The following is a 56,333-nucleotide window of genomic DNA, read 5'->3' on the forward strand; positions in this document are numbered from 1 at the left end:
CGGTTGACGAGCGGGGTCGCCACCTCGATCTCGATGGCGTTCTCGCCTCGCCGGAGCCAGGGGCCGACGTCGACGACGGGGTTGAGCCGGTCCACGGGGGCCGGGCGTGAGCCGTTGACGGATACCCGGGACGTGTCGCTCACCTGCCCCAGTTCCAGGTACGCGCCGTGGGCCGGGGTCCAGTCGGCCGGGAGGGTGACCGCGGTGCGGTAGCGGGCCACCCCGGCACTGTCCGCCAGTTCGGGTATCCGTGACCAGGGCAGCGGGGCGTCGAGCGTCAGCGTGCGTCGCACGATCTCGGTCCGTGTCGCGCTGGACCCGGGGTACCAGTCCTCGACCTCGACCTGCCACGCGCCGGGCCTGATCGTTTCGGGCACGGAGGCGATGGTGGTGGTCACCGTGCGCCCCTGGGAGAGCCGCGTCGTGTACGTGCCCGCCGCGCCGGCGCGCACGGCCAGGCCGCGCACGGTGAACACCGCCTCGTCGGCGTCTGTGGCGACGGCGTGCGGGCGGCCGCCGTAGCGGTCGCCGAACAGCCCGGGCCGTCCGAGCGCGACGATCAGCGCCTGGCCGGGCTGGAGCGTGACGCGCAACGTGAAGTCGTTCCCCTCCGTGGTGTACCGGGCGAGCCGTACGGCCTCGCCCGTCCAGGGGTCGAGCGCGTACGGCACCGCCTCCCCATCCCCGGTGCGGCGCAGCGTGACGTCGTGGTCGATCGCCGCCACGGGGGGTTTGACGGTCTCGGAGTGCTTGCCGTCGCACAGGTAGTAGAAGTCCGCCTGCGCGGTGACCCGATGCGCGTTGAGGAGGGTGGACGGGGTGGCGTGGCGCACGTCGGGAGTGACGCCGAGCCCGGTGGGGGCGTCGCCCACCTGTGTCTTTTCGGCGACCCGGACCACGTTGGGAAGGGCGAGCAGACGGGCGACGATCCGGCGCAGCCGTCGCGTCTCGCCCCGCGCCGGCACTCCCGGGGTCAGCGCCCGGTCGAAGGCCTCGACGCCATCGCGCCAGGGTCCACTGCCCCAGCCGTGGTGTGCGGTGTCCAGGAGCGACTTGTCCTGGATGCTGTGGTGCACCGCGGCGATCTCGGCCCCGCCGAAGCCCGTGTCGGCGATCTGGTCGACCTCGCGCGATATTTCGTCCGGGTCCACCAGGCTGTCCGGCCACCACCAGCGGAACTTGGGGCGCGCGGAGGGCGGCGCGGCGGCGAACCAGTTCCCGGCCGGCCCGCCGCCGTCGGTCATGGGCACGGCGACCGCGCCCGGTGACACGGCGCCGAAGGCCGCCGCGGATGCCGCGGCCAGTCCGGTGGCCAGGACGGTGCGCCGGGACATCGCGCCACGCTGCGAGACGAGATGACGCATCAGCACCGCCCCACGGTATTGGATCGTTTCAATGACCCTCGACGCCGGGACGCTAAACCGCGGCCTCGGGGAAGGTCAAGACAGGACCGGCAAGTAACTTCACGGCCACGCAGGCCAGAACCGGATCACGGGATCTTGACAGGCCGGTCCCGGTCTCCATACTTCCGGCTGAACCCATGGCCGACACGCCGAGTGCCGTTCGACATTCCGAACCGATGAGAGTTGCAGACGCGACGAACATCCCCAGCGATGTGCCGCCGCCCATGGTGGCCCGATCGCGTCCGGACGACGACCGCACCCGCCTCGAACAGAAAGGCCACACCAGGTGATGCCACATCGGATGCCCCGGCGCCACTTCCTCAGATCGGCCGGCGCGGCCGGCCTCGGCGCCTCCGCGATCGCGCTCGCAACGAACCAGGGCCCCGCCAACGCTTCCCCACTCGTCACCGATCCCGCCCTGGAAACGGCCGCGGAGCACGGGACGGCCCTGCCGTATCCCACGCTCAAACGACCGTTCGCCATGCCCGGCGTCAAGGACCAGGACTGGACCGGTGCGCTGTTCGTCGGGAGCGGCGAGTCCCGCTTCGTGCTCCGGATCGGCCTGCTCACCGCGCAGGGCAAGCTCATCCGCGAGAAGATGACCAACCACCTCTGGCGGATCGGCCCCATGACGCCGGACGGCGCGTACAAGCAGGTCCACATCAGCACCGACGACCGCACGGTGATGCCGGCGCATCTCGAAGCGCTGCACGAGGTGATCGCCCACCCCGACCAGTGGTCGCCGGATGAAGTCGCCGACGCCACGGTGAGACTTCCCCAGCTGCGGCAGCGGTACGACCAGGCACAGAGCCAGAAACGCGCCATAGGTGTCCGGTACGCGCGCACCGGCGACGGCGGTGGCCTGGTCGGGGCCGTCACCGCGTTCGACGACGACACCACCGTCGTCCTCGAACTCGCCACGCCCTGGGGCGAGGAGGCGACCTTCGCGCTGGACGGCCGGGATGTGAAGGGCAGCGCACCGGGGCTGCTGGACAAGAGCCAGACCGGTCACATCCGGCTGTCCCCCACCGAACCCGCCGACAGCCGCGGCTGCTACGCCTCGGTCGCCGACATGGCGGCGGCCCTGACCGGAGGCACCGGCGCACCGGGCACCGCCGTCGCCGCGCTCGGGTACCGGCTCGGCAAGGGCCGGACCATCACATTCGCCGCCCGGATCGGCGATCGCCCGCAGGATGCCCACGCGCCGGACGCCCCCGAGGTGGAGCGGGCACTCGCCGCCGCCTCGGCGCGAGTCCGCGGCGGCCATCTCACCGGCTCCGGACCGGTCGGACGGGCCGCCGACGCGGTACGCGACGCCCTGTCCCTCAACACGAACTACGACAAGGACCGCCGGCGCAATTTCGTCATGTGGGGATGGGGCGGGGGAGGCGGACTGTTCACCGGGTGGGACTCGGCCTTCGACGCCGTCGACGCCGCCCTCGTCAGCCGCCCGCTCGCCATCCAGCACGAGACGGACGTCTTCGACGCACCGGCACCGCCCAACCAGGTCCCGCTGCGGGGGCCGCGCTACGACCAGCAGAACTCCGGGCCCATGCATGCTTACGCCACCTGGCGTCTGTACACCAAGTTCGGCGACCGTTCGGTGCTGGAGAAGGCCTACCCCGCGCTCGTCACCTTCCACGACCTCCTGCCGGAGTGGGACACCGACGGAGCCGGTCTGCTGGAGAGCCCCTACTTCGGAGACCGGGTCGGCGGCCGGGGCAACCACCTCGGACTGGACGACAGCCCCGTCTACGCCGAGTACCACCGGATAGCCAAACAGGGTGGCAGCGGCGACCACCGCGACAACACCGACCTCACCGACGTGGCTCTCAACTCCTACTACGCGCTGCTCGCCGAGACCCTGGCCAAGATGGCCCGGGTGCTGGACCGGCCACAGGACGCCACCCGCTTCGCCGCGCGGCACGAGACGATCCGGCAGCTGCTCAATGAGCGGCTGTGGCATCCCGGCAAGGGCCTGTACCTGAGCCGCTACCTCGACGGAACCTGGAACGAGGTGGTGACGCCGACCGTCTTCTACCCGTTGTTCGCCGGCCTCGCCACACCGGAACGAGCCCGGATCCTGGTGGTGGAACACCTCCTCGATCCCGACGAGTTCTGGGGTCCGTACGTCATTCCGAGCGTCGCTCGCAACGACCCGGCCTACTGTTCCGGCGGCCCGGTGCACCCCGGCTCCGAGCACTTCCGGTTCTTCGACAAGTACGGCGAGGACTCCGCCCCCGAGCAGTGGAAGGGCGCCGTGTGGCCGCCGATGAACGCCACCGTGTACGACGGCCTCAAACGGTACGGCTTTGACGACGCCGCAGGCCGGTTCGCCGCCCGGAGCACCGCGATGTACCTCGACGCCTGGGACGAGGAGAACTGGTTCCCCGAGTCCTTCGACCCCATTCCCGGCCAGTCCGTCATGGCCTCCGCCGTCGACACCGCCTGGCGCACCTACTCCTGGTCCAACGCGATGGCGGTACAGGGCCTGCACGAGCTCATCTCCGACAACCCCTGGGACGGTGACCCTTCGGCCCTCATGTTCGGCAGCCTCGGGCTGCCCGGCACCAATACGGTCGCCAACGTCTCCTTACGGGGGCACACTTACGCCGTCGCCGCCGGACCGGACAGGACCACGCTCGTCCGGGACGGCCGGACCGTGTTCCGGGCAACCGGTGCCCGCGTCGCGGTCCGCAACTTCGTGCTCCGGGCCTCCGGCGCCTCCTTCGACGTCAACGCCGACGGACCCGCCCGCGTCGAGGTGCTCGTGCGGGGCCACCGCTCCCGCGGGCGGAAGGTGCCCGCCGGCCGCAGCCACGTCGAACTGTGAGGCACCGGCCGGATTCCCGGCCGAGGTGCCGCGCCGCGCGGCCACCTGGCTGACCGCCAACAACGGTTCTCGTCTGTCTACCGGTCCCGAAGCCGCGCGGCCGTCACCCGGTGGAGGTGGATCAGGACGTCGTGTGTGGGAGCGAGGGCGATGTCGTACGGCCCGTCTGGGTAACCGGTGCCGACGATGCGGGTCGGCCGGGCACGGGTCAGCCACTCATGGGCTGGTGACCCGACCGTACGCAGGTCGATGATGTAGTCGCGGAGGTGGACCCGGTCCAGGGTCTGCTCATTGGTACCCGGTCCCGCGGGGCCCAGAGTCCAGCGGTGGATGGCGTCATCCGGGCCGGTGGCATTGAACGAGCCCCGGCCGAAGGTCAGGCCGACGCTCATATAGCCGCGGCCGAGACCCTCGCGCAGGAAGGCACCCTGCATCTTCGGGTAGTGAGCCGGGTCGCTCGACACGTAGCCCACATGGGCGTCGTGCGCCGACAGCAGCACCTTGGTTCCGGTGTGCCGCTGCCACCACACGACGTTGGCGGCCATCTCCTGGTCGCGGTAGCGCATGGACTGCGCCACCTGGGTGGGATCGTCGAAGTCGAAGGCGTACTGGCGGGCGGTCCGGTCGATCGCGGTCGCCTGCTGGACGGCCCAGGCGTGCGCCTCGCTGCTGGTGTTCGACACCTGGCGCTTGACCAACGTCAGTGCTTCGCCCGTGCGTTGGGCCATCTCCTGGCGTTCGGGGTACGGCTTGTTCAGATACCGTTCGATGTATGTACCCGTCGGCACGTCGGGCCGCAGACCGCGGTAGAGCTCGGCGAGGCGTGGGCTCGACCCGGGATCGGTGGCGGCCACGTAGTCCGCGATCTCGTCGTACACCTCGGGTCCGGTCCAGGCGATGTCGTCACCCATGAACCGGACGGGGTCGTCCGGGTGTTGGACGTTGTACGCCCGCATCCACTGGAGGAGCTTGAGATAGTCGGTGTTGTTCCACCACAGGTAGTCGCGCTGGAACTCCTCCCGCATGATGTCCCGGAGATCGCCTTCGCCGTGGAGCACGTACTCGTTGAGGCGCAGGCCGGTGCTCCAGGGGGCCTCCAGGGCGAAGGTCCGGAAGCCCTTCTCCCCGACGAGATGACGCAAGACGCGGGCCTTGAGGGCGAAGAAGTCATGGGAACTGTGGGTGGCCTCGCCCAGGCCGACGACCCGGGCGCCTCCGATCATCCGGTCGAGGGCGCGCAGATCGCCGGTGTCACCGCCCGGTTCGACGGTCCTCAGGGGGTACGCGGCGTGATCGAGCGCGTCGACGACGGAGGCGGCGGGTGGCGTGGCCGGTGACGCTGTGGCCGGAGCGACGGGAGCCGCGGCGCCGAAGGTCAAGAGCAGGGTCAGGACGATGGCGGTCCGATGCCATGTCATGGTTCAAGGCTTGTGTGCCGAGGAGGCGATGGACCATCCCGCCGTCCTCCGTGCTGGGGTACGGACAGCCACAGGGCGAGGCCGGGGGCTTTCCTCCGGTCCTCAGGGTGCGGTACGGCGCGGCGAACTGACGCCGGAGTTCCCTCGCGCTCCGTCTGTCCTCGCTTGCCCGCCGCGCCTCCCGGGCGCCGCGTAACGGGCGCCTCCCACAGGGCGGTGATCCCTCATCGCCGACAAGCCGTGCCCGGCCGAACTGCGCACCGCCCTGAGCCGGGCCGGAGGCAGTGTCGTGGTGGCGTCAACTACTCGGCCGTGAAGCACCGAGCTCGTTGGCCCGGTTCGGTTCGAGACGGCTCCGCTCATGCTCCCGACTGCCCCGTAAGGGCGCCTCTTCAGCGGCCACTGCGATGGAAGGCAGGAGGGCACAAGCTGCGGGCATGCCTGATACGGACCCGCTCGCCTTCCGAATCGGAGCGCTTCGGGCGCCGGGCGGCCGAGAGCGCGGCGATCTGACCGGCGGAGCACCACAACTCACGATTTCCTGAATTCAGGATTCGTTGTACTCTCGCGGTGTGCTGAATGTTGCCTCCGATATCGACGTGCTGGTCCGCTTCGGCCGCGCGCTCGCCGACCCGATCCGCTGCCGGATCCTGCTGGCCCTGCGCCAGGCGCCGGCCTACCCGGCCGACCTCGCCGACGCCCTCGGCGTCTCCCGCACCCGCCTGTCGAACCACCTGGCCTGCCTACGCGACTGCGGCCTGGTCGTCACTGCCCCGGACGGGCGGCGCACCCGCTACGAACTCGCCGATGAGCGCCTCGGTCACGCCCTGGACGACCTGCGGGCCGCCGTGGTGGCCGTCGAGACCGACCGCACCTGTCCGGACGCCGAGGAGAAAGGCTGCTGCTGATGACCGCCGAGACATCGATATCCCTCGGGCCCTCCCCGGCCCGGCGCGAGGTGCTCACCCGGCGGATACGGCTGCTGGTCGCCGCGACCATCACCTACAACGTCATCGAGGCGATCGTCGCCATCGCCGCCGGCACCATCGCCTCCTCCACCGCCCTGATCGGCTTCGGCCTCGACTCCGTCATCGAGGTCTCCTCCGCCGCCGCGGTCGCCTGGCAGTTCTCCGCGGCCGACCACGCCGTGCGCGAAGCCCGGGAGAAGACCACCCTGCGGATCATCGCGATCTCCTTCTTCGCGCTCGCCGCATACATCAGCGTGGACGCCGCCCGCGCGCTCGCCGGCACTGGGGAAGCCGAACGCTCCATCCCCGGCATCGTCATCGCCGCCCTCTCCCTCGCCGTCATGCCATTCCTGTCCGCCGCCCAGCGTCGCGCCGGCCGCGAACTCGGCTCCGCCAGCGCGGTCGCCGACTCCAAGCAGACCCTGCTGTGCACCTACCTGTCCGCCATCCTCCTGGTCGGGCTGGTCCTCAACGCCACCCTCGGCTGGTCCTGGGCCGACCCCATCGCCGCCCTGGTCATCGCCGCGATCGCCGTTAGAGAAGGCCGCGACGCCTGGCAGGGCAAGGGCTGCTGCGCCACACCCCCGTCTTCCGCCGCGGCGGCGGTGTCCGGCCCCCGCGCGACGGGAAGCGCACAGGAGGACGGATGCGGGTGCCGGCCGGGCTGCTCGTGCTGCGCCCCGGCCGGCACCCGCACACGGTTCGCGTCGACACCGCGGGCTTGACCTTCGAGTCGCCTCGAAGGATTACGGTCGGCGGCATGAACGCCATGCGGATCTCCCAGCTCGCCGAACGCACCCGCGTTCCCGCGACCACGCTGCGGTTCTACGAGACCTCCGGGTTGCTGCCCGCCGACAGGACCACCTCCGGCTACCGCCTCTACGGCGAAGACGCCGTAGAGCGGCTGGCATTCATCGGCGCCGCCAAGCACCTGGAGCTGCCACTGAAGGAGATTGCCGAACTGCTGGGCGTGTGGGAATCGGGAACCTGTCGGGAGGTGAAGGCCGACCTGCGCCCGCGGCTCGTCGCGGGCGTGGCGGCGGCCGAGGAGCGGGCGGCGGAGCTGGCGGCGTTCACCGCGACTCTGCGCTCCGCGCTTGAGCACATCGATGCCCTGCTGGACCGGACCGGGCGGTGCGATCCGCAGTGCGGCTTCCCCGCCCCCGCCAAGTCCTCTACCGGGCAGCCAGCCGCGTCCCGGCCGAGCCCCGGACCAGTGGATGTCGCCCTGAGCCCCAGCCGCCGCGCGTCCGAGGAAGAAGTCGAGCGGTGGCGCACAGCACCGGTCGCCTGCTCGCTGACCGGCGAGCAGACAGCACAGCGCGCCACGGCCTGGCGCCAGGCCCTCACCGGTGCCCGCCGCCAGATCCCCGAAGGGCTCTGCCTGACGCTGCCCGTGTCGCGCGCGGCGGCGGTCGCGGAACTGGCGGCGGCCGAACAGGGCTGCTGCCCGTTCTTCGACTTCCGGCTCCACCTTGACGGACCCGACCTCCATCTGGAGGTGCGCGCCCCGGCAGAGGGCGTCGGCCTGCTGACCGAGCTGTTCACCGACGCTGCCTGACCCGCCGTGTCCTCGCCTGCCTCCTGCCCCCTCGCCTGTCCGAAGGACCCGCTGTGCTCATTGCCCGTCCCTCGGATGACAACTTCGGCCGCATCCTGGCCGCCTACGGCGGCATCTTCGTCGCCGGATCGATCGCCTGGGGCACGATCGCCGACGCCTGCCGCCCCGACCGCTTCGACGTCATCGCGCCGCAATCTGCCTGGCAGGCATGGCGGTAATCATGTACGCCCCGCGCGGGAACTGACCGCCCACAAGTGCGAAGCGAGGGCCCGGCTCCACACGGCTGCCCCGCTGTTGGTCAAGGTCGCGTGCTGAGCGCTCATGGCTGTTCTGTCTCAAAGACTCGTCCACCGGGTGTCCATCGGCCTCGCCGCGAGTCTCATCTCCTCCGATACGGAGCGGTACAGGCCACCATGGGCTGGAATCGGACCATCGGGCTGCACTGTGCTGTCAGCAGGGTCAGCATGCCCGGCCCTCAGGAGAGACCAGGCATGACCGTTACCAGCTCCCCACCTCGTCGTACCGTATGGACCGCTATCGCCGCGGCGGCGGTCCTGGCGCTGGGTGCCTGTGGGAACAAGGGCGACAAAGCCGAGGTGGCGAGTGCCTCCACTGCCACCTCCGCGCCGGCGACTGCCGCCCCGGGCAACCACAACCGGGCCGATACCACCTTCGCCCAGCAGATGATCGTGCATCACCGCCAGGCCATCGAGATGGCCGACCTCGCCGAGAGGCGTGCCTCCTCCAGCAAGGTGAAAGCCCTCGCTGCGAAGATCGAGAAAGAGCAGAAGAGGGAGATCAAAACCATGTCCGGCTGGCTGAAATCCTGGGGCGAGAAGGTCCCTCAGGGCATGAGCATGCCTGGCATGAACGATGGCAGTACCTCCGCGACGCCCAGCATGCCCGGCATGATGAACGACCGAAGGATGCGCGAAATGATGCAGACCTCCGGCAAAGCCTTCGACACCATGTTTCTGACCATGATGATCAAGCACCACCAAGGCGCGATCGACATGGCCAAGGCGGAGAAGAAGCACGGCTCCTACGGTCCCGCGAAGGCACTCGCCGGTGACATCGTCACCACGCAGAGCGCTGAGATCACCGAGATGCGGAAAATGCTCGGTCACACGTCCTGAGTGGCGCAGTTGGCCGGTGAAGTACGTCGTCCCGGGCGGCGTCTGCCACGCCGTACGCCGCACCCTCCAGCACCAGCTCGGTGAGGACTACGGCATCACCCACGGCCCCGTGCACCGGCCAGGACCTCACTCCCACTGACCACCAGTCCCAGGTGTCCCGGCATCGGCCGACGGCCCGTCAGCCTGAGCCGTCCTCCTGCCGGCCGCGATCAGAGCCTGGGCGAGCCGCTCGGGCGTACGCGTGGACACGTACACGTACGGAGGGGGGTCATCGGGATAGGTGACCTCGATGCGCAAGGCGGTGGTGATGTACCCGCGCATCACCATGAAGGCACGGAGGTCCGCTCTGTATGTGCGCCAGGCCCGTGCTTCCTCGCCTTCGAGCACATCGTGGTTGCCCAGACGCCTGCCAGGCAGGCGCCGGCGACCAGGGTGATCAGGGCTGCCACGACACCGTACGGCAGGAAGACCAGCCCCACGGCGAGGCCGAAGAGGGCGGCGATCAACCGCCAGGTACGGGGTGCGGTCAGGCGTTCGTCGTAAGCAATGGTTGCGGGGCGGGTCATCGCGGCCACCTTGTGGTGTTCGTCATGGGCATCTCACTGTTCGCTGTTCACAACGGGAGAAAGGCGTTGACGTGCGCGTCGTGCGCGAGCGTCGCACCGGTGTCGACTTCGTGGAACCACGCGTGCAACCGCAGGGTGCGATCGACGAGGCGGGCCGCGACACAGGGATAGTCGCTGAGCATGTCGATCTGCTTCAGCACGTGCCAGTGGCCGGCCACGGTGAGATCACCGGTCGTGGTCTCCACGTGCTCAGCTCTTCGATCTTGGCGCGACGGGCCTCGCGTTTCGCTTTGGCTCCAGGGGAACCCATGGCATGCCCTTGTCCCCGCGATGCTCAGGGGCTTCGCGGTGGGAGGTGTGCGGATATCGGGGCTCTGCCGCCTGGCGTCGAGGGCAGAGGATCGCGCTGAACGCACGGCGCCAACAAAGGGCCGCGCTGATATCCGGTCTACACGCGCTGGACCTGAAGGTGATACAGGTCGACGGACGGGACGACGCCGTACCGCGACGCACGAACGGGCTCGGCCCCGGCGGCCAGGTGGGTGGGGAGGCTCGCGGTATCCCGTGGTAGCGGCATCGGTGGCGGGGCCGTCGCTTCCCGTGTCTCAACGGAACGGCCCCGGCAGTCCTGGTCGCTCGACCCGTGTTCGAGATCGGTGTGGAGATGAGCGACGGCGTCATCCGCGAACGACATCGCGCCGCCTGGTACGCGCGATATGTCCGCCCTCGCCATGGAGACGCTGCCGTCAGCGGCATGGGCACACACCGGCGCCAGCCACAACGCGACGGCCATCAAACCCACGCAGCGCAGCATCAAGACCGCGGCCATGTGTGCCCGGCCCCCCTGGTCCGCCGGCGCCACCGTCTCATCACGCTGATCGTAACCACATCGCGCCTGACACGCTGACCGCTTGTCACCCTCCGCTCGTTCACGTCCCTTCGGTCAGCCCCTCATGCACCAGGCCCCTGTGGTCAGTCGGGCGAGAAGTACGTCCACGGCGGACGCCGAGGGCCACGGCCGCGCAGGCGGCGGCTGCGAAGGCCGCTCGGGTGCACCAGTGCCTTTGGGCTCGCACTGGAACTGCCCGGCTCAGCACTGTCGGGTGCTTCACGCCGTGTCCTCCACCGGGTGGCTCTCTCCGTCGGTCCGCGAAGTGGACTTGGTACGCGCATCGCCCGTGCCTCCGGTCCGCGCCATGCGCGCGTCGCGAGCATGGAGGCTCGCCAGGTAGGCGTTGTACGCGGCCAACGGGTCGCCTGCGTCGCCCCGGTCGATCTGGCGGTCGATCCTGCGTGCCTCGCGGGCGTCGGAGCGGACCCACTGGATGGCGAGGATGATCGTCGTGATCAGCACCGGGATGTCGCCGGTCGCCCAGGCGATGGCGCCCGCGTTGTACTGGTCGTCGGCGAGTGTGGCACCCCAGGGCCGGTCGAGCGCTCCCCACCAGCCGTCGCCGATGAGATCGGTCGAGCTCATCAGCGAGATGGCGAACCAGGAGTGGAACGGCATCGTCAGGATCAGCACGAAGAGCTTGGCCAGATGCGGTATCCGGTGCGGTCCCGGATCGACGCCGATGATCACCCAGAAGAACAGCAGCCCGACGACGAGGAAGTGCAGCAGCATCGCCAGATGGCCGTAGTGGCTGCGCATCAGGGTAGCGAACAGCGGGGTGTAGTAGACCGCGAAGGCGCTGCCGATGAACAGCACTCCGGCCACCGCCGGGTGGGAGATCACCTTGACGTAGCCGCTGCCCAGCACCGCGGTCAGCAGCTCGCGCGGGCCGCGCCGGCCGCCCTTCGGGGCGGCGGGCAGGGCGCGCAGGGCGAGGGTGACCGGAGCGCCCAGGACCAGCAGGATCGGTGCGGTCATGGCCAGTGTCATGTGCTGACCCATGTGCACGCTGAACAGCACCTTGCCGTAGGTTCCCAGACCGCTCATGGTCGCGGCCACGATGACCGCCAGCCCGGCCAGCCACGCCACCGTACGGCCCACCGGCCACCCATCACCACGGGCCCGCAGCCTGCGGACTCCCGCCAGATAGGCGAGGCCCGCAACGGCGGCGCCGAAGGCGAACACTCCGTCGAACCGCCACTCGGTGACCAGCGGCGTCCACGGGAAGCCGCCGAGCGGTGCGGGCATCGGGAAGCCGAGCAGCTCCTGGACCGGATCGTAGGACTCCGGCTCCCGCGCGGGGGCGGGGCTGCGGGACAACCCGACCGCGATACCGACCGTCGCCGCCAGGAGAAGCAGTTCGGCCACGGCCAGCCGGGCGAACGCGCCCCGCCGCCCGGCCTCCAGGGCCGGCAGGGTGCGCCTGCGGTGCCAGGCGCCGCATACGGCGAGGACGATGAGCGCGGCGGTCTTGATGAGGAGCAGCAGCCCGTAGCGGGTGGTGAACAGCTGTCCCGGCGCTTCGAGGCGGATGAGCCCGTTGACGAGGCCGGTCGCGGCGACCGTCAGCAGACACCAGGCGGCCAGCGGGCTGAAGCGCCGCACGGCCGCCGCCGTTTGAGCCGGGGCCCGTACGGCGGTCGCGATGACCGCCGCCAGTCCGCCGGTCCACACCGTGGCGGCGAGCACATGCGCCGCGAGGCTGATCACCGCGGCGTCATGGTTGCCCGCGGAGGCGAAGTGACCGGCGAACGCGGGCGGCACCAGCCCCGCCAGTGCCACGTACAGGGACACGGTGGCCGCGGCGCGGGTGGTCACCCCTGGCAGGAACGTGACCAGCACCAACGCGACCAGGGCGGTCAGCGCGAGGGCACGCCCCTGCGGTGTGTTGATGGCGACGTCCGCCAGCAGCCCGGGGGCGAGGACCTCGGCGGGCGGTTGGGCCAGCAGGTCCGAGGCGGTGAACACCAGGGCGGCCAGCGTCGTCAGCAGCCACACCCCCGCCGCCACGGCGGCGATCGTCAGGGCCCGCATCCGGCGTGTGCTCAGCCGCCGCCGGTCGCCAGGCGCCAGGTGGGCGACCAGGAGCAGTGCGCCGACGGCGCACACCGCGGCGAGGTCGGCGCAGGCCCGGACCAACGGCAGCCCCCACGCGGTGACCGGCCCGGCGTCCGGCAGCCCCGTTACCGCCTCGGGGATGCCGCCGCCGAACCGTACGGCCGCGAGCAACGCGCCCACCGCGGACGTGACCGCCGCGAGCGCCAGCAGCACGGGGCGGCGCAGCAGCGTACGGGATACGGGGTCAACCGCCATGGCCGGACCTCCTCTTATGCGTCGCGTAGGCGGCGCCGCCCACTCCGGCGAACACGACGGCGGCTCCTGCGGCCACCGGGAGCAGACCAGGGCCCGAGGACTCCTCCGGGGACGCTTCGGCCGGAGCGGAGGGGGCCGTGGTGGGTGCGGGGCTGGTGGTACGGGCGGTGGTCACCGTGAAGGTGTAACTACCCGAGACGGGGTGGCCATCGGCGGAGACCACCCGGTAGCCGACGGTGTAGCGGCCTGGTGGCACGTCGGCCGCCAGTGTTCGGGTCACGGTCCGTCCGTCGACCTTCACGGGGCCCGTGGTGAGGGAACGGCCGGAGGCACCGGTGACCGCTATGCGGCTGTAGCGGGCGTCCATCTGGTCGTTGAAGGACAGCGAGACACGGCCGGGGGCGGTCGTGAGGCGGGCGCCGTCGCCCGGGGTGTTGCCGGTCAGCTCGGTGTGGGCCGCGGCCGGAGGCGCGGTGGCGACCGCGACAGGGGCGGCGCACACCAGCAGCCCGGCCACGACCGTCGCGCGCGGAAGTGAGGTGGTGAACATGCGAGTTGCCTTTACGTCCGGCCGCGCGGGCGGCCGGGATCGGCGGCCGGGCGCACGGCGGCCGCCACGCCGGTTCAGACCGGGCAGGCACCGCCGCCCGGCACCGGCCGGAGCGGAAGCGGAATTCGCGGGATCACACGGCGGGGCGGCGGGGCGGCGGGGCGCGCTCGCTCCGGCACGGTGGCGCCCGGAACGCGACGGCGGTACGACCCGGGTCGCTCACCGGAATCAGCGGCAGCCGCCGGACGGCCCTCACGAGCCTCGGCAGCCGGAGGCAAAGCCGCTGCCGCGCGGCCATGGCGAGGGTCCGCAGGGGACGCAGCACGGCGTCGGTCACTCCGAGCAGCTTGGCTGCGAGCGCGACGGTGACCGCGTGCCCGACCGGTACCTCCCAGGACGGATGACCGGACGCGACGGAAGACAGCCCCGGCAGGGTGTAGCCGAGGTGGAAGGCGGCCTGCGCACCGCCGAGCGCGGCCAGCACGTGCTCGGGAGCGTACGAGCGGCGAGCGCACAGCAGGAAGCCGAGGAGCACCGCGGGGCCGCAGCAGGCCATGGCGGAACCCACCGGCGACAGGCCACCGGTCTGCGCGAGCAGCGGAAGCAATACGGCCAACACGCCGAGCACCGCGGCCCGGCCACCCCCCACGGGGCGGCCGCAGCCCGGCGCCGGCATGCGCCGCACAGCTCGCATCACGTCACAGCCCTCGAAGTCCGGCCACGTCCTCGGCGCCGCCCGTCCTGACATTCGCGGACGCGGCGCCCGTTCTGATTCGCGGGGGTGGCCCCGCGGAATCGCAGCGTATCCCGCGGGGTCCGCGCCTCATGGGGCGGGGATGAGCCGGACGGGCTCGATCCCCTCGGCGTTATGACGCTCGGGAACCAGTCCGATGAGAACGCCCTCGAACATGGCCACGACCGGAATGACCCCGAGGACGGCCGGAAGCAGGGCGGCGAACACCAGCAGCCAAACACCGTGCAGGACCCGCGACACCTTGGTCCTGGCCCCGGCTTGCACATTGGTGGCGCCGCGCACGAAGACCGCGGTCATCGGCAGGGCGCCGAGCGGACCACAGACCGTATTGCCCGCGCCCTGGGCCATGAGCTCCTTGTCGCAGTCGGTACACCGCCCGTCGTGCAGCCGGCCCACGGCGGCCGCGCTGAACAGGCTCTCCGCGGAGGCGATGAGTGCGAAGGCCCACCGGTTAGGGTTTTGAATCAAGTCCACCCCTCGGCCACTGACCATATCCCGTGCGGATGCGGGCGAGGCGGAAGCTACAGACGACGACAGGCAGCACGAGTATGCCCGCGATCGCGTTGAGTCCGCCGAAGCCGATGCTTCTCATGAGAGGCCCGGACAAGCTGGCTCCAACCGCTGCGACAACATTCATCACCGTGTCCGCGGTGCCCTGCACCCCGGGCCGCAACCGTGCGGGCGTCGCTTCGCTGAGCAAGGCGGAGCCTGCCACCAGGCTGAAGGACCAGCCCAGCCCCAGCAGGAGCAGCCCCGCCATCACCATGGCGACCGAGCCATGGCTGAGGCCCGACAGCAGCGCGGAGACGACGAATATCGCCTGCCCGGCGAGGGCGACCGGCAGATGGCCGAACCGGTCGGCGAGCCACCCGACGACGGGTGAGAACGCGTACATGCCCAGCAGGTGTCCGCTGATGGTGATCCCGACGACGGTGAGCGTCTCTCCGTGCCTGGCCATACTCACCGGGGTCATCGTCATCACCGCCACCATGATGGTGTGGGCGACGACGATCGCCAGGAAAGCGAAGGCCGCGCGCGGCGCGCGGCGCAGATGCTCTCGGACCATGCGCAGCGTGTCGCCCATCGAGTCCGACGGGACCGCCGCCGACGCTCCGGTCTTCGGCGGCTCCGCTTCACCCTCCGGCCGTCGCCGGGACAGCACCAGCGGGTCGGGCCGGAGCCAGGCCCACAGCAGTACCGATGCTAGCGTCATGCACACGGAAGCCAGGAGGAATGCCCCGGTCAGCGGGGGTAGGTGCAGCGCCGACGCGACGGCGGCTCCAGGATCGGCGAGATTCGGTCCGATCACCGAGCCGATCGTCGTCGACCACACCACGATGGACAGCGCCCGGGCCCGCCGGTCGGGCATGGCCAGGTCCGCGGCGGCGTACCGGCTCTGCTGGTTCGTCGCGCTCCCGATCCCGAACAGCAACATGCCGACGACCAGCAGAGGTATCGACTCCAGGACGGCGGCGGCAATGAGGATGAAGCCGCCGAGGGCGGCCGCGAGCCATCCCGCGCTCAGCGAGGACCGGCGCCCCCGGCGCTGGGCGATGAAGGCGAGCGGCACGCCGACCGCGGCGGCGCCCGCCGCCATGGCCGTGCGGGCCAGCCCGGCGTAGGTCTCGCTCTGTCCGACGGATTCGGCCAGCAGGGAGCCGAGCGACGACGCCACACCGACCCCCACGCCACCGACGATCTGAGCGGCTGCCAGTAGCCGGACCGTCCGTTTCTGGGCGGCGACCACCTGCGCTTCCGCCTGCCACGGCACCGCTTCTGCCTGCTGCGCGCTGGCCATCCTTCTGTAACTCCTCTGATCAGGCGGTTGGTTGACGTACGTTGCGGGGTGTGACTGCCTCGGCGTTTCACAACTCCGTGACGGCCGTGGTCAGGCGGCGGACGGTCCATCCCGAGTTCGCGGCAGTCCATCCGCGTGAGGTGGAGGGAGTCGGCCGGCAACACCTTCACGTCCGAAGTGGCGCTGTTGGCCACGTCAGCGACGTGCGCGTGGCGCAGGTAGGTGAGGAGTCCGAGTCACATCGAATGTCATTTCGAAATCGGCTGCTCACGGTAGTTGCACCTGACACCGCGAGGTAGAGAACCCTGCTGAATAGCCGTATAGCCATTGCTTATGGCCGGTGGTCGATGGCGGACCTGGCCGAGGGCTACCGCACCACGCTGGCGCATGTGTTGATCCGCTTCGGCCGCTGTTAGGAGATCCTCGACCTCGAACTCCCGCGCGGGCGGCCGTCCCGGAGACCCGTTTCAGCGCTCTGCCCGCGAAGGAGGTCGAAGTCCTCGAAGTGGCCACGGCGATGCTGGACGGCGAACTCGAGTACCGCAAGGGCGACTTTCGACACGGCGTTGGCGAGTTGACCGGGTGGCGCACCCACCCGAACAACGTGTGGAGCCTGCACGGCTACCACGAATGCCTCACCCAACTCGGTCGGCACGACGAGGCGCGGCAGCGCACGCTCCAGCGCGACATCGCGGTGGGTGCCGCCGATGTACATGTCGGAGCTTCCTGCTTCTGCCGCCTCACCGCATTCGTCGAGGACGCACCGGGCTGCTGTGGGACCCGCGGGCGATCAGGGTGATTCCGACGTCCAGGGACGAGAACACGCGGGCCATCGGCGTTGATCGCTACGGGCCCGTCGGCCGTCTCTACGGCCAGTCGGCGAACCGCTTGTCGCGGCTGTTCGGGGCGCCGGGCGCCGTCAGTACGGACTGTGCCGCTCGTTCTCCTGCCGCGAGGGCGCCTTCGATGTGCCCGGCGTGGTCGGTCGCCGTCTCGGTCGACGCCCAGTGCAGTCGGCCGTCCAGCGCCGGCCGCTGATAGAGGGAATGGCCGAAGAGCGAGTAGTCGGCCAGGTGCTGCACGGTGGAGGGGGACGTGAACTGCTCGGTGCTCCAGTTCTGCACGTGCAGGACGTCGGGGGTGGCCGCGGCCGGCCCGAAGAGCCGCCCCAGTTGTGTGGCGACGGCCTTGTCGAATCCCGCTCGGACCCTGCGCGCGTGCGCGAATCCGAAGAGCGCGGCGGGCCGGCCGTCGGGCCCTGACAAGTCGTGTATCTCTTGCAGTGGGCCGGTCCTGCTGAACGCCGCACCGGCCAGCCCCTCCTCCCGCCAGAACGCTGCCCGGTACTGGGCGACGACCTTGGCGACGGCCCCCATCCAGACCGGGGTGGCCCGGGCGACTCGCACCAGGTCGGCGGGCAGCGCGCCGCCGAAGTCGACGCGCTCCAGCGCCAGGGCCGGCGGGATGGCCAGGATGACGTGTTCGGCGTGCACGGTTCCGGCTGGGGTGAGCACGGCGAGGCCGCCCTGACCGTCCGGGTGGATGGCGGTGACGGGCGTGTTCAGCCGCACGGATCCGGCGGGCAGTGCGGCGGCGAGGGCGGTGGCGATGCTCTGGGATCCGGCGGCGAAACGGCGGGAGGGGACGTCCATCAGGTTGCCGGCGAGGCGGCGTGTGCCGGTGGTCTCCTCCAGAAGAGTGTCACCGGCGAGGTGCTGGGCGAAGGTCTCGATGCCGGCGCGTGCGGCCAGGGCCCGCACCCGCTCCTCACCGTCCCAGAACCAGGTGGCTCCCAGGTCGAGGGCACGCTCGGGGTGCGATGTGGGGGCGGAGAGCAGGCGTCCGCCGGTGTGGTCGCGGGCTTCCAGGCAGAGCGTGTCACGACCGGCGGCGTGCAAGGCGGTGGCCGCGGCCAGTCCCGAGGCGCCGGCGCCGACCACGATCACGTCGCGGCTGTCCCGGTGGGACATGTGGCTTCCTTTCTGATCAGGCCGAACCCCGCTGTCGTCAGTGGGTTTCGGCATCCGGCAGCGGCCGGGAGGGGTTGGTCAGTCGTTGCCTGTGGTGTCCAGGACGATGCGGAAGCGGGGCGCTGCGGAGCGCAGCCGGGTCACGGCTTCATCGGCCTGCTTCAGCGGCATGCGCTCGATCATGGGGCGCACGTCATGGGTGACGGCGAACGCCATCGCCTCCTCTGTATCGCGCGGGCCGCCGGTCAGGTGTCCGGTGAGGGCGTGGCCGTTCATGACGAGCTGAGCCGCCGGAATAGTCAGGGACCCGGCGTCGACGCCGACGAGGGTGAGCTGCCCGTGCGCGTTGAGCCCGGTGAGGAGGGCCTCGACGGGGGCTGTGGAAGAGGCGGTGCACACGATGAGATCGGCGCCGCCGAGTTCCTTCAGGGCGGCTCCGGGCTCCTGGGCGTCGCTGTCGATGTAGTGGTGGGCGCCGAGGTCACGGGCGAGTTTCTCGCGGTCGCCGCCGCGGGCGATGGCGATGGTCTCGTAACCGAACTTGGCCGCGAACTGGACGGCGAGGTGCCCCAGCCCGCCGATCCCGAACACGGCGACCCGTCCGCCCGCGCGCGTGCCGGCCTTGCGCACGGCATTGAAGGTCGTCACGCCCGCGCAGCCGAACGGGGCCGCGTCGTAGAAGTCGAGCTCGTCGGGGATGCGGACGAGCGCGTCGGCCGGGACGGTGATGCTCTGGGCCCAGCCGCCCGGATAGGACAGGCCGGGCACCTTGCGTTCGGGGCAGTGGACGACGTCGCCCACTCGGCAGTACGCGCAGTGCCCGCAGCTGCCGCCGAACCAGCCGACGGCCACACGGTCCCCGACCGCCCAGCCCTCGACCCGGTCTCCCAGCTCGGCGATGGCACCGGCGACCTCGTGCCCCGGAGTGACCGGGAGGGATGTACCCGCGCCGGTGGCCTGGGCCGTTCCGATGTCGGCGTTGCACACACCGCTCGCCGTGACGGACACGCGCACCCAATCGCCGATCGGGGATGTCGTCTCGCGCACGAAGTGGCGGAGGGGGCCACGGGGCTCGGTCACGACCATGGTCACGGCAGTGTCTGGCATGGCGCCTTTCCATTTCGAACGGGACGATGGACATAGCGGTTGGTTATGCTGAATCAGCGGGGCCCAACCGTAGGCAGAGGAGAGCGAGCCCGGTAGGGGACATCAGTGAATGGAGCGATAAGGCATGGCTATGGCGATGGAGCGTCTGAACCTCGAAGGACTCCGGTACGCGGAGGCAGTCGCCGAAACCAAGTCGTTCAGCGCCGCGGCACGGGCGTACGGCGTCACCCAGCCCGCCCTGTCCAACGGCATCGCCAAGCTGGAGGAGCGCCTCGGCGGGAGGCTGTTCGACCGGTCGCCGCGCGGCGTGACCCAGACCGCCTTCGGCGCCCGGATCCTGCCCTTGATCGAGCGCGCCCTGGTCGCGCTCGACGCTGTCGCGGCGGAGGCCAGGCGGCTGAACGACCCCGGCGAGCAGAAGATCCGCATGGGCGTCTCGCCCCTGACCGGCTCGCACCTGGTCGCCCGGGCGTTCGGCATGGTTCGCGACCTGCCCGTGCCCCGCGACCTCGTGCTGCGCGAGGCGAATATGCAGGATCTGCGTGAGTGCCTGCTGGCCGGGCAGCTCGACCTCATTCTGATCCCGGCCGTGGCCGCGATGCCGCGCTTCGAGCACCGGGTCATCGATGTCGAGCCGATCGTCGTCGTGAGCCCCGATTCCGCTCAGGACGCTCCGATCGAACTGGAAGAAGCCGGCAAGGAGCAGTTCATCCTCGTGCCGGACACCTGCGGCCTGACCACGTTCACCACGCAGCTCTTCCAGGCACATGATCTGCCCCTGCGTACGTATCCCGGGGAAGCCGCCAGCTACCAAGTCCTGGAGGACTGGACCAAGCTCGGCCTGGGCTCGGCCATGATTCCCCGCTCCAAGCTCACCTCGCCCGACGTGCGGCACCGGCCGCTGGTGGACGAGGGACGTGAGGTGCAGATCTCCTTCGAAGCGGTCTGGAGCGGCGACTCGCCGCTCGGCGCGGACCTTCGCCGCGTTGCCGACAGCCTCGCGGCCGCCCGCCGATAGCCCATATGCATCGCTTATAACCAGATTCAACGGGAGCCCCTACCGGACTCCCCCTGGGGTGCCTAACTTGGCAGGCACGTTGCGGTACTCACCGCTCCGCTCTCTCAAGCCAATCGAGTGAGGCATAACCATGGCATATCTTGAGATCACGCTTCAGGTGGACCCGGCCGATCGCGTCGCAGCTGCGGGCGTGTATGAGAAGCACAAGCAGCCGTTTTTGGACACCGCCCCCGGGGCCATCAGCAAGGAGCTCCTCGTCCGCGAGGAGGACGTTCAGGTTCTCCACGGCTTTCGGACCGTGGCCGACGCGAAGGCGTACCTGGAGAGCGATCTGTTCACCCACGATGTGGTCGGTGATCTGTCCCCGCTGCTGAAGGCGGCCCCCGACGTGCGCGTCTACGACGCCGCCTGATCCCTTTCAGAGTTACCAGCAGGACAGACCACCGCCGCGCATTGCTCGCGAGCCTCCGGACCGGCGACGTCATCGGCGACATCGCCGCCGTCGAGGCCGGCGCCCCATCCAGCCGGCCGTCATCGCCACCCACCTGCTGACCGCACTGACCAACCACGAGTGCCGGCACGACCAGTGGCCCAGCGAGGTCCGTGCCGACAACCTCGGCCACGCGGTCCCGCCCGACCCGGCCTCGGACCGGCTCAGCCACATCGACGGGTCACCAAGGCCGCACACGCCGAGGGCGCGACCAGGAGGAACTGGCGGAGACCACCATGATCGCGGCCGCGATGCGCGCGGGTGGCGGCTACGCCCACGGCTTCATGGCCATGAAGTTCTTCGACCAGGCCGACCAGGCAGCCGCAGCCCAGTAGCCGCTCCTGCCCCTGGTACGTCCGCAATGAGACCCGACGGTCGGGCTGGCCCCGACACCGTTGCTCTCCCAAGGACGCCCACCAGGGCGTAGGAGCACTTGGCCCGCGGCGCTTTCACCAACCAGCCGCCCGCATCACCGGCTTCGCGGCAATGGGCTGGAAACTGGCCCTCTACGGCTACACCGTCGCTGTCCACAACCCTGCCGGCGGGTGCCGCGGCCGACGCCGTCATCGACGAGTTCGCCCCGCTGCTGGAAGCGGGCGAGATCATCGATGGCGGCAGCGCCCACTTCCTCGACACCCGCCGCCGCGAGAGCGTTCTGCGGGAGAGGGGCATCCACTTCGCCGATACCGCTGTCTCGGTCGGCGATGGCTCGATAACGGTGTCCGGTAGAAGGTCCCGGTGAATATTGACATAGTCGGTGCCTATGAGGGCTCTCTCCTGAGACGTCCACGCTTGCCCATAAAGGATCTGAGCCGCGGACCGTGCGCTTCTGTACGGCGCGACCGGTGACATGTGGGCGGCGCACAGAGCGCGAGGGTGTGCGACCCTCGGCCTACATCCGCAACCGGTCGCTGCGCTGAACCGGAGAGCGACTGACATCACCACACGTCACGCCCGGTCATGGTCGGGCCGGTCGCGCTTCGCGCGTCACGCGTAGGGATGCAGGACAAGGTAGCCGTCGATACGGCGGACATGGTCGGAGTCCGGGTCGGTGGGCAGTGCATGTCCGAGGTGCTCGGAGCGGACTTCGCCGATCCACTGGTCGTGCTGGTACTCATGATTGATGAGCGCGGTCAGCAGATGCGTCGCGACGATGGTCATCTGCGTGGGGGCACTCACCTTTCCGGCCCCGATGTCACCGATGCGGGCGTGCACCCGCTCGGCGACGGTTTCCCTGAAGGCGGTGAGCCGACGCACCGTCGGCAGCGCACCCCGGAAGTGTTCCGGCAACGCGGAGTCCATGAGGGAGTCCAGAGCGGGATCGGGGCTGGGCTCGGCCGCGGTGAGATTGCGGATCATGAAGTGGGCGACGTGGGCCTGGTGGCCGAGGTGCCATCCGATGGCGCTGAAGTCCTCGCGCGGCCGCCAGATCACCTCGTCCGGGGTCAGGTCCTTCCACAGCTCGTCGGTGTAGCCACGGGCACGGTCGTACTCACGCAGCAGCGCTTCCAGCTCGTAGATGACTCCTCCTCGAGATGACCGCTGAGGGATGAATGTCCGAGGTGGCGCGGCAAGTGGCGGCACATCGCCGCCACTGTAGAGAGCCGATTCGGAAGCCGGTAGGGGACGGAGCCGAATGCCTCCATCACTGTCTTGTATGGCCCGCACCGATGGGTATCAGCCCACGCGGGACGCGCGTTGGGGTTGCTATCCGCCGGGGTCGGTGCGGTGGAGCTGTTCCGGTTGTCCCGGTGGGTTCGGCTCCTGAGCCGACGCATCGCTGCTGGGCCGCTGCTTGTGGTTCCTGGTGTAGAAGGTGTAGGCGGCGAATACCACCAGGACCCAGACGCCGGAGACGACCAGGGATACGCGGGTGTCCGGGAGGATGGCGATGCAGACGAGGACGGCTGCGATGAACGCCAGGGCAAGGTAGTTGCTGTACGGGTGCAGCGGCATCTTGTAACGGATGCTGTCAGCCTGACCGCTCAGGACCTTGACCTTCCGGAACCTGAGGTGGCTGATCACGATGGATCCCCAGGCGCATATCAGGCCGAAGACGGTGACGGACGAGAAGACCGTGAAGACCTGGTCGGGCATCAGCAGGTTGAGCAGCACGCCGGCGGCCATCGTCACGAACACCGCGGTGACCGCCCTGGACGGAACGTTTCTGTCGCTGACCGTGCCGAGGAACTTGGGCGCGTTGCCTTGCAGCGACAGGTTGTAGAAGGTGCGGCTGTTGGTGAAGACGGCGGAGTTCACCGCTGAGAGGACGGCAGTGATGACGACGACGTTCATGATGGTCGCTGCGGCCGGTACGCCGATCTTGGCGAAGACCGTGACGAAGGGGCTGCCCGAGCCGGTCAGTGAGGTCCAGGGAAAGACGGTGACGAGGACGGTGATGGCACCGACGTAGAAGATCATGAGGCGCCAGAAGGTCGCGTTGACGGCCTTCGGCATGGTCGTGGCGACGTCCTTGGTCTCGCCTGCCGCGATGCCGAGGTTCTCCACGCCGCCGAAGGAGAAGGCGACCATGACGATGGCGAGGAATGCGGCACCGACACCATTGGGGAAGAAGCCGCCGTGGTCGTGGAGATGTCCGAGGCCGATCGCCTGCCCTCCGTTGCCGACGCCGAAGAAGACCATGGCGAAGCCGAAGAGGATGAGCGCGATGATCGCCACCACTTTGACGATGGCGAACCAGAACTCCGCCTCACCGTAGAACCTCACCCCGACGACGTTGACGACGAACATTACGGTGACCGCCACCGCCGCCGTCGCCCAGATCGGTACCGCGGGGAACCAGTACTGGACGTAGTGTCCGAGGGCGTTGAGTTCGGCCGCGGTGGTGGCAAGAAGGAAGATGAACGCGTTCCATCCGTTCAGGAAGCCGGCGAACCGGTGGATGTAGCGGTTGGCGTAGGAGATGTAGGCGCCGGAGACCGGTTCCTCCACCGACATCTCGCCCAGGGCCCGCATGACGAAGTAGATCGCGACGGAGGCGACGACGTAGGTGACGATGATGGCGGGGCCGGCGGTGGCGACCGCCGATCCGGAGCCGTAGAACAGACCGGTCCCGATCGCCCCGCCGATGGCGATCATCTGGACGTGCCGGCTCTTGAGATCCCGTTTGAGATCTTCTTTCTCGTAGTCCTTCGCGGCGCTTGCGGTCATGTCACTGCTCCCTGGGCGAAGAGGGTGGTGCTCTGACGAAGGGACGTGCAGGTACGCGAAAGCCGCAGCGGGGACGCTGCGGCGCGCGCCCGTGGCCGGCCACGGGCGCGTAGGGGTGTCTCGCACTCGGAGAGGCCGTCTCAGACGGTGGCGATGACCGCTTCGATCTCGACCGGGGCCCGCATCGGCAGGGCGGCGACGCCGACGGCGGAGCGGGCGTGCTTGCCCGCCTCGCCCAGCGCACCGACGACCAGGGCTCCGTACCGCAGCGGCGGCTGCCCGGACGTGCGAAGCAGGTTGCCCGACCGGGTGTAGCTCAGAGGCTTTTTCCGACGGCCGTGAGCAGCCGGTCTATTGCTTCGTCGACCGTCGAGCGGGGACAGCCCAGGTTCACCCGCATGTAGCCGTGGCCCTCGATCCCGAACTTCTGTCCCTTGTCCAGCCACAGCCGCGCCTTGGTGAGCATGAACTTGTCCAGGGATTCGGCGTCCATCCCGAGGTTCCGGCAGTCCATCCACGCCAGGTACAGGGAGTCGGCCGGCAGGACCCGCACCTTGGAGGTGGCGGAGTTGACCGACTGGGCGAAGTGGGTGTGGTTGCCGCGCAGATAGGTGAGCATTTCCTCCAGCCACGGCTCACCGTGCGCGTAGGCCGCTTCGGCGGCGACCATGCCCAGCACGTTGACCAGTGGGAACAGGTTCCGCTCGTACTGCCGGGCCAGTTCCTCGCGCAGCCTGCGGTCGGGGATGAAGGCGTTGGCGCTCTGTAGGCCGGGGAGGTTGAACGTCTTGCTGGGGGCTGTGCAGGTGATGCTGTTACGTGCGAACTCGGGGCCGAGTGAGGCGAACGGGATGTGCTTCCTGTCCGGGTTGACGATGAGGTCCTGGTGGATCTCATCGGAGATGACCAGGACACCGTGCCGGGCGCAGATCTCGCCCATGGTCCGCAGCTCGTCCTCGGTCCACACGTTCCCGGTGGGGTTGTGGGGGTGGCTGAGAATGAACAGCTTGGTGTCGGGGCGGATGGCGGCCTCGAACGTCCGGGCGTCGAACCGGTACCCGTCGTCCGTCCGCTCCAGCGGTGCGAACGCGAGGTGACGGCCGTTGAGCAGGACGTCGTTGTGGAAGTGGGCGTAGACCGGCGGCTGGATCAGGACCGAGTCGCCCGGCGCGGAGAACGCCTGCACAGCCGTCTTGAGCGTGGTGATGATGCCGGCGGTCTGTATCACCCACTCCCGCGGCACCTCCCAGCCGAACCGCGCGGCCTGCCAGCCGGTCACGGCGTCGAGGTAGCTGTCGGTCGCGCCGCCGGGGTAGCCGAAGACACCGTGGTCGACGGCCTGGTGGAGAGCGTCGAGCACGGCCTGGGGGGCCTTGAAATCGGTGTCGGCGACCCACATCGGCAGCGGGTCGGCCGCGACTTCGTCGGCCGCCAGCAGTTGACGAGCGTAGGCCCACTTCATGGAGTTGGAATTCCTGCGGTCCACGACGGTGTCGAAGACCGATCCCGCCGTCTCTACGGCGACGTGCTGTTGTGCCAGGTCACGAGGGGTGTCGGTTGCCATGGCTGGATGCTAGCCATGACGAGGGGCAAAGTGTTTGTGAACTTTGCCTACTAGATGCCATAGAGGGCTAGAATCTCATGCGTGGACGCCATCGACCGCAAAATTATTGCCCGCCTACAGTCCGAGGGGCGGATCACGCTCACTGATCTGGCCGATAAGGTCCGGCTCAGTGTGTCCAGGTGCCAGCGACGCGTCCGGGAACTGGAGGCGGCCGGGATCATTCGTGGCTACCGAGCCGTGGTCGATGCCGCGTCCATGGGATTCGGATTCGAGGTCCTGCTCTTCGCCACGCTCACCCGCCCCGACGCGGTCACCGAGTTCGACGCCGCACTCGCCGACGTTCCCGAGATCATCGAGGCTCAGCGGCTATTCGGAGAACCGGACTACCTGATCCGCGTGGTCAGTGCCGACCTGCCGTCCTACCAGCGCCTCTATGAATCTGTGCTCATCCATCTGCCGGGGGTGCGCGGCCTCAACTCGACCATCGTGATGAAGCAGGCCGTCCATCCCCGGCCCCTGCCTGAGCGACCCTCGCATGACGTGCCACCGCCGGCCTCCCTCACCTGAACGCAACCGGCGCACCTTCGCCGACACGCCCATCACGCTGGAGAAGACCAGCAGCCGATGCGCACAGCGCGATCACAGATGCCATGATCAAGGTGACCACGCGAAGGGTGTTCTCCCGTTCGATTGACACACTCGCGCGGGTGCTGGTCAAGCCGAACGGCAGCCGCCGTCCCCACACGGACCGCCTTCCTTATGGAGCGCGCGCACATGCCATTTCCGACAGCCCTTCCCTAGCGTGTGCGCCGAGCGGGGCAGTGTGGGTGAAAACCTTCGACGAGGGGGTTCGGAACATGCGGTGCCGACGAAACCGGGCAGGCCGATGGCGGTTATTACTCGCCCTCCTGATGGCGGTGGTGGCCGGGCCGTCGGCCACCGGAGGCACCGCCTCCGCCGCCGAGCCGCCCTCCTACCTCACCCAGGAGGCGAGCTACGGCGCCGGTGTGGTCACGGGCGGCTGGGAGCGCGTGGAGCGTTATCTCGACGCAACCGCCGGATTCCGCACCGAGGGCTACCCGCCGGATGGCCGCGGTGACCAGGACGGACAGCGCGTAACGTACTTCGGCGGCGTCTCCCGCCCGTACTCCGGCCGCTTCCTGCTCTACTCGGCCCCCGGCTGGGACACCGGCGCCCGTGCCACGCCCGTGCTCCTGGTCCACGGCGCGAACGACACCGCGGACCGTGCCTGGGCCAATCCGGGCGAGGCGGGCGGCTACGGCTGCGGCGCGGCCTCCTGTCCGTCCACCGGGCTGATGCAGTACCTGTCCGCGCGCGGCCACCGGGTCTTCGCCGTCGGCTTCGCGCACAAGCAGGGCGACAACCTGATGCAGGCGCAGATCGTCGGCGACGCGATCGCCGTCATCAAGGCGAAGCTGGGCGTCGGCAAGGTCGACCTCGTCGGCTGGAGCAAGGGCCAGATGTCGGCCCGCGCCTACGTGTCGCCCCTGAAGCCGAGCTGGGGGCGGGCCTACGCCGGCGACGTGCGCAAGCTGATCACCCTCGGCGGCCCGAACGGCGGCTACGACTACCCGTACGCCCACGGCTGGGCGCACGACTTCTCCATCTGGCCCGAATGCGGGGGCAGGGTCAACGCGCCCTCCCCGCACTCGCACATGACGTGCTACGGCACGTACACGGCGCACCCCGAGTTCTCGATGACCCCCTCCGGCGGGTACGACGACTACCCCGGCCAGCGCCAGATGCTGGCCCGCTGGGACGGGGTCTACGGAGTCGACGGCGCCGCGCAGGACTGGTACACCACGTACTACGGCGGCCAGGGCCTGTACACGGCCGGTAGCGGCATCCAGGCCGCCATCGACGCCGGCTCACTGATCGAGCCGCTGCACAACGCCGGGGTACCCGCCACCGTCACCACCTATCTGCTGGCCGGTGGATCCCCGAATGTCCTCGGCATCTTCAACGAGAACCGCGCCCCCAGCGACGGTGTCGTCTTCATCGCCAGCGCACTCGACACCACCGGCATCCCCACGGTCGGCGGCACGGCCACCATCGTCGGCGCCAACCACCTCGAACTGGGCTGGGACACCTCCGCCGCCGCCCAGGTCGCCGCCTGGCTCGCCTAGGGCCCTTCTGACGGATCCGTAGAGGACGGCACATGACCACGAGTACGAACGTCATCCGCACCCGACGCGTGCCCACCGGGCGGCTCACCGTCCAGCTCGCCGAGGTCCGGGACGAGGGGGGCCTGCTGCCGGACCGCTACCGCCCCGTCGCACCGGACCTCCGCGGCTTCGGCGGCACCGACCCACTGCCCATCGACGCCACGCGCGGCCTGCGCGACCACGTCGACGACCTCGCGGCGCTGCTGGGCGCCCTCGGGATCGACCGGGCGCATCTGGTGGGCTGGTCCATGGGCGGAGGCGTGGGGCTCCAGTACCTCTGCGACCACCCGGCCGCGGTGCGCTCCCTGACCCTGGTCAACCCGGTCTCCCCGTACGGCTTCGGTGGCACGCACGGGGTGGACGGCGCCCTCAACTCCCCGGACGGGGCGGGCTCGGGCGGCGGCACGGCCAACCCGGAGCTGGTCGCGCGGCTCGCCACGGGCGACCGCGGGGAAGGCTCCCCGCTCTCACCCCGCGCCGTCCTGGCGAATTACTACCTCAAGCCACCATGGCGTTCCGGGCACGAGGACGCGTATGTCGAGGCCATGCTCACCACGCGGACCGGCGACGACCACTACCCGGGCGACAGCGTGGCCTCCCCCGTCTGGCCGGGCGTCGCACCCGGCACCCGGGGAGTCCTCAACTGCGTGTCCCCGCTCCACTTCCGCCTCGACGGGCTGCATCTGGTCGACCCCAAGCCGCCGATCCTGTGGATCCGTGGCGAGGACGACGTCATCATCTCGGACACCCCACTGTTCGACCTGGCGCACCTGGGCGCGATCGGCGCGGTGCCGGGCTGGGGCGGGACGCCCGCCCAGCCGATGGTGGCGCAGACCCGCCACGTGCTGAACCGTTACGCGGCCGGGGGCGGTACGGTGCGGGAGGTGGTCGTGTCCGACGCCGGGCACGCGGTGCATCTGGAGCGGCCCGAGGAGTTCGGCGCGGCGCTGCTGGAGGTCCTGTCGGCATGACGGTGTGCGTCACCGCCCTGGGTGCCGTCCGCGGCAGTGTCTCCCCGGACGGTGTGGCGTCCTTCCTGGGCGTTCCCTACGCCGCCCCGCCCTTCGGCCCCCGCCGCTTCCGCGCGCCGGCCCCGCCCGAACCATGGACCGGAGTGCGCGATGCCACGGCCTACGGTCCCACCGCGCCACACGCGCCCTATGCACCGCCCTTCGACGCCCTCGTGCCGGACGACGTCATCCCCGGTGAGGACTGTCTGAACCTCAATATCTGGACCCCCGCGCCGGAGCCGGGGGCGGGTCTGCCGGTGATGGTGTGGCTGCACGGAGGGGCCTTCTCCAATGGCGCGGGGTCGGCGTCGGCGTACGACGGCAGCGCCTTCGCCCGCGACGGGGTCGTATGCGTCACCCTGAACTACCGCCTGGGTGCGGAAGGTTTCCTGCGTCTGCCCGGCGTGCCCGACAACCGCGGCCTGCTGGACCAGGTGGCGGCCCTGAGCTGGATCCGCGCCCATATCGCCGCCTTCGGGGGCGATCCCGATCAGGTGACCGTCTTCGGCGAATCGGCGGGGGCGATGAGCATCGGCGTCCTGCTGTCCACCGGCGGGGCACGCGGCCTGTTCCGCCGGGCGATCCTGGAGAGCGGCGCGTGCCACCACTTCCTGCGCCCCGCCTCGGCGGCCCGGATCGCCTCCCGTCTGGCCGCGAAGCTCGGCGTCGAGCCGGCCCCGGACACCTTCGCCGCGGTCCCCCTGGCCGACCTCCTCCCGGCGCAGGCAGAACTCCGCGCCGAGATGGGCGCGCGCCCGGACCCGGCACTGTGGGGCGAGGCGGTGCTCAACATCATGCCGTTCGAACCGGCGGCGGCCGATCTCCCCCTTCCCGGCCCCGACTGCGGCGTCGACCTCCTGATCGGCAGCAATAGCGAGGAATACCGCTTCTTCCTGGTCCCCACGGAGCGCCTGGAAACCGTCTCCGAGACGGCGCTGCGTGCCGGGACGGCCGCCTATGGCCTGGACCCGGACCGGGCACTCCCCCGCTACCGCGCCACCCGCCCCGGTGCCACCCCGGGCGATCTCCTGGCCGCGGTGGCGACGGACTGGTTCTACCGGATCCCCGCCATCCGTCTGGCCGAGTCCGTCCCGGGCTCGTACCTGTACGGGTTCGCCTGGCGCTCCCCGCGGTTCCGCGCCCGCCTCGGCGCATGCCACACGCTGGAACTGGCCTTCGTCTTCGACCGCCTCCGGGACCCGTCCTACCGCCCGGTCCTCGGCGACCGCCCGCCCCAGGACCTCGCGGACGCCTGCACGGAGCGTGGGTCTCCTTCGCGAAGACCGGCGACCCCGGCTGGCCCGCGTACGACATCACCACCCGCACCACGCACGTCTTCGCCGCGGACCGCGCCCTGCTGGACGACCCGCGGAAAGAGGAACGCCGGCTCTGGGAAGGCGTGCGCTAGGGGCCCTCTGCACGGGCCACCGGTACCGGCCTGCGCGGCGGGCTTGTCGTAGACGGCCTGGTCATGGACGGGGACCGCGCCGGACGCCTGCTGCCCATCTCTCCACGACGTCACCTTTTGAGCATTGCCTATACCAGTCAGACCACAGTATGGTCAGTGGCGTAACTGGTCTGCGAAAGAGTTGACCGAGAGGGAGTTCCTCCTGTGCGGGTGTCGCCGATCGTCTTCCCGGACCCAGAGGCCCTGGGGCGCAAGCTGGCCGCGGAGATCGCCGTGGAAATCGAGGATGCCGCGCGAGCGGGACGGCCGTATGCGCTCGGGTGCCCGGGCGGGCGCAGTGCCGCCAGCACCTACCGGGCGCTGGCGGACGAGGTGGCCGCGCGGCGGCTGGACCTGGGACACGTCGTCATCGTGATGATGGACGAGTACGTCGAGGCCAGGCCGCTCGCCTCGCCCGGCCGGGAGTACCGCGCCATCGACTCCGGACTGCCGCACAGCTGCCTTCGCTTCGGGCGGGAGGAGATCGTGGGGCGGATGAACGCCGCGGCGGGGCCGGGACGGGGGATCGCGCCGGAGCGGCTGTGGGGGCCGGATCCGGGCGATCCCGAGGCCTATGACCTGCGGATCGCGGAGCTCGGCGGGATCGATCTGTTCCTGCTGGCCTCCGGGGCGAGCGATGGGCACATCGCCTTCAACCCGGCGGGCAGCCCGGCGGACTCGCGGACCAGGGTGGTCCCGCTCGGCGAACGGACCAGGACCGACAACCTGGCGACCTTCCCGACGTTCGGCGGACTGGACGACGTTCCCCGCCACGGGGTCACGGTCGGCATCGACACCATCCGTACGTGGTCCAAGCGGGTGGTGATGGTGGCCCACGGCAGCGACAAGGGCAAGGCGGCGGCGCGGCTCGCCCGGGCGGAAGGGTACGAGGCCGACTGGCCGGCCACCGTCTTCGCCGACTGCGCGCACCCGCGGCTCTACCTCGACCAGGCGGCGGTGGCCGCCTCAGCGGCGCTCACCTCGCTCTGAAGCCGCGGCTCACATCGGAATCCCAAGCTGTATCACCAAGAGATCCTGGAGGATCGATGGCTCGCGTCAAGATTGCCTACCTCGGTGGTGGTTCCTCGCGTGGAGCGGGGACAATGGCCTCCTTCATGCACCACGGCAAGGAGTTCGACGGCTCCGAGTTCGTGCTGATCGACCTCGATCAGGACCGGCTCGACGTGGTCCGGACGATCACCGAGAAGATGGCCCGCAACGCGGGCCTCGACATCACCATCAGCACCGCGACCGACCAGCGTGAGGGCCTGCGCGACGTCGACGCCGTGCTGAGCAGCTACCGCCCCGGCGGCTTCGAGGCCCGTGCGCTGGACGAGCGGATCCCGCTCAAGTACGGGGTCATCGGCCAGGAGACGCAGGGGCCGGGCGGCATGATGATGGCGTTGCGCTCGATCAACATCATCAAGGAGGTCTGCGCCAACCTCGCCGACGTCGCGCCCCGCGCCCGGATCTTCAACTACACCAATCCGGTCAACATCGTCTCCCAGGCGGTCTCCGACTACACCGACATCCCGATCGTCTCCTTCTGCGAGGGCCCGATCGTCTTCCCGCCGGTCGTCGCCAAGGCCGCCGGGCTCGACCCGGACAAGCTCAAGGCCAACCTCGCCGGCGTCAACCACAACTGCTGGTCGAACGAGGCGACCTACGACGGGCAGGACGCCTTCCCGATCCTGCGCGAGCGCTACGAGGCGCTGAAGGACAAGCCCACCGAGGACCGCAACGGCATGCGTGCGCTGCACCTGGCGGTGGCGATGGAGTCCATTCCCTCGGACTACTTCAACTACTACTACTTCAAGGACGAGATCCTGCGCGAGCGGCAGCTGGCCGCCAAGACCCGCTCCGAGGTCATCCTGGACTCGCTGCCCGACTACTGGGAGCACTACCGGGAGCAGGCCGCCTCCGACACCCCGCAGCTGGAGAAGGACCGCTCGCGCGGCGGGATCCACGAGCTGGAGCTGGCCATCGAGGCGATCAGCGCGTTCTACAACGACGCCCCGGCGCGCCTCCCCTTCAACATCACCAACACCGGCGGCTGGCTGCCCGGATTCGAAGAGTCGACCGTCGTGGAGCTGTGGGGCACGGTGGACGGCACCGGCTTCCACCCCGAGCAGCAGAAGCCGCTGCCGCACTCGGTGCGTGGCATCGTCCAGCAGCTGGCCGAGTACCAGATCCTCACCGCCAAGGCGGCCTGGGAGGGCACCGCCGCGGACGCCGTCCGAGCCATGACGGCCAATCCGCTGGTGCCCTCGCTGCCGGTGGCCGAGGCGCTGTACGCCGAGCTGGCCACGGCGCAGCGGGCCTGGCTCCCGGAGCGTCTGCTGCCGTGACGCGGACTCAGACGGCACGTCCCGCGTCCGCGCTCTACCTGGGCGTGGACGCGGGCAACAGCAAGACCGCGGCCCTGGTGTCCACCGCCTCCGGTGAGGTGGTGGGCGCCGGGCGTTCGGAGTGTGGGGACATCTACGGAGCGCCGACCCCCGAGACCGCCGTGTCCGAGGTGCTGGCGGCGGTGCGGGCGGCCCTGGCCCAGGCCGGGGCGGAGATCCGGGACGTCGGGAGCGCGGCCTTCCGGCTGGCCGGGGTGGACTGGCCCGAGGACCAGGACTACTGGGACACCGCGCTGACGCGTCATTGTCCCGGCGCTCTGACCGGGCGCAGCATCCTCAACGACGGCTATGCCGCCATCCGGTGCGGCGATGCCCGCGGCGTCGGCATCTCGGTGACCGGCGGGACGTCGGGGGCGATCGCCGCTCGCGGCCCCGGCGGTGAGCTGTGGGACATGGGCTGGTGGGGCCAGTACGGAATGGGCGCCACGGGCCTGGCGAACGAGGCGTTCCGGGCGGTGTTCCTGGCCGAGTTGGGGCTCGGCCCGCCGACCGCCCTGACCGAGGCCCTGCTCGCGCACTACGGCAAGTCCACCGTGGCGGCCCTGAACCACTGGCTGACGCGTCGTGAGGGGCGTGCCTCGGGCCGCGAGCGGAACAGCTGTGCGCGGGTGGTCGGGGCGGTGGCCGCGGCGGGTGATCCGGCGGCCGTGGAGATCATCCGCGCCCAAGGACGCCATCTGGCCGAGTACGCCGGGGTGGCCGCGCGGCGGACCGGGCTGGTGCGGGCGGGAGGGCCGGTGAGCGTCGTGCTGTCGGGCTCGGTGCTGATGGCGGAGGGCTCCCCGGTCGCCGACGCGCTGCTGGCGGAGCTGCCCGCGCACGTACCCGGAGCGGTTTTGCACCGCGGCTCCCTGCCACCGGTGGCCGGTGCGCTGCTGGACGCCCTCGCCGAGGGCGGGGTGGCGTTGGCGGACCCGCCGGTGGCCGACGCCGTGCTGGAGAGGGTGACGGGGAGCCTGCCGCCCCGGGAGTTCCTGGCCACGTGAGGCGCGGCGCCCCCGGCGTTCGCCGCCGGAGGCGGCGTCAGGGGCGCACCGGGCGGAACAGGTCGGCCTGGAATCGGTAGGCATCGCTGCGGTAGACCATCCGGCCCGTCAGCACCAGCGAGCCGTCGTCGGTGTAGGTCAGCTCCTCGCCGATCAGCACCGGGTCACCCGGCTCGATGTCCAGCAGTTGGGCGGTGGCCTGGTCGGCCGCCGCCGCGTGGACCGTGTAGGAGCTGCGGGCGATACGCAGCCCGCAGTCCTGCTCCAGGGTCTCGTACAGGGAACGGTCGGTGAGGTCGATCTCGGCCAGCCGGGGTGCGAGGGCCAGGACCACCACGCTGGCGTCCACGCACACCGGCACGCCGTCCATACGGCGCAGCCGACGCAGTTCGAGGACCTGCGAGGCGGGAGCGACGGAGAGTTGCTCGGCCTCTTCGAAGGTGGCCGGGCGGGCGCGGCTGCGCAGTACCTCGGACTGCGGGCGCAGCCCGCGGGCGCGCGCCATCTCGGAGAAGCTCTGTAGGGTGCTCGGCGGTTCGCCGACGACGTTACGGCGGACGAACCAGCCGCGCTGCGAAGAGCGTTCCAGCTTGTTCTCCTCGGCCAGCCGGCCCAGCGCCAGGCGCAGGGTGGAGCGGCTGACTCCGAGGTCCGCGGCGAGGTCCCGCTCCCCCGGCAGCCGGCTTCCCGCTGCATAGACCCCGCGGCGCAATGCTTCGCTGAGTCGGCGGTAGGTCTGCGCGACGGCGGCCCCCGCCCTGGTGTCCTCCACGCTCGTCATGCCCCTACGTTACCAAGACTGGTCTGCCGAGTGGAACAAACAAACCAGCTTCCTACATCTGGACTAAGTGGTCTGCTGCGTTTTAGGCTCGCCCGCATCCGGGCTTTCGGGACATCCCATCGAGGACAGGAGACACCGTGGTCTCGCACCGCAGAACTCGACGGATCGCCGGCGTACTGGCGCCATTGGCGGCGGCCGGCCTGCTCGCCGGCTGTATGCCGGGCACCAACGGAAACAGTGCGGACAACTCCGCCAAACCCGGCGCGGTCACCACCGATCCAGCCGCGATGGGCAAGGTCACGCTGCACATCCTCGACTACTTCACCGGCGACCCTGACAACGTCTGGATGAAGGACGTCGTCAAGGCATTCGAGAAGAAGTACCCCAACATCACCATCGAGCGGAACTCACTGCCCTGGGACCAGGTGATGGCCGCCCTGCCGCTCAAGCTGAAGTCCGCCAACCCCCCGGACATCGTCCCGGCCAACAACGGCTGGCAGTCGCTGGGAACCCTCGTACGCGGCGGGCTGGTGCTCAACCTGGACAACTACGCCAAGGCCTACGGATGGAAGCAGGCCTTTCCGCAGTCCATCCTGAGCGAGCACGAGTTCAGCCCCGACGGCAGGCAGATGGGCACCGGCTCGCTGTTCGGCGCCCCGGTCGCCCGTGCCTCACTGATCGAGGTCTACTACAACCGGGCCCTGCTCAAGAAGATCGACGCCAAGGTCCCGCACAGCTACGCCGAATTCCAGGCCACTCTCGCCAAGGCCAAGGCGGGCGGCATCGCCCCCGTCACGGTGGGCACCTCGGACCAGGTCGGCATCACCATGCCGCTCTTCTCGCTGATGGACGCCCTGGGCGCGCAGAGCAAGATCTCCGACTTCGTCTACTCGCACGGCGATGTGAAGATCGCCCAGACCGGCTTCCCGCAGGCGGTGTCCGCCTTCAAGCAGTGGGCCGACAAGGGCTACCTGGTCAAGGACTACGCCGGGACCGCCGCGGACGACGCCGCCCAGTCCTTCGTCAACGGCAAAGGCCTGTTCCACTTCAACTACTCGGGCTCGCTGCCGTTCAAGCCGGGGCAGTCCAAGGGCTTCGGTTCGTTCGTGCTGCCCCGTGCGGACGGCGGCAAGCCGGTGGCCACGGCCTCCTCCGCGACCAACTTCTCCATCGCCTCGAAGTCCAAGCACGCCGACGCCGCCGCGGCCTTCCTCCAGTTCGCGGCCAGTGAGCAGGCGGCCAAGCTCGCCGTCCGGCACGAGACGATGCCGCTGCTGCACCCGGATGTGAAGGCCCCCGCGGGGAACCCGCTGTTCACCGACGATGTGGCCATCGCCAGGCAGATATCGACGGAGGCACATCCGTGCCCTATCTCGACTGGACCACACCGACGATGCTGGACACCATCAACCGCGCCATGCAGAACACGCTGGCCGGAAAGTCCACGCCGAAAGCGGTGGTCACCGCCGCCGACGAGGATGCCACCGCCTTTGTGAAGGGCCTGGCGAGGTAGCCATGGCCACACTCAACGAAAGCCGCGCATCCGAGGCCGTCGCCGTGACCGCGCCCGCCACCGCCACCGCGGGCCGCGAAGCCGTCCATCCCCCGCGGCGCGTGAACCGCGCTCGGTCGTCCTCGCGCCGGCGCCGCCGCTGGCTGGGGCTGGTGTATCTCGCCCCCGCACTGCTGATCTACGCCTGCGTAGTGCTGCTGCCGGCCGGGCAGGGGGTGAATCTGTCCTTCTACCACTGGGATGGAATCACGGCGGCCACCTGGGCGGGAGTGGAGAACTACACCGACTTCTTCTCCGATCCCACGCTGCGTCAAGCGGTCGGCCACACCCTGTTCTTCATTGTCTTCTTCTCCCTCCTGCCGGTCATCCTGGGGATGGTGAGCGCGGCACTGACCGCACGCAAGGACACCCGCGGTGCCGGGGTCTACCGCTGGATCATCTTCCTCCCCCAGGTGCTCACCCCGGCCGTCGTCGCGGTGGTGTGGAAGCAGATCTACGCCCCGGACGGGCCCCTCAACAGCGTGCTCACCGCCTTCGGCCTGGGCGGGCTGACCCGTGGCTGGCTGGGCGACTTCACCTGGGCGCTGCCCGCCCTCGGCCTGGCCGGAACCTGGGGGGCGTTCGGGCTGTGCATGGTGCTGTTCGCGGCCGGAGCCCAGAACATCCCGAACGAGCTCTACGACGCCGCGCGCATGGACGGGGCGGGCCCGGTACGGGAGTTCTTCACCGTGACCCTGCCGGGCCTGCGCGGACAGCTCGCCGTGGCGCTGACCCTCACCCTGCTCGGTGCGATCAGGGTCTTCGACATCGTCTGGCTCACCACCAAGGGAGGCCCGGGAACCTCCACCATCACCCCCACCGTGGTGCTCTACAAGAGGGCCTTCAGCAATCCGGACGTCGGCGCGGCCTGCGCCATCGGCGTGGTACTGGCGGTGGTGGCGCTGATCGTGTCGCTGGCCGTGGTCAAGCTCTCCGAAGGTGACGACTGATGATCTCCACGCGGGAAAAGGTTTTCAACTACGCCTTTCTGACCCTGCTCGCCGCCGCGGTGCTCTTCCCGGTGATCTGGACCCTGGGCGTCGCGGTGAGCCCCGAGATCACCGGGACACTGGACCTCGGTCATATGCGGTGGTCCAACTTCACCGATGCCTGGCAGCAGGCCGGCCTCACGCAGTATCTGAAGTCCAGCCTGATCATCACCGGTACGGCGGTGGCCGTCTCGACCGTGCTGGCCATCCTCAGCGGCTACGCCTTCGGAGTGCTGGGGGTGGTGGGAGAAAAGCTGCTCTTTCCGCTGATGCTCTTCGGGATCATGATCCCCCTGGAGGCGATCGTCGTCCCGCTGTACTACGACTTCCAGTCGCAGGGACTGACCGACACCTACCAGGGCATCATCCTCGCCCATGTGGGCACGGGAGTGAGCTTCGGCGCGTTCTGGATGCGCGCGGCCTTCCGCACGGTGCCGTCCAGCATCGGCGAGTCGGCTCAGGTGGACGGCGCCGGCACCTGGAGCGCGCTGTGGCGGATCTATCTGCCGATCTCCCGGCCCGCGATCGTCACCTTCGTCCTGCTCAACTTCATGTGGACCTGGAACGACTACTTCCTCTCCCTGATCCTGGTCTCCGATCCGGCTCACCAGCCGATGACGCTGGGCCTGGGCGCCTTCTCCGGCCGCTATCTGGTGCACGTCAACCTGCTCGCCGCGGCGGCGGTGCTGATCTCCGTTCCGGTCGTGGGCCTGTACGTCTTCTGCCAGCGGCAGTTCATCCGCGGCATGCTCTCCGGGGCGGTCAAGGGCTGAGGCACCAGCCCGTTACGAAACGCATGAAACACAGAGGAACTCGCCTCTTTATCGCGAATGGTTGCTTGATGAACGGCTTTCAACGAGGAGGTGCCCCCGTGGCACAGGCGGAGCGGGCCCGCGAGGCAGTCGTCGAGGCGGCCCTCGCCAGGCTCGAGCTGAGCGCGAAGGCCCGGCTCTTGGCCGGGCGGGACCGGTGGTCCCTGCCGGCGCTCCCCGAGATCGGCCTGAAGTCCCTGGTCATGTCCGACGGCCCGATCGGGGTGCGCGGTGTGCGCTGGACCGCCGACGACCCGTCGATCGCCCTGCCGTCCCCGACCGCGCTCGCCGCGACCTGGGACCAGGACCTGGCCCACCGCGCGGGCACCCTGCTCGCCCAGGAGGCCCGCCGCAAGGGGGTGCACGTCCTGCTCGCCCCCACCGTCAACCTGCACCGCTCCCCGCTCGGCGGCCGTCATTTCGAGGCGTACAGCGAGGACCCGTACCTGACCGGCGTCATCGGCGCCGGCTATGTGAACGGCGTCCAGTCCGGCGGCGTGGGCACCACGGTCAAGCACTTCGTCGCCAACGACGCCGAGACCGACCGCTTCACCGTGAACAACCTGATTTCCGAGCGCGCTCTGCGCGAGCTGTACCTGGCTCCCTTCGAGATCATCGTCGGGGAAGCCCGCCCCTGGGGCATCATGACCGCCTACAACGCGGTCAACGGCACGACCATGACCGAGCACCACCACCTGGTGAACGAGATCCTGCGCGAGGAGTGGGGCTTCGACGGCTTCAACGTCTCCGACTGGACGGCCGCCCGGTCGACGAAGGGCGCCATCGAGGGCGGCCTCGACGTGGCCATGCCCGGCCCGACGACCGTCTACGGTGACGCCCTCGCCCAGGCGGTGCGGGACGGCCGGGTCGAGGAGGCCACGGTCGACGACGCCGTACGCAATGTGCTGCGGCTGGCCGCCCGCGTCGGCATCCTGGAGGGCGCCAAACCCGTCGTCACCGACCTGCCGGACCTCATCGACGGCGAGGGCCTGGCCCGCGAGATCGCCCGCCGCTCCTTCGTCCTGCTCCGCAACGAGCGCGAGGCCCTGCCGCTGAAGCCCGGAACGGTGGCGCTGATCGGCGCCGCCGCCCGCGACGCCCGCGTCCTCGGCGGCGGCTCCGCCACCGTCTTCCCCTCCCGGATCGTCTCCCCCCTCGACGGCCTCACCGCCGCCCTCCCCGAGGGCACCCTCAGCTACGCCGTCGGCGCCGACCCCAGCACCGAACTCGCCATCGCCCGCCGGGACTTCGAGCTCAGCGCCGTGTGCCGGGACATCGACGGCACCGTCATCGGCAGCTGCCGCGTCCCCGACGGGCAGATCCACTGGTCCGGTGTGGACCTCCCCGTGGGCGTCACCATCCAGCGCCTCCACACCATCGAGCTCACCGGCACCTTCACCCCGCGCGAGACCGGACCGCACACCTTCGGGATCAAGGGCATCGGCGCGTACAGGCTCGGCATCGACGGCACGACGTACTACGACGACGTCCAGCGCATCGACAACGACGACCCCTTCTCGGGGCTCTTCGACGCCCCGGTGCCCCACGCCGAGGCCGAACTCACCGCCGGCGAACCCGTCGAGGTCTCCCTCGTCCACCACGTCACGGTGTCCGAGGACGAGGCCCTCATGAAGGACATCACCTTCGCCCTCACCCACCAGGGGCCGCGGCGCGACCCCGATGAGCTGATCGCCGAGGCCGTCCGGACCGCCCGCGCCGCCGACACCGCCGTGGTCGTCGTCGCCACCACCGAGCGGGTCGAGTCGGAGGGCTTCGACCGCACCGATCTACGCCTCCCCAGCCGCCAGGACGACCTCGTCCGCGCCGTCGCCGCCGCCAATCCCCGCACCGTCGTGATCGTCAACTCCGGCTCCCCCGTGGAGCTTCCGTGGCGGGAGGAGGTGGCCGCGGTGCTGCTGAGCTGGTTCCCCGGCCAGGAGGCCGGCGCGGCCCTCGCCGACGTGCTCACCGGCGCCCGCGAACCCGGCGGACGGCTCCCCACCACCTGGGGCTCCCTCGACGCTGCCCCGGTCACCCAAGTGGCCCCACAGGACGGTGAACTCCCCTACCCCGAGGGCGTGTTCATCGGCTACCGCGCCTGGGAGAAGGAGGGCCGCACCCCGGCCTACCCCTTCGGACACGGGCTCGGCTACACCGACTGGACCTACGAGTCCGTCACATCCGACGGCACCACGGCGACCGTCCGCCTCCGCAACTCCGGTGAGCGCACGGGCCACGAGGTCGTCCAGGTCTACCTCTCCCCCAGCGAGCCGGACACCGAACGCCCCGCCCGCTGGCTGGCCGGCTTCGCCGGTGTCGAGGCCGGGCCCGGCGAGAGCGCCGAGGTCTCCATCGGCCTCCCGCGACGCGCCTTCGAAATATGGGACGAGAAGACCAGCACGTGGTCTCCGGTGAACGGTTCGTACCAGATCGAGGTGGGCCGTTCGATCACTGACCGTCGCCTGGCGACGACGATCGACGTCTGACCCGGGACTCCCCCACATACGTGCCCCGGCCCGGGACCTGACCCCCGGGCCGGGGCACCTGAACCGTTCCACGAGTTCACGCATGTTCAGTTCGGCACGGGAACAGCCGTGGAATCGGCCCTTCCGTCGGCACCCCGCTTGTGCAACCAACTCACACATCACATCCGAGGCTGTTCAGCGGACCTTCACTTGGCGGCGTGGGGGGACTCACCCGCGGTACTGAGGCTTGCGGCACGACCGGCGGTGTCCCGCCGCCCAATCCGCTCGTCAAGCTGATCGAGGACGAGACCGGCAAGAAGGTCGTGCTACAGAAGACGACGAACTACACCGCCGTGATCGAGGCCCAGCGCGCGCACAAGGCCCGAATCGCGGTCTACGGCCCGCTGTCGTATGTGGTCGCCAAGAAGAGCGGTGTGAGTGTGGAGCCGATCGCCCGACAGCCCCTCACCAAGGGCGGCACCCCCGGCTACTGGTCGTACGGCATCACCCGCGGCGGGAACAAGGACATCAGCGGCCTGTCCGACTTCAAGGGCCATAAGGTGTGCTTCGTCGACGAGAACTCCACGTCCGGCTATCTGTACCCGCGCGCGGGGCTGAAGAAGGCCGGGCTGAAGGACGGCTCGTACTCCAAGGTGATGTCGGGCGGCCACGACCGTCCGCGCTATCGGTGGCCCACGGGGACTGCGACGCGGGCTTCGCGGACAACACCATGGTCGACCAGCTGCTGATCCAGAAGGGCAAGCTGAAGAAGGGCGACCTGAAGGTGGTGTGGAAGTCGCCGCTCATCCCCAGCTCCCCGGTCGGGGTCTCCACCGACCTCAGCGGCAAACTGCGCCGTCAGCTCACCGACGTCTTCACCAAGAAGGCCAACGCCGACTATCTGAAGTCCAAGGGGTACTGCGAGGGCGACGGCTGCTTCATCTACGGCTACTGGGGTTACGTCCCGGTCAAGGACTCCGACTACAAGACCGTTCGCGATGTGTGCGCCACCACCGGCGACCCGCAGTGCGAGGCCGGCTCATGACGGCCCTCGACACCCGGGCCGAGGCCCCGGCCGGGGCGGACCATGCCCGGCCGGTGATCCGGCTCACCGGCCTCACCAAGCGGTTCGGCGGCGGCCCCGACGTCCGGACCGCACTCGACCAGGTGTCCTTCGATGTCGGCGGCGGTGAGGTGGTCGCGCTCCTGGGGCTGTCCGGCTCCGGGAAGTCCACCCTCCTCGCCCAGCTCAACGGGTTGCAGCGGCCCACCTCGGGCACCGGCACCGTGCTCGGCACCGACCTGGCCGGCACCGGGGACGCCGGGCTGCGGGAGCTGCGCCGCCGTATCGGGTTCGTCTTCCAGCAGTTCCACCTGGTGGGTCGGCTCACGGTCCTGGAGAACGTCTGCACCGGGGCGCTCGGCATCCCCACGATCCTCCTCGTCATCTTCGCCCAGCGTTTCCTCATCAACGGCCTGACCCGCGGTGTCCTGCGCTGAACCCGCCCGCCCCGTCGCTCCCCTCATCGCCCCGAAGGAACCGACATGAAGAACCGATTCACGGCCGCGGCCATAGCCGTGACCGTCATGGCAGGCTCCGCGGCCTGCGGCGGCTCAACCTCCAGTGGAGGCGGCAGCGAGTCGTCCGTACCCAATGCGTCCGCTCTGAAGGACGCCAAGGGTGTCACCGAGATCACGGTCTGGCGTCGCCGGTGACATCGCCACCGGGTTCATGACCGACGTCGAGAAGAGCGTCCCGGCCGCGGACATGGCCAAGGCCAACCCCTCCGATCTGAAGGTCGACGACCTGTCCGCGGCGGGCCGCAACTACTACACGGTGGGCGGCAAGCTGCAAGCCGTCCCGATGAACATGTCCATCCCGATGCTGTGGGTGAACCGGGACCTGCTGGCGAAGGCCGGCATCCCCGAGGACACCGACCTCAGCACGCTGGACGCCGTGGTGGCGGCGGCCAGGACCGTGGCGAGGAAGACCGGCCAGAAGGGCTTCACCATGCCCACCGACGACTGGTTCATCGAACAGCTCACCTCCACGGCAGGCCAGGACTTCTGCACACCGGAGAACGGCCGCAAGGGCACGGCCGCCTCCGGGATCACCATCGACACCGGCCCGGCGAAGTCGGCCATCACGAAGGTGGCGGACCTACGTCGTCGACCTCGACGAGACCGGAACCAAACCGAACGAGCCCCTCCGCCAGGTCGCCGGCGCCGTGGCCAAGGCGGTGGCACCCCTGTCGGTCCCCGTCGACGACTTCCTGACGACACCAGTCGCCGAGTACCGATTCGCCGCACACCTCGGTCTGGCCACTCACGACCTGGTCATGGACAACCACCTGAGCGACGAAGTCGGGGAGTTCCTGGCCGGGCTCCCGCTTCAGCCGCCCGCTTCCGCCGTGTACGAGGGGGGACTTGACCCAAAACCCCAACCGGTGGTGTTGCGGGCTGACCTGGATCTTCAGCAGGGAGCCGTACAGGCCACAGAGCCGCTCCAGGTCCATTTCCCCGGTATGGACCATGAGAGAGGCACGGCGGACGCCCTACTGGATCAGTGAGGCCAGCGGGGGTGGTCTGATGGCTGACAAGGAGTACACGGCCACCAGCGCTTCCTTCGAGCGGGCGATCACTCTTCGCGCGGTCACAGTGATCATGGCGTCAGTGGTCGGGCTGACGTTCTTGTTCGGCTTCGGGAACGTGTGGACTCTGGTCCCTGCGATTGGGCGTGCCACCGTGGGTGGCGCCCCTGGTGGCTCCGGCGGTGGACCTGTCGGTGCTGGGCCTACTGTTGGGGACCAGATACCCAGCCCTGCATAGCGCACGTCCGGAGCAGCTTCGTCCTGCGCGTCGGCTGCTGGTCTTTTCGAGCGCGATGGCCTTGGCTCTGAACGTGACGGATCCGAGAGACGGCCGTGATGCGCCAGTTCTATGGCTGGTGTGCGGCTTCGGGACGCGTCGGTGGGGATGGCGGCTGTGCCAGGGTGACGGTGTAGCGCCAGAACGGTCGGACAAGCAGTGCGCCGGCGATGACGACGATCATGCAGAACAGCGAACTGCCTGTCCACGCGACACCGAGACCGGTGGCGGAGGCCATGGCGCCAGCACGTAGGTCTCCGAGGCGCGGACCGCCGGCGACGACGACGGTGAAGACGCCTTGCAGCCGGCCACGCATGGCGTCTGGTGCGTAGGTCTGCAGAATCGTCTCGCGGTAGACCGCGCTGACGAGGTCCGCCGCTCCGGCAGCGGCCAGCAGGGCCACGGCCGCGAGGAGGTGGTGGACAGTGCCCGCGAGGGCGATGGCCGCCGCCCAGGTGGTGACGGCGATCGCCAGCGCCCGGCCTTGGCGGCGCACGCGTCCGATCCATCCGCTGAACAGCCCCGCTGCGACCGACCCGATGGCGATGGCCGAGTACAACAGTCCCACTCCTCCGCCGAAGCGCAGCTGTGCCGCTTCCGGGAACAAGGCGGTCGGCATGGCCATCGTCATCGCCGCGATGTCGACTGCGAAGGACATCCAGAGCACGGGGGCGGCGGCGATGAACCGCAGCCCGTCGAAGACCGAGCGCAGCCCGCCGGTACGGGCCCCCGAGCCGGTGGGCAGGATCGGGGGCAGGTCAACGGCCGAGTACAGCAGCACGGAGAACAGCACGGCGTCGGCGCCGTAGGCCCAGCAGTAGCCGTTCGGCAGCGAGATCAGGAGGCCCGCCACAAGGGGCCCGGCGACCTGCCCGACATTGCCGGCGGTGAAGTACAGCGTGTTCGCGGCGGGTACCAACGGGGTGGGAACGATGCGGGGAATGATCGCGCCCCGGGCGGCGGACGACACGGCGAAGGCGCCGGCCTGGACAGCGACGAGGGCGAGGATGAGGGGCACCGAGCGCAGATCGGCGAGCGCCTGGAACAGCAGGACGAGTGTGATCGCCCAGGTGAGGCAGGCCGATGCCAGGTAGAGCGTACGGCGGTCGAACCGGTCGGCGATGGCGCCGCCGTACAGGCCGAAGACCACGAGCGGTACGAGGCCGGCCAGCCCCGTCAGCCCCACTAACAGCGACGACCGCGTCAGCGCGTACACCTGTACCGGGATAGTGACGCTGGTGACCATGGTCCCGATGTATGCCGCGCCCTGCCCGATCAGCAGGCGACGGAAGACAGAGTGCGCCAGCGGGCGGGTGTCGAGGGCGATACCGCGCAGACTGGAGACCAGCCGGGCCTTCAGTGCGGGCGGGGCCGTGGGAGGAAGATCGCGCGGGGGGTGGGATGTCGTGGGCATGGTCACCACGCTGGCAGGACCACGCGGTTTACCGCTTCCGTTATTCTGCCGTCGTATGTCGGAAAACAGTCAGACGGAGGAGGCGGCGGGGCCCAGGAACACCATGCATGTCCACCTCGCGGGTGAGGTCATCGGCCGCCACCAGCATGGCTATCACCAGCTTCTCTACGTCAGCGCCGGTGTGCTGGCGGTACAGACGGACGAGGCATCCTGGGTGGCGTCCAGTGCGCGCGCCGTGTGGATTCCGGCGGGCATCTGGCATCAGCACCGGGTGCACGGGCACAGTTCCGTGCACACGCTCGGCTTCGCCGCCCACGACGTCCTGCTGAGGTCCCGGGCGCCGGTCGTTGTGGCCGTGGACACCCTGGTGCGCGAACTGATCATCGCGTGCAGTGAACCGTCCCTCCCGCAGCAGGAGGCACGCCACCTGCGCACCGTCCTGCGGGACCGGCTGCGGCGAGCCCTCGTGGAGCCATTGACGCTGCCCACCCCCGGCAACTCCCTGCTGCGGCAGGCGTGCGCGCTGGTGACCGGCGATCTGCGGCAGCCGCGGACTGCCGCCTGGCTCGCACGGAGGATCGGCGTGAGCGAGCGCACCCTGGCCCGGCTGTTCAGGAGCGAGTTCGGCATGACCTATCCACAATGGAGGACCAACGTCCGGGTGTTTCACGCCATGGTGCTGCTGGCGGAAGGAGCAAGCGTCAGTAAAACGGGACGCCAGTGCGGATGGGCCACGACCAGTGCGTTCATCGACACGTTCAGCCGCACCATGGGCCAGACACCGGGAACCTATCGCATCGCACCCGGTGGGTGAATTCCCAAGCCAGGCTTCGTGAGTCAAACGCCAACTCGACCTCGAACAGCGCCGAGGGCGCACGCCCGGCGGTGTCATCGCCCGCGTCATGCAGCGCATCCTCGCAATAACCGCCGCGATCTGGCACAACTAATCACACCGGACAGCCCGTCCTGTGCTCACCGACCGCCTATGACCACTGTCCCCTTGGAATCGATCATCTAGTGTGCGCTTTGATCAGTGGGCCGTTTTCTGCGAATGACGGCGGGTTACGCCAAGGTCTGCCGGTTCACAGCCGGAGCGTGCGGTGCAGTGCGAGCGTGAGTTCGTCGAGTTTCTCCTCGGCGTGGGTTGGGTCCGCTCGGGCGGCGGTGATGACGCAGTGGCGTATGTGGTCTTCCAGGAGGCCGAGGGCGACTTGGTGCAGGGCGTGGGTGATGGCGCTGATCTGGGTGAGTACGTCGATGCAGTACCGGTCGTCGGCCACCATGCGGGTGACGCCGCGGGTCTGTCCTTCGATCTTGTGGAGCCGGGCCAGCTGGTCGGGTTTGTGGTTCGTGTATCCGGGCGGTGCTGGTTCCCGGGTGGTGTGGTGGTGGGCGGTGGTGGTCATCGCGGTAGGTCTCCTTCGGGGGTGCCGCTCGCCGTCCGGGTGTGGTGAGGACCGACAGTGAGGACAGGGCCATGGCGGCGGCGATACTGCGCAGCCCGCTGACGGCCCTGAGGGCCCAGCTCGAGGTCATGTCCAACTACCCCGACCCCGACCGGACCCGCGGATGGCCGCCGCCCTGCTGGAGGACACGGTACGGCTGCACGATCTGGTCGAGAGGCTGCTGGCACTGGCCCGCAGCGAGGATCCCGCCCGACCGCGGTCGCGGGCCCTGCGCGTCATCGATCTGGACGAGGTCGTGCCGGCCGAGGTCCGCAGGCAGCGCTCCTGGCCCAGGCGGACATCGACGCCCGGCGGGTCTCGGGCGGGCGGGTGCGGGGCGACAGCGAGGAACTGCGCTGCGTCGTGCGCAACCTGCTGGACAACGCCCGCCGCCAGGCCGCCCAGCGGGTACGGGTGCCCCTGGGCGAACGCGGAGGTACCGTCGAGCTCACCGTCAGTGACGACGGATCGGGCATCCCGGCCGCGGACCGGCTACGGGTCTTCGAGCGCTTCACCCGACTCGACGAGGCGCGGTCCCGCGAGGCCGGCGGCTCGGGCCTCGGCCTCGCCATCGTCAGCAAGGTCGTCACCGCGCACGGCGGCACGGCCTACGCCGACCAGGACCCGGCACCGGACCACGGCGGGCTCGGCGGGGCACGCCTGGTGGTCCACCTGCCGGCCGCGCCCCCGTCCGGCTCATCGGCCGCGTCCTCACCCCTGCGCCCCTGGCGGGCGGCGGTTTCAGGACTGGGCGGTCAGGCGGAGCGTGGTGGCGCGGGCCGGCTCGGCGACCATGGGCTCGACGTAACCGCTGTAGCGGCCGTACTTGACCCGGTAGGCGCCGTCCACGCGGTCGTTGACCGCAGGGTCGTCCACGGGGGTGAAGGTGACGTCGGCCTCGGCACCGCCGGCGCTGATGTGCCCGGTCCGGTGGGTGCGGGCGGTGTTCCACCAGGTGCCGGCCGTTCCGCGCCAGGAACGGACGTACAGGTCGTCACCGTCGCGTACGACCCAGATGGTGGTCGGCTCGCGCAGCGTTCCGTCGCCGCGGCGGGGCGCGATGCGCAGCTCGTCGGCGTCGGCGATCCGCTCCAGCGTTTCACGACTCCAGGTGGCCATGGGCCGCTCTCCTTCCGGTGTAGGTGTGCAGGGCTTGAGAACAGGAACGGGCGCGAACCGCGCCATGCGGCAGTCGGCCGGTGCGGCCTCGTCGTCGGGGCCGGTGTCAGTCGGTGGGCGGAGCGGCGCCGTACTCATCGTCCGTGACGGGGGTCAGCCAGTGCACCATGTCGTGGTCGGCATCGGCTTCGTTGATGGCCAGGTGGACCATCAGCCGGTTCGGCGCGGCACCGTGCCAGTGCTCCTCGTCGGCCTCGAACAGGACGCGGTCGCCGGGGCGGATGACCTCGATGGGTCCACCGCGGCGCTGGCACAGACCGATCCCCTCGGTGACGAAGACGGTCTGGCTCAGCGGGTGGCGGTGCCAGTGGGTACGCGCCCCGGGCATGAAGTGCACCAGGGCGGCGCTGACCCGGGACGGGGCAGGGGCCGCGGCGACGGCGTCGATGTAGACCTCGCCGGTGAACCAGTCGGCGGGCCCCTTGACGGTGTTGATCGAGCTTCGGGTGATCCGCAAGGTCGTTTCCTTGTCCGGTAGGTGTCGGGCTTGAGTCAGGGGTTGGGTCGGGGCTTGGGCCGCGGCTTGGGTCAGGGCTTGAGGAGGGTCTTGATGGCACGGCGTTCGTCCATGGCCTTGTAGCCCTCGGCGACCTGCTCCAGGGGCAGGGTGAGGTCGAAGACCTTGCCCGGGTCGATCCGGCCGGTCAGGACGCGCTCGATCAGGTCGGGCAGGTAGCGGCGCACGGGCGCGGGGCCACCGCGCAGGCCGACGTGGGAGAAGAACAGCTCCCGGCCGTCGACGGCCACCTCGTGCGGGACGCCGACAAAGCCGACGTTACCGCCGGGCCGGGCCGAGTGCAGGGCCTGTCGCATGGCCTGGGCGGTGCCCACGCACTCCAGGACCGAGTCCGCGCCGATCCCGTTCGTCAGCTCCTTGATCCGGGCCACGCCCTCCTCGCCGCGCTCCGCCACGATGTCGGTGGCGCCGAACTCGCGGGCGAGCCTCTGCCGGGGCTCATGGCGCGACATGGCGATGATCCGCTCCGCGCCCAGCTCCCTGGCCGCGATCACCGCGCACAGGCCGACCGCGCCGTCGCCGACGACGACGGCGGTGGAGCCGGGCTTCACCTCGGCGGCGTCGGCGGCGTACCAGCCGGTGCCCATGACGTCGGAGACGGCCAGCAGGCCGGGCCAGTACTCCTCGCCCGGCACCTCGTCGGTGGCGACCAGGGTGCCCTGGGCGTTGGGGATGCGCACGTACTCGGCCTGGCAGGTGCTCATGAACTCGCGGTTCAGGCAGCTCGACTGGAAGCCGTTGCGGCAGTTCGCGCAGGCGTTGTCCGAGGTGGCGAACGAACCGACGACGAACTGGCCCGGCTCGACCGCGGTGACCTCGGCTCCTACCTCTTCCACGAAGCCGACGTACTCGTGCCCCATGGGGTGCGGCTGCTCGGTCGGCTCCGCGCCGCGATACGGCCACAGGTCCGAGCCGCACACACAGGTGACGGCGGTGCGGATGATCGCGTCGGTCGGCTTGAGGATCTTCGCGTCGTCCACGGTCTCGAAGCGCACGTCGCCGGGGGCGTGGATCACTGTTCCGCGCATGAAGGGGGCTCCTTACCCGCTGAGGTGTCCGGTACCGGGGGGAGGTCCCGGACACCGTTTGTTTCGATGGCGGTCCCGGCTCGGCGACGAAGCCGCCGCCCGCGGCCCGGGACCGGGCGCTGTGCTGCCCGCTCCCACGGGCCGACGTCGAGCGCCACGTCCCCCAGGAGAACCCCATCTCGCACGGGCATCGAGTTACCAGTGAGGGGTGTACTGCTGGTACATCGCTCCGGTGGGGTGCACGTCGTACGGTCGAAGGCATGGACCACCGTGAGGAGGCCCGCGAGTTCCTGACCTCGCGGCGAGCGAAGATCACCCCGGAGCAGGTCGGCCTGCCCGCCGGGTCCCGGCGGCGCGTGCCGGGGCTGCGCAGGAGCGAGGTCGCCGCGCTGGCCGACATGAGCGTCGAGTACTACGCGAAACTGGAGCGCGGCAGCCTCGCCGGCGCCTCCCCGGCCGTCCTCGAAGCCGTCGCCCGCGCGCTACAGCTGGACGACGCCGAACGCGCCCATCTCCTGCACCTGGCCCAGGCCGCCGACGGCTCCGACGCCCTCACCCGGCCCCGGCGCCGCACCGCCCGGCAGTGGACCTTGCACCGCAGCCTGCAATGGACCCTGGACGCGATCACGGCGGGACCCGCGGTCGTGAGCAACGGCCGGATGGACATCCTGGCCGCCAACCCCCTCGCCCGCGCCTTCTACACCGATCTCTTCGCCAACGCGGACAACCAGCGGAATCTGGCCCGCTTCAACTTCCTCGACCCGGCCTCCCGCCGGTTCTACCCCGACTGGGAGCTGTTCGGGGACATGGCGGTGGCCATCTTGCGCCGCGAGGCCGGCCGCGACGCCCACGACAAGGATCTGCAAGACCTCGTCGGGGAGCTGTCCACCCGCAGCGAGGACTTCCGCACCCGCTGGGGCGCCCACGACGTCCGACGCCACGGGACCGGCACCAAGCGGTTCCGCCACCCCGCGGTCGGCGACCTCACCCTCGCCTACGAGGCCCTGGACCTGGCCGCCGAACCCGGACTCAGAATGACCATCTACACCGCCGAACCCGGCTCCCCCTCGGAAGAGGGGCTGCGCCTGCTCGCCTCGTGGGCCGCCACCGAAGACGTCAGCCCGTCGGCGCAGCACCCCACGGGCTGAAGCCGCCGCCGAACCCCGCGCACCGTCGGCGGAACCCGAGGAGCCCACTGAGCGCCCGTACGGGATCGACTGCTCCCTGCGTGACCCGTTCGGCAACCGCATCCGCTTCACTCAACCGGCCGGCTGAGACTCTCCGGCGAGCCGCCGTCGTACACCGTCCTCCGCCTGCGGCGCGCTCTTCTCCGCCGTGCGCCCCCGCAGAGCCGTCACCACCAGCAGTGCCGAGAACACGGCGGCCGAGCCGCACACCACGAAGCCGATCGCGTAGCCGTGGCCGAGGGCGTCGAGGGCGTGTGCGCGGGCCGCGCCCGGCGGGGAGGTGACGGGTACGGAGTTCAGCGCGAGCGGGCCGCCTTCCCTCAGCACGTCGTGCGCCGCCGCCTTCGACTCCGCGGTCAGGGACGAAGACGTGGCCAGCGACGAGGTCACCCGGGACGCCGCCTGGCTCAGCGCGACGGCGCCGATGACCGCGGGGCCGAGGGTGAAGCCGAAGTCGCGCAGCAGGTTGGTGGCCGCGCTGGCCATGCCCGCGAGCGGGACTGGCACCGTGTTGACGGCCGTCGCGGTGATGGACGACACCGTGAGGGCGAAGCCGATGCCGACCAGGCCGAGCGGCAGGATCAGCGAGGTCAGACGCCGGTCGTCGACGTCGAGCCCGGCGGCCAGGAAGTCGCCCACGGCGATCAGTGCCAGACCGGAGGTGAGCAGCGCCCGCGCGGGCAGCCGGTTCAGCAGCCGGGAGGTCAGCGGGGTGAGCACCGGGGTGATGCCGTTGAGCAGCAGGAACGCGAAGGCGGTGCGCATCGGGCTCTGGTGCTGGATGGGGCCGAGCCGGATGCTCGCCGCATAGGCCGTGCCCAGGAAGCTGAACATGCCCACGACCGCGACGACCGACGCGACCGCGAAGGACCGGTTGCGGAACAGGTCCAGGCGCAGGAGGGGCGAGCGGGACCGGCTCTCGGCGGCCACGAACAACCCCAGGAACGCCGCGGCGATCACGAAGGCCACGATCACGGGGGTCGATCCCCAGCCGTCGGTCGGCCCCTGGATGACGGCGTACAGCAGGGCGAACAGACCGACGCCGATGGTGATCTGACCGCCGATGTCCAGCGAACGCCCCTCTGGGGCCCGGGAGTTGGCGGCGAGCCACAGGCTCACCAGGGCGCTGACCGCGGCCAGCGCGGCAACCACCACGAACGCCGAGCGCCACGACCCGTAGGTGCCGGTGATACCGCCGAGCAGCGGCGCGAGGAATCCGCCCGCGGACAGGCTGGAGGCCCACAGGGCGATGACGCGGGCACGCTGGGCACCGGTATGCGTACCGGCCGCGATCATGGCGAGCGAGGTGGGGAAGAGCGCGGCGGCGCCGAGACCGGCCAGCGCCTGCCCCGCCCACAGCTGATGGATGCCGGACGCGCTCGCGGCGACGACCTCGCCCACGCACACCACAGCGGCCCCGCCGACGAGGAGCCGTTTGCGGCCGAAGAGGTCGCCCAGCACGCCGAAGGAGAGTTCGAGGACGGTGACGGGCAACAGGAACGCGTCGGAGATCCAGGTGAGTTGGGCGCCGACGGGGTGAAGGTGTTCCTGGAACAGGCCGTTGAGGGTGGCCGGTATCGCGAGGCCGATCTGGGCCAGGCAGACGGCGAGACAACCGGCGACGAGCGTACCGAGCGGGAGACGCGGGACCGGGGATGCGGGAGGGGGCGCGGAAGGGTGTGCGGAGGCGGAAGAGGCGGATGCGTCGGACATATGAGGGTCCCAACGTCAGTGGCGGGCGGGGGGCGCCGGGCGATCGCGGCCGACCGTCAGCCGTGCCGGGCGGTACGGGGCGTACGCCGCGCCGTCCAGACCGAGGGCCGTGGCGGACCGCTGAAGCGCGGCCGGGGTCGCGGCGCCGTCCCAGTGGCCGGTGATGACGCGGTGTTCGAGCGCGTGCAGGGCGGCCACGGTCTCGGCGGTGGTGAACGCGCAGTGGCCCTGTCGTTCGACGTAGACCTGCCGCAGCAGCGCGCCGTCCCCGACCGTGCGCACCCGGTCGCCGAACCGCCGTTCCTGCTCCACGGGTACCAGGTTGTCGGCGGTCGTGTGCACGTCCAGCAGCGGTACGCCGAGGCCCTGGCCGGCGGACGAGGTGCGCCGCGCCGTACGGACCGCGTCGGGGTCGGCGGCGATCGAGGCACCCCGGGTCAGGGACGTGAGGTCGGCGCGCAGGTCGAGTCCGGCCGCCCGATACAGCGCGCGGACCTGCGGGGCGTGCGCGGAACCGGCGAGCAGGCGGGCGTAGTCGACGCCCCGGTTCCAGGAGTTGTTGCCGCCGACGGACTGCTCCACGGCGAACCGGCCGCCCTCGACGAACGACAGGATGCCTTGCGCGAACCACGTGTACTGCTGCTCCTCCTGGCCCGCCCAGTCGGCCGGGGCGGGCCGGTCCCTTCCCGGCGCCCAGGCGGGCAGGTTGAGGAAGGCCGCGGCCAGCGCGATCCGGGCCCGGCCCCGCGGGGTGGCCTGGGCGGCAGTGACGGCGTCGGTGAGCTTCCCGGCGGTGGCGGCCGCGTCGTCGGCGGAGCCGAAGCGCACCAGACCGACGTCCTGCCCCGGCAGGAGCAGCCGGGCGATGGCGTACTCGGCGTCGAGTTGGTAGTTGTCCAGGTCGGTGCCGCCCGCGACCAGGCCGCACAGACCGAGCGCGCCGTCGACACGGCCGGCGCCGTCACGGGCGATCTGCGCGTTGACGAGCCCGCCCATGGACTGGCCGACGGCCAGGGTGCGCCGCGGGGTGCCGATCTTCGCGGTGACCGCGTCGAGCGTGGCGAACTGGTCGGCTTCGGCGCTGTTCAGCGCCCACATCGAGCCATCGGGGTCGTACGACGAACCGGCCATCGCATAGCCCTCGGAGAGCAACTCGGTGCGTACGGCGTCGGAGGGGGCGTCCTGGGCGACGGTGGGACCGAAGCCGTGGCTGAACAGCAGCAGGGTGCCGTTCCAGCGGTCGGGGACGTCCGCGATCCAGGTGGCGCCGTCGGCGAGGGTGCCGGTGAGGTGGGCGGTGGCCGTCGGGTCCGCCTGGGCGGCTGACCAGGGAACGACGGCGAGGGCGACGGACGCCAGGGCGGCCAGTGCGATACGCGGACGGGTGCGAGCGGACATGGAAGTGGCTCCTTGTGGGCGGCTGCGGAGCGGGGAACCCGGGGCGCGTGCTCAGCGCGCTGAACGAAGGTGTGGAGGAATGTAGGGCCGATTTCTTGCAGCCGTCAACGCAATGCACAATTTCGTCTGAGAGCACGCCCTGGTGCGGCACGCGCCACGCCCTGGTGTGGCGCGTATGAAGACGGCTAGGCCGGGACGGTTTCGATCGACCGGCGCGCCGCGTCCCGGGCGGGCGCCTCCAACAGGCCGTGGACCGCGCGGAACGTCTCCTCCGCCCCGGCCGCGGGCCAGTCCTCCGGCAGGTGCCGTACGGGCAACCGGGGATCGCTGCGGATGACCTGGAGCCATTCGGCGGTCAACCGGAGGCGCAGCGCGAGGGCGTCCTCCCCGGCCAAGTCCACGCCACCCGAGGCGTACGGCCGCCAGGACGCGTCGAAGTCCCGGTAACCGGCGCCCAGTGCGCGCAGGTCCCAGGTGTCGTCGACCATCTCGGCGATGTCCATCCCGGCGTCCGCGTGGGCGCGGAAGACCTTCACATGCGCGGCCAGGCCCAGCTCGGCGACGATCTCGGAGACGTCGACCTCGCCCGGTGCGATCCACAGTCCGCTGAACAGCGCGCCGAAGCCCGCCCAGGTCAGCTGGGAGCGCAGATCGTGCCGCTGGCGCTGCCAGGACTCCGGGAGCGAGAAGCCGAGCAGGGTCCAGGTGCCGTCCCACTCGCGGTTGACCGCGCCCGTCTTCCAGATGCGCCGCTCGCCGTCGCGGAGGATCGCCTCCGAGCGGCCGGTGAGGCCGATGTAGGTCCGCCGGCCCTCGCGCCGACGGCTCAGCAGGCCACGGCCGACCATGCGGGTGAGGGTGGACCGGGTGGCCTGCTCTCCGACTCCGGCGCGCCGGAACACCTCGATGACGCTCCCCGTATACACGCACACCCCGCGGCCCAGCACTTCGTCACCGAGGAAGCTGAGCAGGAGGGACTGGGGGCGGAGGGCTGGACCGGTCACACGCATACATTACGAGGCCCGCGCACCCGCGGCAGCCGGCGCCCGGCGGCAGCCGTCGCCGGCCGTCCGGCGCGTCAGGCGAGCCCGTTCCCGGCGACGCGCACCAGGAGCGTGTGCAGCGTCTCCCGTTCGGCGGGGGCGAGCGGGGTGAGCAGTTCGTCGGTCACCCGCTGGCCCGCCTGATCCGTGTCGCGGAGGAACGCGCGGCCGTCCTCGGTGAGGACGACGACGCGGCTGCGGCGGTCGTCGGGGGCGGGGCGGCGCTCGGCGAAGCCCAGCTTCTCCAAGTCGTCCACCAGGCCGACGATCGCGCTCGGGTCATAGCCGAGCCGGGCGCTGAGCTCTCGCTGCAACGCGCCCTCACAGGTGGCGAGGTAGCGCAGCACGGCGTAGTGCCGCAGCCGCAGCCCCGACTCCTGGAGGAAGGTGTTGAACAGCTGGCCGGAGCGCAAGCCCAGGCGGTACAGCAGATAGCCCGTGTCCGCGTGCAGCGCCCGCATCCACGGTTCGTCCGCGTCGATCGGGGGCGGGGGGTCGGTGTGCCGGCGGGCGATGGCGGGCTCCCTGGTCTCGGCCCCGGGGCGCCGGTCTCGGCTCTTCCCGGAGGGGGTGGGTCTCGTGTGCAGAGTCCAGCATGACGCACCCGAGGTGAACAACAACTGTTGACGACACCAATTATTGCGCTTAGCTTCGATCTCGCCGCCGCACTCCGCGCCGGACAGGCGCACCCATGCGAAGGGACCCGCTCGTGCCCACCATCGATCTGACCGGCAAGGCCGCCGTCGTCACCGGCAGCGGCCGGGGCCTCGGCCTCGCCTACGCATACGCCCTCGCCGCCCACGGCGCGTCCGTGGTCGTCAACGACATCGACGAAGCGGTGGCCGAACAGGCCGTCAAGTCCATCACCGAGGCCGGTGGCAGCGCCGTGGCCGAGGTGGTCCCGGTCGGCTCCGCCGAGGCCGCCGAGCGGCTGGTGAGCCGCGCCGTCGAGGAATTCGGCCGACTCGACGTCCTGGTCACCAACGCGGGCATCCTGCGTGACAAGGTGCTCTGGAAGATGACTGACGAGGACTTCGACGCGGTCATCACCACCCATCTGCGAGCCACCTTCACCTGCGCCCGAGCCGCCTCGTTGCACATGCGCGAGCAGGGTGAGGGCGGCACGCTCGTCCTCGTGGGCTCCCCGGCCGGACAGCGCGGCAACTTCGGCCAGACCAACTACGCCGCCGCCAAGGCCGGAATCGCCGCCATGGCCCGCACCTGGTCCATGGAACTGTCCCGCGCGAACATCACCGTCAACGCGATCGTGCCGGTGGCCGCCACCGCGATGACCGAGACCATTCCCGCCTTCGCCCCGTATGTGGAGGCCCTGAGGAACGGCGAACCGCTGCCGGACTTCCTGCGCAAGGGCGAGGGATTCGGCACCCCGGAGGACTGCGCCGCCCTCGTCCCCTTCCTGGCCTCCGACGCCGCCCGCGGCATCACCGGCCAGTGCGTCGGCATCGGCGGCGACAAGGTGGCGCTCTGGTCGCATCCGCAGGAGATACGGACCGCCTACGCCGACGGCGGCTGGACCTCCGAGGCCATCGCCGACGCCTGGCACACGTCGATCGGCGCCGAGCCGCAGTCGGTGGGCATCCCCGCGCCGAAGAACCCGGAGGCGTGATGGACCTCCGGAATCTGGTCGCCATCGACGTCCACACCCACGCGGAGGTGTCCTCCAGGGGCCACTCCTCCCTGGACGACGATCTGCACGACGCCTCCGCCGCCTACTTCAAGGTCGAGGGCAAACGGAAGCCCACCCTCGAGGAGACGGCCGCGTACTACCGCGAGCGGCGGATGGCCGCCGTCATCTTCACGGTGGACGCCGAGTCCGCCACCGGCACCGAGCCCGTCCCGAACGAGGAGGTCGCCGAGGCCGCCGCCGCCAACGCGGACGTCCTCATCCCCTTCGCCTCCATCGACCCCTTCCGGGGGAAGGCGGGCGTGCGGCGGGCCCGGCGGCTGGTCGAGGAGTACGGCGTGAAGGGCTTCAAGTTCCACCCCAGCGTCCAGGGTTTCTTCCCCAACGACCGCTCGGTGGCGTACGGCCTGTACGAGGTGATCGAGGAGACCGGCACCATCGCCCTCTTCCACACCGGCCAGACCGGCATCGGCGCCGGTGTGCCCGGCGGGGGCGGCATCCGCCTGAAGTATTCGAATCCGCTCCATGTGGACGACGTGGCCGCCGACTTCCCGCATCTGAAGATCATCCTGGCGCATCCGTCGTTCCCCTGGCAGGACGAGGCGCTGGCGGTGGCGACCCACAAGCCCGGGGTGCATATCGACCTGTCCGGCTGGTCGCCGAAGTACTTCCCGCCGCAGCTTGTGCAGTACGCCAACACACTGCTGAAGGACAAGGTGCTGTTCGGTTCGGACTTCCCGGTGCTCAC

General features: G+C 70.2%; 51 protein-coding genes and 7 pseudogenes (2 of these 58 cut by a window edge). 32 read left to right on the forward strand and 26 right to left on the reverse strand.

Features of this window, described 5'->3' with window-relative positions:
• Positions 1-1,370, reverse strand: partial view of a hypothetical protein gene (locus ACJX2R_RS03085; RefSeq protein ID WP_413098625.1) — the 5' portion only. It extends 106 nt beyond the left edge of the window; only the first 1,370 of its 1,476 coding nucleotides appear in the window; the start codon lies at positions 1,368-1,370; its stop codon lies beyond the left edge, outside the window.
• A 334-nt stretch (positions 1,371-1,704) separates the two neighbouring features.
• Between ACJX2R_RS03085 and ACJX2R_RS03090 the strand changes: the two genes are divergently transcribed.
• Positions 1,705-4,236, forward strand: coding sequence for an MGH1-like glycoside hydrolase domain-containing protein (locus tag ACJX2R_RS03090; protein ID WP_413098626.1), 2,532 nt, complete (start codon positions 1,705-1,707; stop codon positions 4,234-4,236).
• 77 nt (positions 4,237-4,313) lie between these two features.
• On the opposite strand, the gene ACJX2R_RS03095 is transcribed toward ACJX2R_RS03090, so the two are convergent.
• A complete protein-coding gene (locus ACJX2R_RS03095; RefSeq protein WP_413098627.1) occupies positions 4,314-5,654 on the reverse strand; it encodes an erythromycin esterase family protein in 1,341 nt (446 codons plus the stop codon).
• Positions 5,655-6,226: 572 nt separating this feature from the next.
• On the opposite strand from ACJX2R_RS03095, the gene ACJX2R_RS03100 reads away from it, so the two are divergent.
• The 6 genes and pseudogenes from ACJX2R_RS03100 (at position 6,227) to ACJX2R_RS03125 (ending at position 9,458) form a co-directional block, all read left to right on the forward strand.
• Positions 6,227-6,562: an ArsR/SmtB family transcription factor gene (locus tag ACJX2R_RS03100; protein ID WP_413098628.1), complete on the forward strand. Its 336-nt coding sequence runs from the start codon at positions 6,227-6,229 to the stop codon at positions 6,560-6,562.
• On the forward strand, positions 6,562-7,347 hold the full coding sequence (locus ACJX2R_RS03105) for a cation transporter (protein ID WP_413098629.1): 786 nt from the start codon (positions 6,562-6,564) through the stop codon (positions 7,345-7,347). Before ACJX2R_RS03100 ends, ACJX2R_RS03105 begins: the two co-directional genes overlap by 1 nt.
• Before the next feature lie 35 nt (positions 7,348-7,382).
• Entirely contained in the window at positions 7,383-8,183 is an 801-nt protein-coding gene (locus ACJX2R_RS03110) for a MerR family transcriptional regulator (protein ID WP_413098630.1), read from the forward strand.
• A gap of 74 nt (positions 8,184-8,257) precedes the next feature.
• Positions 8,258-8,427: pseudogene (locus ACJX2R_RS03115) on the forward strand (YnfA family protein); the annotation flags it as partial.
• A gap of 247 nt (positions 8,428-8,674) precedes the next feature.
• Positions 8,675-9,319 carry a DUF305 domain-containing protein gene (locus tag ACJX2R_RS03120; RefSeq protein WP_413098631.1) on the forward strand — a complete coding sequence of 215 codons (645 nt, stop codon included), beginning with the start codon at positions 8,675-8,677 and terminating at the stop codon, positions 9,317-9,319.
• A gap of 16 nt (positions 9,320-9,335) precedes the next feature.
• Positions 9,336-9,458 (forward strand): hypothetical protein, encoded by a 123-nt coding sequence (locus ACJX2R_RS03125; protein ID WP_413098632.1) that lies wholly within the window; start codon positions 9,336-9,338, stop codon positions 9,456-9,458.
• On the opposite strand, the gene ACJX2R_RS03130 is transcribed toward ACJX2R_RS03125, so the two are convergent.
• From ACJX2R_RS03130 to ACJX2R_RS03165, 8 genes and pseudogenes are all read right to left on the reverse strand, one after another.
• The gene (locus ACJX2R_RS03130) at positions 9,446-9,706 is read right to left on the reverse strand and encodes a DUF3093 family protein (RefSeq protein ID WP_413098633.1); all 261 of its coding nucleotides are present in this window, start codon (positions 9,704-9,706) and stop codon (positions 9,446-9,448) included. The genes ACJX2R_RS03125 and ACJX2R_RS03130 overlap by 13 nt on opposite strands.
• Positions 9,640-9,885 carry a hypothetical protein gene (locus ACJX2R_RS03135; RefSeq protein ID WP_413098634.1) on the reverse strand — a complete coding sequence of 82 codons (246 nt, stop codon included), beginning with the start codon at positions 9,883-9,885 and terminating at the stop codon, positions 9,640-9,642. The genes ACJX2R_RS03130 and ACJX2R_RS03135 overlap by 67 nt, the downstream gene beginning before the upstream one ends.
• A 47-nt stretch (positions 9,886-9,932) precedes the next feature.
• Complete coding sequence (locus ACJX2R_RS03140) at positions 9,933-10,130, reverse strand: hypothetical protein (RefSeq protein ID WP_413098635.1); 198 nt, start codon at positions 10,128-10,130, stop codon at positions 9,933-9,935.
• An 863-nt stretch (positions 10,131-10,993) separates the two neighbouring features.
• Positions 10,994-13,090 (reverse strand): cytochrome c oxidase assembly protein, encoded by a 2,097-nt coding sequence (locus tag ACJX2R_RS03145; protein WP_413098636.1) that lies wholly within the window; start codon positions 13,088-13,090, stop codon positions 10,994-10,996.
• The gene (locus ACJX2R_RS03150; RefSeq protein ID WP_413098637.1) at positions 13,080-13,640 is read right to left on the reverse strand and encodes a copper resistance protein CopC; all 561 of its coding nucleotides are present in this window, start codon (positions 13,638-13,640) and stop codon (positions 13,080-13,082) included. The genes ACJX2R_RS03145 and ACJX2R_RS03150 overlap by 11 nt, the downstream gene beginning before the upstream one ends.
• Positions 13,641-13,773: 133 nt before the next feature.
• A complete protein-coding gene (locus ACJX2R_RS03155) occupies positions 13,774-14,325 on the reverse strand; it encodes a hypothetical protein (protein WP_413098638.1) in 552 nt (183 codons plus the stop codon).
• Between the two features lie 204 nt (positions 14,326-14,529).
• A pseudogene (locus ACJX2R_RS03160) lies at positions 14,530-14,838 on the reverse strand (SulP family inorganic anion transporter); the annotation flags it as partial.
• Positions 14,839-14,845: 7 nt separating this feature from the next.
• Entirely contained in the window at positions 14,846-16,192 is a 1,347-nt protein-coding gene (locus tag ACJX2R_RS03165) for an MFS transporter (protein WP_413098639.1), read from the reverse strand.
• A gap of 505 nt (positions 16,193-16,697) precedes the next feature.
• On the opposite strand from ACJX2R_RS03165, the gene ACJX2R_RS03170 reads away from it, so the two are divergent.
• The gene (locus ACJX2R_RS03170; protein WP_413098640.1) at positions 16,698-16,991 is read left to right on the forward strand and encodes a hypothetical protein; all 294 of its coding nucleotides are present in this window, start codon (positions 16,698-16,700) and stop codon (positions 16,989-16,991) included.
• A gap of 67 nt (positions 16,992-17,058) precedes the next feature.
• Here ACJX2R_RS03170 and ACJX2R_RS03175 read toward each other — a convergent pair whose 3' ends face one another.
• Positions 17,059-18,162 (reverse strand): flavin monoamine oxidase family protein, encoded by a 1,104-nt coding sequence (locus ACJX2R_RS03175; protein ID WP_413098641.1) that lies wholly within the window; start codon positions 18,160-18,162, stop codon positions 17,059-17,061.
• Between the two features lie 78 nt (positions 18,163-18,240).
• Positions 18,241-19,269, reverse strand: coding sequence for an alcohol dehydrogenase catalytic domain-containing protein (locus tag ACJX2R_RS03180; protein ID WP_413098642.1), 1,029 nt, complete (start codon positions 19,267-19,269; stop codon positions 18,241-18,243).
• A 124-nt stretch (positions 19,270-19,393) separates the two neighbouring features.
• Between ACJX2R_RS03180 and ACJX2R_RS03185 the strand changes: the two genes are divergently transcribed.
• The 3 genes and pseudogenes from ACJX2R_RS03185 to ACJX2R_RS03195 form a co-directional block, all read left to right on the forward strand.
• Positions 19,394-20,287: a LysR family transcriptional regulator gene (locus ACJX2R_RS03185; RefSeq protein WP_413098643.1), complete on the forward strand. Its 894-nt coding sequence runs from the start codon at positions 19,394-19,396 to the stop codon at positions 20,285-20,287.
• Between the two features lie 130 nt (positions 20,288-20,417).
• Positions 20,418-20,699 (forward strand): hypothetical protein, encoded by a 282-nt coding sequence (locus ACJX2R_RS03190; protein ID WP_413098644.1) that lies wholly within the window; start codon positions 20,418-20,420, stop codon positions 20,697-20,699.
• Positions 20,700-21,300: 601 nt separating this feature from the next.
• Positions 21,301-21,483, forward strand: a pseudogene (locus tag ACJX2R_RS03195) (NAD(P)-binding domain-containing protein); the annotation flags it as partial.
• Between the two features lie 281 nt (positions 21,484-21,764).
• Here ACJX2R_RS03195 and ACJX2R_RS03200 read toward each other — a convergent pair.
• The 3 genes from ACJX2R_RS03200 to ACJX2R_RS03210 form a co-directional block, all read right to left on the reverse strand.
• Positions 21,765-22,298: a DinB family protein gene (locus ACJX2R_RS03200; protein WP_413105761.1), complete on the reverse strand. Its 534-nt coding sequence runs from the start codon at positions 22,296-22,298 to the stop codon at positions 21,765-21,767.
• A 186-nt stretch (positions 22,299-22,484) separates the two neighbouring features.
• Positions 22,485-23,948, reverse strand: coding sequence for an amino acid permease (locus ACJX2R_RS03205; protein ID WP_413098645.1), 1,464 nt, complete (start codon positions 23,946-23,948; stop codon positions 22,485-22,487).
• Positions 23,949-24,264: 316 nt separating this feature from the next.
• Positions 24,265-25,512, reverse strand: coding sequence for a MalY/PatB family protein (locus ACJX2R_RS03210; protein ID WP_413098646.1), 1,248 nt, complete (start codon positions 25,510-25,512; stop codon positions 24,265-24,267).
• Between the two features lie 81 nt (positions 25,513-25,593).
• Between ACJX2R_RS03210 and ACJX2R_RS03215 the strand changes: the two genes are divergently transcribed.
• The 7 genes from ACJX2R_RS03215 to ACJX2R_RS03245 all read left to right on the forward strand — a co-directional run bounded on the left by ACJX2R_RS03215 (position 25,594) and on the right by ACJX2R_RS03245 (position 33,549).
• A complete protein-coding gene (locus ACJX2R_RS03215; RefSeq protein WP_413098647.1) occupies positions 25,594-26,079 on the forward strand; it encodes an Lrp/AsnC family transcriptional regulator in 486 nt (161 codons plus the stop codon).
• Positions 26,080-26,423: 344 nt separating this feature from the next.
• Complete coding sequence (locus tag ACJX2R_RS03220) at positions 26,424-27,659, forward strand: esterase/lipase family protein (RefSeq protein WP_413098648.1); 1,236 nt, start codon at positions 26,424-26,426, stop codon at positions 27,657-27,659.
• A 32-nt stretch (positions 27,660-27,691) separates the two neighbouring features.
• Positions 27,692-28,669 carry an alpha/beta fold hydrolase gene (locus ACJX2R_RS03225; protein ID WP_413098649.1) on the forward strand — a complete coding sequence of 326 codons (978 nt, stop codon included), beginning with the start codon at positions 27,692-27,694 and terminating at the stop codon, positions 28,667-28,669.
• Entirely contained in the window at positions 28,666-30,168 is a 1,503-nt protein-coding gene (locus tag ACJX2R_RS03230; protein WP_413098650.1) for a carboxylesterase/lipase family protein, read from the forward strand. Before ACJX2R_RS03225 ends, ACJX2R_RS03230 begins: the two co-directional genes overlap by 4 nt.
• A 152-nt stretch (positions 30,169-30,320) precedes the next feature.
• The gene (locus ACJX2R_RS03235; protein ID WP_413098651.1) at positions 30,321-31,145 is read left to right on the forward strand and encodes a 6-phosphogluconolactonase; all 825 of its coding nucleotides are present in this window, start codon (positions 30,321-30,323) and stop codon (positions 31,143-31,145) included.
• Positions 31,146-31,201: 56 nt separating this feature from the next.
• Positions 31,202-32,503: a hypothetical protein gene (locus ACJX2R_RS03240; protein WP_413098652.1), complete on the forward strand. Its 1,302-nt coding sequence runs from the start codon at positions 31,202-31,204 to the stop codon at positions 32,501-32,503.
• Positions 32,500-33,549, forward strand: coding sequence for a BadF/BadG/BcrA/BcrD ATPase family protein (locus ACJX2R_RS03245; RefSeq protein WP_413098653.1), 1,050 nt, complete (start codon positions 32,500-32,502; stop codon positions 33,547-33,549). The genes ACJX2R_RS03240 and ACJX2R_RS03245 overlap by 4 nt, the downstream gene beginning before the upstream one ends.
• A gap of 37 nt (positions 33,550-33,586) precedes the next feature.
• On the opposite strand, the gene ACJX2R_RS03250 is transcribed toward ACJX2R_RS03245, so the two are convergent.
• Complete coding sequence (locus ACJX2R_RS03250; RefSeq protein ID WP_413098654.1) at positions 33,587-34,330, reverse strand: GntR family transcriptional regulator; 744 nt, start codon at positions 34,328-34,330, stop codon at positions 33,587-33,589.
• 137 nt (positions 34,331-34,467) lie between these two features.
• Here ACJX2R_RS03250 and ACJX2R_RS03255 point away from each other — a divergent pair, with 137 nt between their 5' ends.
• From ACJX2R_RS03255 to ACJX2R_RS03290, 8 genes and pseudogenes are all read left to right on the forward strand, one after another.
• Positions 34,468-35,826, forward strand: a complete 1,359-nt coding sequence (locus ACJX2R_RS03255) for an ABC transporter substrate-binding protein (RefSeq protein ID WP_413098655.1) — start codon at positions 34,468-34,470, stop codon at positions 35,824-35,826.
• A 19-nt stretch (positions 35,827-35,845) separates the two neighbouring features.
• Positions 35,846-36,832: a carbohydrate ABC transporter permease gene (locus ACJX2R_RS03260; protein ID WP_413098656.1), complete on the forward strand. Its 987-nt coding sequence runs from the start codon at positions 35,846-35,848 to the stop codon at positions 36,830-36,832.
• Entirely contained in the window at positions 36,832-37,644 is an 813-nt protein-coding gene (locus ACJX2R_RS03265) for a carbohydrate ABC transporter permease (protein WP_413098657.1), read from the forward strand. The genes ACJX2R_RS03260 and ACJX2R_RS03265 overlap by 1 nt, the downstream gene beginning before the upstream one ends.
• A 68-nt stretch (positions 37,645-37,712) precedes the next feature.
• Entirely contained in the window at positions 37,713-40,169 is a 2,457-nt protein-coding gene (locus ACJX2R_RS03270) for a beta-glucosidase H (protein WP_413098658.1), read from the forward strand.
• Between the two features lie 302 nt (positions 40,170-40,471).
• A pseudogene (phnD, locus tag ACJX2R_RS03275) lies at positions 40,472-41,193 on the forward strand (phosphate/phosphite/phosphonate ABC transporter substrate-binding protein).
• Positions 41,190-41,648 carry an ATP-binding cassette domain-containing protein gene (locus ACJX2R_RS03280; RefSeq protein WP_413098659.1) on the forward strand — a complete coding sequence of 153 codons (459 nt, stop codon included), beginning with the start codon at positions 41,190-41,192 and terminating at the stop codon, positions 41,646-41,648. Before phnD ends, ACJX2R_RS03280 begins: the two are co-directional and overlap by 4 nt.
• Before the next feature lie 45 nt (positions 41,649-41,693).
• A complete protein-coding gene (locus tag ACJX2R_RS03285) occupies positions 41,694-41,864 on the forward strand; it encodes a hypothetical protein (RefSeq protein WP_413098660.1) in 171 nt (56 codons plus the stop codon).
• A gap of 52 nt (positions 41,865-41,916) precedes the next feature.
• Positions 41,917-42,255 (forward strand): annotated as a pseudogene (locus ACJX2R_RS03290) (extracellular solute-binding protein); the annotation flags it as partial.
• Between the two features lie 37 nt (positions 42,256-42,292).
• Here the strand turns inward: ACJX2R_RS03290 and ACJX2R_RS03295 are convergent.
• On the reverse strand, positions 42,293-42,664 hold the full coding sequence (locus ACJX2R_RS03295) for a hypothetical protein (RefSeq protein WP_413106179.1): 372 nt from the start codon (positions 42,662-42,664) through the stop codon (positions 42,293-42,295).
• Positions 42,665-43,086: 422 nt separating this feature from the next.
• Positions 43,087-44,430: an MFS transporter gene (locus tag ACJX2R_RS03300; RefSeq protein ID WP_413098661.1), complete on the reverse strand. Its 1,344-nt coding sequence runs from the start codon at positions 44,428-44,430 to the stop codon at positions 43,087-43,089.
• A 55-nt stretch (positions 44,431-44,485) separates the two neighbouring features.
• Here ACJX2R_RS03300 and ACJX2R_RS03305 point away from each other — a divergent pair, with 55 nt between their 5' ends.
• Positions 44,486-45,244, forward strand: coding sequence for an AraC family transcriptional regulator (locus tag ACJX2R_RS03305; RefSeq protein WP_413098662.1), 759 nt, complete (start codon positions 44,486-44,488; stop codon positions 45,242-45,244).
• 268 nt (positions 45,245-45,512) lie between these two features.
• Here the strand turns inward: ACJX2R_RS03305 and ACJX2R_RS03310 are convergent, their stop codons facing one another.
• Positions 45,513-45,836 carry a metal-sensitive transcriptional regulator gene (locus ACJX2R_RS03310; protein ID WP_413098663.1) on the reverse strand — a complete coding sequence of 108 codons (324 nt, stop codon included), beginning with the start codon at positions 45,834-45,836 and terminating at the stop codon, positions 45,513-45,515.
• A 369-nt stretch (positions 45,837-46,205) separates the two neighbouring features.
• Here ACJX2R_RS03310 and ACJX2R_RS03315 point away from each other — a divergent pair.
• Positions 46,206-46,547, forward strand: a pseudogene (locus tag ACJX2R_RS03315) (sensor histidine kinase); the annotation flags it as partial.
• Positions 46,548-46,616: 69 nt separating this feature from the next.
• On the opposite strand, the gene ACJX2R_RS03320 reads toward ACJX2R_RS03315, so the two are convergent.
• From ACJX2R_RS03320 to ACJX2R_RS03330, 3 genes are all read right to left on the reverse strand, one after another.
• Entirely contained in the window at positions 46,617-46,994 is a 378-nt protein-coding gene (locus ACJX2R_RS03320) for a DUF2255 family protein (RefSeq protein ID WP_413098664.1), read from the reverse strand.
• A gap of 106 nt (positions 46,995-47,100) precedes the next feature.
• Positions 47,101-47,511: a cupin domain-containing protein gene (locus ACJX2R_RS03325; protein WP_413098665.1), complete on the reverse strand. Its 411-nt coding sequence runs from the start codon at positions 47,509-47,511 to the stop codon at positions 47,101-47,103.
• Between the two features lie 71 nt (positions 47,512-47,582).
• A complete protein-coding gene (locus ACJX2R_RS03330) occupies positions 47,583-48,599 on the reverse strand; it encodes a zinc-dependent alcohol dehydrogenase family protein (protein ID WP_413098666.1) in 1,017 nt (338 codons plus the stop codon).
• Between the two features lie 260 nt (positions 48,600-48,859).
• On the opposite strand from ACJX2R_RS03330, the gene ACJX2R_RS03335 reads away from it, so the two are divergent.
• Both ACJX2R_RS03335 and ACJX2R_RS03340 read left to right on the forward strand, forming a co-directional pair.
• Positions 48,860-49,747 carry a helix-turn-helix transcriptional regulator gene (locus tag ACJX2R_RS03335; RefSeq protein WP_413098667.1) on the forward strand — a complete coding sequence of 296 codons (888 nt, stop codon included), beginning with the start codon at positions 48,860-48,862 and terminating at the stop codon, positions 49,745-49,747.
• A gap of 37 nt (positions 49,748-49,784) precedes the next feature.
• A pseudogene (locus ACJX2R_RS03340) lies at positions 49,785-49,874 on the forward strand (VOC family protein); the annotation flags it as partial.
• Here the strand turns inward: ACJX2R_RS03340 and ACJX2R_RS03345 are convergent.
• The 4 genes from ACJX2R_RS03345 to ACJX2R_RS03360 form a co-directional block, all read right to left on the reverse strand.
• On the reverse strand, positions 49,859-51,499 hold the full coding sequence (locus ACJX2R_RS03345) for an MFS transporter (protein WP_413098668.1): 1,641 nt from the start codon (positions 51,497-51,499) through the stop codon (positions 49,859-49,861). The pseudogene ACJX2R_RS03340 and the gene ACJX2R_RS03345 sit on opposite strands and share 16 nt — an antisense overlap.
• A 15-nt stretch (positions 51,500-51,514) precedes the next feature.
• Positions 51,515-52,897 (reverse strand): alpha/beta hydrolase, encoded by a 1,383-nt coding sequence (locus ACJX2R_RS03350; protein WP_413098669.1) that lies wholly within the window; start codon positions 52,895-52,897, stop codon positions 51,515-51,517.
• A 185-nt stretch (positions 52,898-53,082) separates the two neighbouring features.
• Positions 53,083-53,907, reverse strand: a complete 825-nt coding sequence (locus ACJX2R_RS03355; RefSeq protein ID WP_413098670.1) for a PaaX family transcriptional regulator C-terminal domain-containing protein — start codon at positions 53,905-53,907, stop codon at positions 53,083-53,085.
• A 68-nt stretch (positions 53,908-53,975) separates the two neighbouring features.
• A complete protein-coding gene (locus ACJX2R_RS03360; RefSeq protein WP_413098671.1) occupies positions 53,976-54,401 on the reverse strand; it encodes a MarR family winged helix-turn-helix transcriptional regulator in 426 nt (141 codons plus the stop codon).
• 248 nt (positions 54,402-54,649) lie between these two features.
• On the opposite strand from ACJX2R_RS03360, the gene ACJX2R_RS03365 reads away from it, so the two are divergent.
• A complete protein-coding gene (locus ACJX2R_RS03365; RefSeq protein ID WP_413098672.1) occupies positions 54,650-55,567 on the forward strand; it encodes an SDR family NAD(P)-dependent oxidoreductase in 918 nt (305 codons plus the stop codon).
• Positions 55,567-56,333: the 5' portion of an amidohydrolase family protein gene (locus ACJX2R_RS03370; protein ID WP_413098673.1), read on the forward strand. The gene runs 109 nt beyond the window's last position; only the first 767 of its 876 coding nucleotides appear in the window; the start codon lies at positions 55,567-55,569; the stop codon falls past the right edge of the window. The genes ACJX2R_RS03365 and ACJX2R_RS03370 overlap by 1 nt, the downstream gene beginning before the upstream one ends.

Source organism: Streptomyces sp. Inha503 (assembly GCF_047215865.1).
GTDB classification, from domain to species: Bacteria; Actinomycetota; Actinomycetes; order Streptomycetales; family Streptomycetaceae; genus Streptomyces; species Streptomyces lycopersici.

Excerpts from the sequence above, each read along its gene's own strand:
- ACJX2R_RS03345 (WP_413098668.1), bottom strand. The coding sequence starts at position 51,499 with ATGTCCGACGCATCCGCCTCTTCCGCCTCCGCACACCCTTCCGCGCCC.
- ACJX2R_RS03165 (WP_413098639.1), bottom strand. The coding sequence starts at position 16,192 with ATGGCCAGCGCGCAGCAGGCAGAAGCGGTGCCGTGGCAGGCGGAAGCG.
- ACJX2R_RS03090 (WP_413098626.1), top strand. The coding sequence starts at position 1,705 with ATGCCCCGGCGCCACTTCCTCAGATCGGCCGGCGCGGCCGGCCTCGGC.
- ACJX2R_RS03265 (WP_413098657.1), top strand. The coding sequence starts at position 36,832 with ATGATCTCCACGCGGGAAAAGGTTTTCAACTACGCCTTTCTGACCCTG.
- ACJX2R_RS03260 (WP_413098656.1), top strand. The coding sequence starts at position 35,846 with ATGGCCACACTCAACGAAAGCCGCGCATCCGAGGCCGTCGCCGTGACC.
- ACJX2R_RS03240 (WP_413098652.1), top strand. The coding sequence starts at position 31,202 with ATGGCTCGCGTCAAGATTGCCTACCTCGGTGGTGGTTCCTCGCGTGGA.
- ACJX2R_RS03280 (WP_413098659.1), top strand. The coding sequence starts at position 41,190 with ATGACGGCCCTCGACACCCGGGCCGAGGCCCCGGCCGGGGCGGACCAT.
- ACJX2R_RS03250 (WP_413098654.1), bottom strand. The coding sequence starts at position 34,330 with ATGACGAGCGTGGAGGACACCAGGGCGGGGGCCGCCGTCGCGCAGACC.
- ACJX2R_RS03120 (WP_413098631.1), top strand. The coding sequence starts at position 8,675 with ATGACCGTTACCAGCTCCCCACCTCGTCGTACCGTATGGACCGCTATC.
- ACJX2R_RS03350 (WP_413098669.1), bottom strand. The coding sequence starts at position 52,897 with ATGTCCGCTCGCACCCGTCCGCGTATCGCACTGGCCGCCCTGGCGTCC.
- ACJX2R_RS03180 (WP_413098642.1), bottom strand. The coding sequence starts at position 19,269 with ATGCCAGACACTGCCGTGACCATGGTCGTGACCGAGCCCCGTGGCCCC.
- ACJX2R_RS03230 (WP_413098650.1), top strand. The coding sequence starts at position 28,666 with ATGACGGTGTGCGTCACCGCCCTGGGTGCCGTCCGCGGCAGTGTCTCC.
- ACJX2R_RS03300 (WP_413098661.1), bottom strand. The coding sequence starts at position 44,430 with ATGCCCACGACATCCCACCCCCCGCGCGATCTTCCTCCCACGGCCCCG.
- ACJX2R_RS03095 (WP_413098627.1), bottom strand. The coding sequence starts at position 5,654 with ATGACATGGCATCGGACCGCCATCGTCCTGACCCTGCTCTTGACCTTC.
- ACJX2R_RS03285 (WP_413098660.1), top strand. The coding sequence starts at position 41,694 with ATGAAGAACCGATTCACGGCCGCGGCCATAGCCGTGACCGTCATGGCA.
- ACJX2R_RS03335 (WP_413098667.1), top strand. The coding sequence starts at position 48,860 with ATGGACCACCGTGAGGAGGCCCGCGAGTTCCTGACCTCGCGGCGAGCG.
- ACJX2R_RS03360 (WP_413098671.1), bottom strand. The coding sequence starts at position 54,401 with ATGCGGGCGCTGCACGCGGACACGGGCTATCTGCTGTACCGCCTGGGC.
- ACJX2R_RS03150 (WP_413098637.1), bottom strand. The coding sequence starts at position 13,640 with ATGTTCACCACCTCACTTCCGCGCGCGACGGTCGTGGCCGGGCTGCTG.
- ACJX2R_RS03355 (WP_413098670.1), bottom strand. The coding sequence starts at position 53,907 with ATGCGTGTGACCGGTCCAGCCCTCCGCCCCCAGTCCCTCCTGCTCAGC.
- ACJX2R_RS03320 (WP_413098664.1), bottom strand. The coding sequence starts at position 46,994 with ATGGCCACCTGGAGTCGTGAAACGCTGGAGCGGATCGCCGACGCCGAC.
- ACJX2R_RS03295 (WP_413106179.1), bottom strand. The coding sequence starts at position 42,664 with ATGGACCTGGAGCGGCTCTGTGGCCTGTACGGCTCCCTGCTGAAGATC.
- ACJX2R_RS03105 (WP_413098629.1), top strand. The coding sequence starts at position 6,562 with ATGACCGCCGAGACATCGATATCCCTCGGGCCCTCCCCGGCCCGGCGC.
- ACJX2R_RS03220 (WP_413098648.1), top strand. The coding sequence starts at position 26,424 with ATGGCGGTGGTGGCCGGGCCGTCGGCCACCGGAGGCACCGCCTCCGCC.
- ACJX2R_RS03310 (WP_413098663.1), bottom strand. The coding sequence starts at position 45,836 with ATGACCACCACCGCCCACCACCACACCACCCGGGAACCAGCACCGCCC.
- ACJX2R_RS03305 (WP_413098662.1), top strand. The coding sequence starts at position 44,486 with ATGTCGGAAAACAGTCAGACGGAGGAGGCGGCGGGGCCCAGGAACACC.
- ACJX2R_RS03175 (WP_413098641.1), bottom strand. The coding sequence starts at position 18,162 with ATGTCCCACCGGGACAGCCGCGACGTGATCGTGGTCGGCGCCGGCGCC.
- ACJX2R_RS03270 (WP_413098658.1), top strand. The coding sequence starts at position 37,713 with ATGAACGGCTTTCAACGAGGAGGTGCCCCCGTGGCACAGGCGGAGCGG.
- ACJX2R_RS03190 (WP_413098644.1), top strand. The coding sequence starts at position 20,418 with ATGGCATATCTTGAGATCACGCTTCAGGTGGACCCGGCCGATCGCGTC.
- ACJX2R_RS03225 (WP_413098649.1), top strand. The coding sequence starts at position 27,692 with ATGACCACGAGTACGAACGTCATCCGCACCCGACGCGTGCCCACCGGG.
- ACJX2R_RS03330 (WP_413098666.1), bottom strand. The coding sequence starts at position 48,599 with ATGCGCGGAACAGTGATCCACGCCCCCGGCGACGTGCGCTTCGAGACC.
- ACJX2R_RS03185 (WP_413098643.1), top strand. The coding sequence starts at position 19,394 with ATGGCTATGGCGATGGAGCGTCTGAACCTCGAAGGACTCCGGTACGCG.
- ACJX2R_RS03210 (WP_413098646.1), bottom strand. The coding sequence starts at position 25,512 with ATGGCAACCGACACCCCTCGTGACCTGGCACAACAGCACGTCGCCGTA.
- ACJX2R_RS03145 (WP_413098636.1), bottom strand. The coding sequence starts at position 13,090 with ATGGCGGTTGACCCCGTATCCCGTACGCTGCTGCGCCGCCCCGTGCTG.
- ACJX2R_RS03135 (WP_413098634.1), bottom strand. The coding sequence starts at position 9,885 with ATGACCCGCCCCGCAACCATTGCTTACGACGAACGCCTGACCGCACCC.
- ACJX2R_RS03110 (WP_413098630.1), top strand. The coding sequence starts at position 7,383 with ATGAACGCCATGCGGATCTCCCAGCTCGCCGAACGCACCCGCGTTCCC.
- ACJX2R_RS03205 (WP_413098645.1), bottom strand. The coding sequence starts at position 23,948 with ATGACCGCAAGCGCCGCGAAGGACTACGAGAAAGAAGATCTCAAACGG.